The 57,116-nt window shown below is 58.5% G+C and carries 52 protein-coding genes (1 of these 52 running past the window's edge); 27 read left to right on the forward strand and 25 right to left on the reverse strand.

Features of this window, described 5'->3' with window-relative positions:
- The 10 genes from RBB47_RS12990 to RBB47_RS13035 form a co-directional block, all read right to left on the reverse strand.
- On the reverse strand, nt 1-833 hold an 833-nt coding region (locus RBB47_RS12990), incomplete at its 3' end, for a LamG-like jellyroll fold domain-containing protein (protein WP_305986238.1).
- 683 nt (nt 834-1,516) lie between these two features.
- Nucleotides 1,517-2,677 (reverse strand): Gfo/Idh/MocA family protein, encoded by a 1,161-nt coding sequence (locus RBB47_RS12995; RefSeq protein WP_305986239.1) that lies wholly within the window; start codon nt 2,675-2,677, stop codon nt 1,517-1,519.
- Nucleotides 2,678-3,002: 325 nt separating this feature from the next.
- Nucleotides 3,003-4,118 (reverse strand): isocitrate/isopropylmalate dehydrogenase family protein, encoded by a 1,116-nt coding sequence (locus RBB47_RS13000; protein WP_305986240.1) that lies wholly within the window; start codon nt 4,116-4,118, stop codon nt 3,003-3,005.
- 11 nt (nt 4,119-4,129) lie between these two features.
- Entirely contained in the window at nt 4,130-4,777 is a 648-nt protein-coding gene (gene otnC, locus RBB47_RS13005; RefSeq protein ID WP_305986241.1) for a 3-oxo-tetronate 4-phosphate decarboxylase, read from the reverse strand.
- On the reverse strand, nt 4,774-6,006 hold the full coding sequence (gene otnK / locus RBB47_RS13010) for a 3-oxo-tetronate kinase (RefSeq protein ID WP_305986242.1): 1,233 nt from the start codon (nt 6,004-6,006) through the stop codon (nt 4,774-4,776). The genes otnC and otnK overlap by 4 nt, the downstream gene beginning before the upstream one ends.
- On the reverse strand, nt 6,003-6,800 hold the full coding sequence (locus tag RBB47_RS13015; RefSeq protein WP_305986243.1) for an N-acyl homoserine lactonase family protein: 798 nt from the start codon (nt 6,798-6,800) through the stop codon (nt 6,003-6,005). The genes otnK and RBB47_RS13015 overlap by 4 nt, the downstream gene beginning before the upstream one ends.
- Complete coding sequence (locus RBB47_RS13020) at nt 6,797-7,087, reverse strand: putative quinol monooxygenase (protein ID WP_305986244.1); 291 nt, start codon at nt 7,085-7,087, stop codon at nt 6,797-6,799. The genes RBB47_RS13015 and RBB47_RS13020 overlap by 4 nt, the downstream gene beginning before the upstream one ends.
- A 12-nt stretch (nt 7,088-7,099) precedes the next feature.
- Nucleotides 7,100-8,383: a TRAP transporter large permease gene (locus RBB47_RS13025; protein WP_305986245.1), complete on the reverse strand. Its 1,284-nt coding sequence runs from the start codon at nt 8,381-8,383 to the stop codon at nt 7,100-7,102.
- Nucleotides 8,380-8,910, reverse strand: coding sequence for a TRAP transporter small permease (locus RBB47_RS13030; protein WP_305986246.1), 531 nt, complete (start codon nt 8,908-8,910; stop codon nt 8,380-8,382). Before RBB47_RS13030 ends, RBB47_RS13025 begins: the two co-directional genes overlap by 4 nt.
- Nucleotides 8,911-9,140: 230 nt before the next feature.
- A complete protein-coding gene (locus tag RBB47_RS13035) occupies nt 9,141-10,154 on the reverse strand; it encodes a TRAP transporter substrate-binding protein (protein WP_305986247.1) in 1,014 nt (337 codons plus the stop codon).
- 189 nt (nt 10,155-10,343) lie between these two features.
- Between RBB47_RS13035 and RBB47_RS13040 the strand changes: the two genes are divergently transcribed.
- Both RBB47_RS13040 and RBB47_RS13045 read left to right on the forward strand, forming a co-directional pair.
- A complete protein-coding gene (locus RBB47_RS13040; protein ID WP_305986248.1) occupies nt 10,344-11,381 on the forward strand; it encodes a Gfo/Idh/MocA family protein in 1,038 nt (345 codons plus the stop codon).
- Nucleotides 11,374-12,048 carry a GntR family transcriptional regulator gene (locus RBB47_RS13045; protein ID WP_305986249.1) on the forward strand — a complete coding sequence of 225 codons (675 nt, stop codon included), beginning with the start codon at nt 11,374-11,376 and terminating at the stop codon, nt 12,046-12,048. Before RBB47_RS13040 ends, RBB47_RS13045 begins: the two co-directional genes overlap by 8 nt.
- Nucleotides 12,049-12,835: 787 nt before the next feature.
- Here the strand turns inward: RBB47_RS13045 and RBB47_RS13050 are convergent.
- Entirely contained in the window at nt 12,836-13,390 is a 555-nt protein-coding gene (locus RBB47_RS13050; protein ID WP_305986250.1) for a DUF2585 domain-containing protein, read from the reverse strand.
- Between the two features lie 182 nt (nt 13,391-13,572).
- On the opposite strand from RBB47_RS13050, the gene RBB47_RS13055 reads away from it, so the two are divergent.
- Together RBB47_RS13055 and RBB47_RS13060 are read left to right on the forward strand one after the other, a co-directional pair.
- Entirely contained in the window at nt 13,573-15,174 is a 1,602-nt protein-coding gene (locus RBB47_RS13055) for a peptide chain release factor 3 (RefSeq protein ID WP_305986251.1), read from the forward strand.
- Between the two features lie 29 nt (nt 15,175-15,203).
- Nucleotides 15,204-15,665 (forward strand): GNAT family N-acetyltransferase, encoded by a 462-nt coding sequence (locus RBB47_RS13060; protein ID WP_305986252.1) that lies wholly within the window; start codon nt 15,204-15,206, stop codon nt 15,663-15,665.
- A gap of 280 nt (nt 15,666-15,945) precedes the next feature.
- Here the strand turns inward: RBB47_RS13060 and RBB47_RS13065 are convergent, their stop codons facing one another.
- Complete coding sequence (locus RBB47_RS13065; protein WP_305986253.1) at nt 15,946-19,446, reverse strand: P-loop NTPase fold protein; 3,501 nt, start codon at nt 19,444-19,446, stop codon at nt 15,946-15,948.
- 162 nt (nt 19,447-19,608) lie between these two features.
- Here RBB47_RS13065 and RBB47_RS13070 point away from each other — a divergent pair, with 162 nt between their 5' ends.
- The 4 genes from RBB47_RS13070 to RBB47_RS13085 all read left to right on the forward strand — a co-directional run bounded on the left by RBB47_RS13070 (nt 19,609) and on the right by RBB47_RS13085 (nt 23,908).
- A complete protein-coding gene (locus RBB47_RS13070; protein ID WP_305986254.1) occupies nt 19,609-20,490 on the forward strand; it encodes a choline/ethanolamine kinase family protein in 882 nt (293 codons plus the stop codon).
- A gap of 69 nt (nt 20,491-20,559) precedes the next feature.
- On the forward strand, nt 20,560-21,300 hold the full coding sequence (locus RBB47_RS13075) for a trans-aconitate 2-methyltransferase (protein ID WP_305986256.1): 741 nt from the start codon (nt 20,560-20,562) through the stop codon (nt 21,298-21,300).
- A gap of 159 nt (nt 21,301-21,459) precedes the next feature.
- A complete protein-coding gene (locus RBB47_RS13080; RefSeq protein WP_305986257.1) occupies nt 21,460-22,305 on the forward strand; it encodes a metal-dependent phosphohydrolase in 846 nt (281 codons plus the stop codon).
- 316 nt (nt 22,306-22,621) lie between these two features.
- A complete protein-coding gene (locus RBB47_RS13085) occupies nt 22,622-23,908 on the forward strand; it encodes an MFS transporter (RefSeq protein ID WP_305986258.1) in 1,287 nt (428 codons plus the stop codon).
- Nucleotides 23,909-23,970: 62 nt separating this feature from the next.
- Here RBB47_RS13085 and RBB47_RS13090 read toward each other — a convergent pair whose 3' ends face one another.
- From RBB47_RS13090 to minC, 4 genes are all read right to left on the reverse strand, one after another.
- Entirely contained in the window at nt 23,971-24,501 is a 531-nt protein-coding gene (locus tag RBB47_RS13090; protein WP_305986259.1) for a hypothetical protein, read from the reverse strand.
- A gap of 129 nt (nt 24,502-24,630) precedes the next feature.
- A complete protein-coding gene (minE, locus tag RBB47_RS13095; RefSeq protein ID WP_305986260.1) occupies nt 24,631-24,891 on the reverse strand; it encodes a cell division topological specificity factor MinE in 261 nt (86 codons plus the stop codon).
- Nucleotides 24,888-25,709, reverse strand: a complete 822-nt coding sequence (minD, locus tag RBB47_RS13100) for a septum site-determining protein MinD (protein ID WP_305986261.1) — start codon at nt 25,707-25,709, stop codon at nt 24,888-24,890. The genes minE and minD overlap by 4 nt, the downstream gene beginning before the upstream one ends.
- Nucleotides 25,710-25,764: 55 nt before the next feature.
- On the reverse strand, nt 25,765-26,550 hold the full coding sequence (minC, locus tag RBB47_RS13105) for a septum site-determining protein MinC (protein ID WP_305986262.1): 786 nt from the start codon (nt 26,548-26,550) through the stop codon (nt 25,765-25,767).
- Nucleotides 26,551-26,892: 342 nt separating this feature from the next.
- Here minC and RBB47_RS13110 point away from each other — a divergent pair, with 342 nt between their 5' ends.
- Nucleotides 26,893-27,225 carry a hypothetical protein gene (locus tag RBB47_RS13110; RefSeq protein WP_305986263.1) on the forward strand — a complete coding sequence of 111 codons (333 nt, stop codon included), beginning with the start codon at nt 26,893-26,895 and terminating at the stop codon, nt 27,223-27,225.
- Between the two features lie 225 nt (nt 27,226-27,450).
- Complete coding sequence (locus RBB47_RS13115; protein WP_305986264.1) at nt 27,451-28,371, forward strand: DMT family transporter; 921 nt, start codon at nt 27,451-27,453, stop codon at nt 28,369-28,371.
- A 348-nt stretch (nt 28,372-28,719) separates the two neighbouring features.
- Here RBB47_RS13115 and RBB47_RS13120 read toward each other — a convergent pair whose 3' ends face one another.
- The 4 genes from RBB47_RS13120 to RBB47_RS13135 form a co-directional block, all read right to left on the reverse strand.
- Nucleotides 28,720-29,865 carry an ABC transporter permease gene (locus tag RBB47_RS13120; protein WP_305986265.1) on the reverse strand — a complete coding sequence of 382 codons (1,146 nt, stop codon included), beginning with the start codon at nt 29,863-29,865 and terminating at the stop codon, nt 28,720-28,722.
- A complete protein-coding gene (locus RBB47_RS13125) occupies nt 29,862-30,800 on the reverse strand; it encodes an ABC transporter ATP-binding protein (RefSeq protein WP_305986266.1) in 939 nt (312 codons plus the stop codon). The genes RBB47_RS13120 and RBB47_RS13125 overlap by 4 nt, the downstream gene beginning before the upstream one ends.
- A complete protein-coding gene (locus RBB47_RS13130; protein WP_305986267.1) occupies nt 30,797-31,753 on the reverse strand; it encodes an HlyD family secretion protein in 957 nt (318 codons plus the stop codon). Before RBB47_RS13130 ends, RBB47_RS13125 begins: the two co-directional genes overlap by 4 nt.
- 370 nt (nt 31,754-32,123) lie before the next feature.
- The gene (locus RBB47_RS13135) at nt 32,124-32,828 is read right to left on the reverse strand and encodes a ParA family protein (protein ID WP_305986268.1); all 705 of its coding nucleotides are present in this window, start codon (nt 32,826-32,828) and stop codon (nt 32,124-32,126) included.
- Between the two features lie 394 nt (nt 32,829-33,222).
- On the opposite strand from RBB47_RS13135, the gene RBB47_RS13140 reads away from it, so the two are divergent.
- From RBB47_RS13140 to RBB47_RS13155, 4 genes are all read left to right on the forward strand, one after another.
- Complete coding sequence (locus RBB47_RS13140; protein ID WP_305986269.1) at nt 33,223-34,122, forward strand: alpha/beta hydrolase; 900 nt, start codon at nt 33,223-33,225, stop codon at nt 34,120-34,122.
- 96 nt (nt 34,123-34,218) lie between these two features.
- Nucleotides 34,219-35,211, forward strand: coding sequence for a YHYH protein (locus tag RBB47_RS13145; protein WP_305986270.1), 993 nt, complete (start codon nt 34,219-34,221; stop codon nt 35,209-35,211).
- Between the two features lie 57 nt (nt 35,212-35,268).
- Nucleotides 35,269-35,907: a glutaredoxin 2 gene (gene grxB / locus RBB47_RS13150; RefSeq protein ID WP_305986271.1), complete on the forward strand. Its 639-nt coding sequence runs from the start codon at nt 35,269-35,271 to the stop codon at nt 35,905-35,907.
- 117 nt (nt 35,908-36,024) lie between these two features.
- A complete protein-coding gene (locus RBB47_RS13155) occupies nt 36,025-37,155 on the forward strand; it encodes a serine hydrolase (protein WP_305986272.1) in 1,131 nt (376 codons plus the stop codon).
- Between the two features lie 18 nt (nt 37,156-37,173).
- On the opposite strand, the gene RBB47_RS13160 is transcribed toward RBB47_RS13155, so the two are convergent.
- Nucleotides 37,174-38,076, reverse strand: a complete 903-nt coding sequence (locus RBB47_RS13160; protein WP_305986273.1) for a LysR family transcriptional regulator — start codon at nt 38,074-38,076, stop codon at nt 37,174-37,176.
- An 84-nt stretch (nt 38,077-38,160) separates the two neighbouring features.
- On the opposite strand from RBB47_RS13160, the gene RBB47_RS13165 reads away from it, so the two are divergent.
- The 3 genes from RBB47_RS13165 to RBB47_RS13175 all read left to right on the forward strand — a co-directional run bounded on the left by RBB47_RS13165 (nt 38,161) and on the right by RBB47_RS13175 (nt 41,104).
- The gene (locus tag RBB47_RS13165; protein WP_305986274.1) at nt 38,161-38,307 is read left to right on the forward strand and encodes a hypothetical protein; all 147 of its coding nucleotides are present in this window, start codon (nt 38,161-38,163) and stop codon (nt 38,305-38,307) included.
- 47 nt (nt 38,308-38,354) lie between these two features.
- Nucleotides 38,355-39,017, forward strand: coding sequence for a bifunctional 2-polyprenyl-6-hydroxyphenol methylase/3-demethylubiquinol 3-O-methyltransferase UbiG (locus tag RBB47_RS13170; protein WP_305986275.1), 663 nt, complete (start codon nt 38,355-38,357; stop codon nt 39,015-39,017).
- Nucleotides 39,018-39,934: 917 nt separating this feature from the next.
- Nucleotides 39,935-41,104: an MFS transporter gene (locus RBB47_RS13175; RefSeq protein ID WP_305986276.1), complete on the forward strand. Its 1,170-nt coding sequence runs from the start codon at nt 39,935-39,937 to the stop codon at nt 41,102-41,104.
- Here the strand turns inward: RBB47_RS13175 and RBB47_RS13180 are convergent.
- Nucleotides 41,088-42,002: a LysR substrate-binding domain-containing protein gene (locus RBB47_RS13180; protein WP_305986277.1), complete on the reverse strand. Its 915-nt coding sequence runs from the start codon at nt 42,000-42,002 to the stop codon at nt 41,088-41,090. The genes RBB47_RS13175 and RBB47_RS13180 overlap by 17 nt on opposite strands.
- Nucleotides 42,003-42,275: 273 nt before the next feature.
- Between RBB47_RS13180 and katG the strand changes: the two genes are divergently transcribed.
- From katG to RBB47_RS13215, 7 genes are all read left to right on the forward strand, one after another.
- Complete coding sequence (katG, locus tag RBB47_RS13185) at nt 42,276-44,447, forward strand: catalase/peroxidase HPI (protein WP_305986278.1); 2,172 nt, start codon at nt 42,276-42,278, stop codon at nt 44,445-44,447.
- Between the two features lie 239 nt (nt 44,448-44,686).
- Nucleotides 44,687-45,451, forward strand: coding sequence for an enoyl-ACP reductase FabI (gene fabI, locus RBB47_RS13190; protein WP_305986279.1), 765 nt, complete (start codon nt 44,687-44,689; stop codon nt 45,449-45,451).
- 9 nt (nt 45,452-45,460) lie between these two features.
- Nucleotides 45,461-48,100, forward strand: coding sequence for a DUF3141 domain-containing protein (locus RBB47_RS13195; protein WP_305986280.1), 2,640 nt, complete (start codon nt 45,461-45,463; stop codon nt 48,098-48,100).
- Nucleotides 48,101-48,271: 171 nt separating this feature from the next.
- Complete coding sequence (locus RBB47_RS13200; RefSeq protein ID WP_305986281.1) at nt 48,272-49,633, forward strand: DUF2157 domain-containing protein; 1,362 nt, start codon at nt 48,272-48,274, stop codon at nt 49,631-49,633.
- The gene (locus RBB47_RS13205; protein WP_305986282.1) at nt 49,630-50,208 is read left to right on the forward strand and encodes a GDYXXLXY domain-containing protein; all 579 of its coding nucleotides are present in this window, start codon (nt 49,630-49,632) and stop codon (nt 50,206-50,208) included. The genes RBB47_RS13200 and RBB47_RS13205 overlap by 4 nt, the downstream gene beginning before the upstream one ends.
- 60 nt (nt 50,209-50,268) lie before the next feature.
- Entirely contained in the window at nt 50,269-51,312 is a 1,044-nt protein-coding gene (locus RBB47_RS13210; protein ID WP_305986283.1) for a methyltransferase, read from the forward strand.
- Nucleotides 51,313-52,011, forward strand: a complete 699-nt coding sequence (locus tag RBB47_RS13215; protein ID WP_305986284.1) for a pseudouridine synthase — start codon at nt 51,313-51,315, stop codon at nt 52,009-52,011.
- Between the two features lie 400 nt (nt 52,012-52,411).
- On the opposite strand, the gene RBB47_RS13220 is transcribed toward RBB47_RS13215, so the two are convergent.
- The 3 genes from RBB47_RS13220 to RBB47_RS13230 all read right to left on the reverse strand — a co-directional run bounded on the left by RBB47_RS13220 (nt 52,412) and on the right by RBB47_RS13230 (nt 54,839).
- Nucleotides 52,412-52,690 (reverse strand): GIY-YIG nuclease family protein, encoded by a 279-nt coding sequence (locus RBB47_RS13220; protein ID WP_305986285.1) that lies wholly within the window; start codon nt 52,688-52,690, stop codon nt 52,412-52,414.
- A gap of 212 nt (nt 52,691-52,902) precedes the next feature.
- Nucleotides 52,903-54,021, reverse strand: coding sequence for a TauD/TfdA family dioxygenase (locus tag RBB47_RS13225; RefSeq protein WP_305986286.1), 1,119 nt, complete (start codon nt 54,019-54,021; stop codon nt 52,903-52,905).
- Between the two features lie 254 nt (nt 54,022-54,275).
- Nucleotides 54,276-54,839, reverse strand: coding sequence for an HdeD family acid-resistance protein (locus tag RBB47_RS13230; RefSeq protein ID WP_305986287.1), 564 nt, complete (start codon nt 54,837-54,839; stop codon nt 54,276-54,278).
- A 139-nt stretch (nt 54,840-54,978) separates the two neighbouring features.
- On the opposite strand from RBB47_RS13230, the gene RBB47_RS13235 reads away from it, so the two are divergent.
- The 3 genes from RBB47_RS13235 to RBB47_RS13245 form a co-directional block, all read left to right on the forward strand.
- Nucleotides 54,979-55,398, forward strand: a complete 420-nt coding sequence (locus tag RBB47_RS13235) for a MarR family winged helix-turn-helix transcriptional regulator (RefSeq protein ID WP_305986288.1) — start codon at nt 54,979-54,981, stop codon at nt 55,396-55,398.
- 98 nt (nt 55,399-55,496) lie between these two features.
- Nucleotides 55,497-56,759, forward strand: a complete 1,263-nt coding sequence (gene fabF / locus RBB47_RS13240; protein WP_305986289.1) for a beta-ketoacyl-ACP synthase II — start codon at nt 55,497-55,499, stop codon at nt 56,757-56,759.
- Between the two features lie 318 nt (nt 56,760-57,077).
- Nucleotides 57,078-57,116 carry the 5' end (the start) of a helix-turn-helix domain-containing protein gene (locus RBB47_RS13245; protein ID WP_305986290.1) on the forward strand. It continues 519 nt past the right edge of the window, so 39 of the gene's 558 nt are visible here — the first part of the coding sequence; it begins with the start codon at nt 57,078-57,080; its stop codon lies beyond the right edge, outside the window.

Genomic DNA, 57,116 nt, shown 5'->3' on the forward strand with positions numbered 1-57,116 from the left:
TTGCCGGCCTTGCCGTTGACGGTGTCGTCGCCGAGGCCCGCATTGATGGCGTCGGCCTGATCGGTTCCCTCGATGGTCTCGCCCTGATCGGTGCCGTCCTGAGTGGTGGCGTTCGCGGTCATCTCGCCCATGTGGTTGAAGCCGTAGGCCATGGCCAGCGCCTTGGCTTCGTCGGAGCCGTGATGGAGCTGCTGGAAGGCAGGCATCAGGTCGTCCTGTGCCATGGCGGCCAGCGCGTCCGCCTCGAAGTTGGGATCGACGGCTCCGGCAAGGGCTGCCATGTCTTCACCTGCGATCTGCTCGTCAAAGACCATGACGTTTGCGATGGTGCCCTTGAACTGCTGGTGCGCGGTCTGGCTGTCGCTGGAGCGCCAGGCACCGGAAGCGCCGACCAGGAAGGAGCGCTCGTTCATGTCCATGCCCTGCTTCATCTCCGGCTCGGCGGCCCAGAGCTGTCCGTTGACATAGACGTTGAGACCGTCCTCGCCGAAGGAAACGGCCAGGTGATAGTCGGTGTCTTTTTCGATCTTCAGGTCGGGAACCTTGAGATACTCGGTGCGATCGTCGGTCTGCTGGCGGACGATGATCTCGCCGTTCTTGAGCCAGACGGTCAGATGACCGCCCTCGTCATAGCCACGCCCGTCCTTGGAAAAGAGCGCCTGCTGTCCGGAAACGTGGTCCGCATTGAAGGTCATGGCGATGGTGCCGGCTGCCAGGGAAAGTGCCGCCACATTCCCTGCATCGTGGTAATCGCCCTTCTCACCGGAAAAAACGGTTTCTCCGGAGTGAGTGAAGACAGGTGCAGGCAGGATGGAAGATCTTGACGACTGCATACTCGGTACCCCTGAATTCAGGCAAAAAGAGCCTGTTACGCCGAGGGTCTCTCGGCATTTGTACGGAATGTGTCCAAGCGATTTGTTCGATGAGTCGTTGTTGTGCTCTTAATGTATTCGCGTCAATTTGTCGAAAAATCAGGCCAAATGAGGCAAAAAAAATGCAATATTTCGATCAAAGTTGGACCCAAGTATTTTGAGTAAAATTTGCATCATGCACTCATGCGGCAAAGTTCTGTTTTAAAAGGGTAATTTTATATTCAATGTGCTGGATATTTGCTGTCTTGAAGCGTGTTATTATTTAATATTTGCTTAAGTTGGGGGGTGACATTCTGACTGCGGCGATAAACCGTTTCTTTATTGTAAATTCTATTTAGTTAATCAGATTTAGTTTACTCTGGTTGAGCCGAGGTTGTATTCGGGATGAGGCCAGCAGAACGCCGGTACCTGGTATCATCAGTGCGTGTTTTGAGACTTTAAACACGCATGGAGAGTGCCTTGCTACGAGGATAGCTGCCGCACTTTTTCCTCCTTGAGAGGAAGATCCGGACCCCCGCAAGACCGAATTGAGCCGTGTTTGGGTTGGTCCACGTCAGTGAGAGCGAAACGCCGGATGCATGACCACACGCACCCGCGCGCCAATCGCTTGAGCTTCCAGGCCGGACTTGGACCTCGTTGTGTCGTCAGCTCTCCAGCTTCACCCAGGCAGCGTTTCTGCCGGATGAGCGGACGCAGGCATCAACGAACCGCACACCGGCAAGGCCGTCTGAGATGCCGGGGACAAGATGGGGCAGGTCCTGGCCAGCCTGGTGCGCCCGGATCACATCAGCCGCGTCCTTGTAGAGATTTGCAAAACCTTCCAGATATCCTTCCGGATGCCCCGGTGGAATCCGCGTTGCCGGTGCGACGCTGTCCAGCATGCCGGCACCGCCACGGGTGACGATCTTCTCCGGTTCGCCAAACGGCGTGACGTGCAGATAATTCGGGTTCTCCTGGTGCCACTCGAGGCCACCCTTGTCGCCATAAACGCGGATCTTGAGATTGTTTTCGTTGCCCGGCGCGACCTGCGAGCACCAGAGCATGCCGCGAGCGCCGCTGGCATATCTGAGCATCACGTGCCCATTGTCGTCGACCTGCCGGCCCGGAACGAAGGATTGCAGATCTGCAGCCAGGCTCTCGGGCGTTTCTCCGGTGATGAAACAGGCAAGGTTAAAGGCATGGGTCCCGATGTCGCCGGTGGAGCCGCCGGCTCCGGACCGGGCCGGATCAGTGCGCCAGTCGGCCTGCTTGTTGTTTTGCTCGATCGTCAGCCAGTCCTGCGGGTACTCGACCTGAACGACGCGGATTGTCCCGAGGTCTCCGTTTTGAACCATCTCCCGCGCCTGGCGGACCATCGGGTAACCGGTATAATTGTGGGTTAGAAAGAAGAGTGCGCTGGAGTTTTCCGCCGCCTTGACCAGCTTTTTCGCATCCGCGAGCGTCGACGTCAGCGGCTTGTCACAGATGACATGGATACCGCGTTTCAGGAATGCCTTGGCAGCTGCGTAGTGAACATGGTTGGGGGTGACAACGGCGACGGCCTCAATACCGTCTTTCAAGCGGGCCTCACGCTTGGCCATTTCCTCAAAATCCGCGTAGATCCGGTCCTCTTTGAGGCCGAGCTCACGACCGGACTCACGTGCTTTTTCAGCGGTCGAGGAGAGGGCACCGGCGACCAGTTCGTAGCAGCCGTCGATCCTTGAGGCGATACGGTGCACGGCGCCGATGAACGCATCCTTGCCGCCGCCGACCATGCCGAGGCGGATCGGGCGCGTTTGCGGGTTGTCTTTTCCTTCGATGGCCATGTCGCTACTCCTTCTCGCCCTGATTGCGATGGGCTCTTTCTATGTAATCGATTACATCACTACACGGAATCCAGCCCAAGAGGAAGCGGGTGGGCGCTGATAAAACACTCGTTCTGGATAAGATTTTTGGAACGGCAATGTCTTCAACGTATCGGTTGCCGGCAATTTTCCCCTTGGCTCCGCTGAGTATATGGAAGCCGTCTTTGGGTGCACCGGTCATGTGATGCGGGTGTTGGTCAGTGAAGCACCTGCGTCATGCAATACGCAATGCCTCATGTCGAAGAAAATGCGTAGGCGAAAAATTCCGAAAAAGCCGTCTGGGCTGTCAGGCACCAAGAGATGCTCTCAGAGGGCGTTTTTCCTCGATCTGCGACAGGATCTGGTTTGTGACCGCGCGTGTACCCATGTCACCGCCGAACTCCATGGGCCTGAGCGCATTGTCCTGAAAGCCGGCTTCCACCGCCATGTTGATGACGTCGGCTGCATCGCCGAGTTCGGGTTGATCCAGTTTCTCCGAAAGGTAATCCAGCATCAGGGCACCGCTCAGGATTGCCGCGAGCGGATTGGCCTTGTCCTCGCCCATTATGTCGGGCGCGCTGCCGTGGGCCGGTTGGAACAGGCCGGTGCTGTCACCGATCTCCGCGCACGCCGCCATACCCATGCCGCCGACCAGCCCGCCGGCCAGATCGGAAAGAATGTCTCCGAACATGTTTTCTGTCACCAGGACATCGAAATCCCAGGGCTTGCGCACGAGATCAAGCGCCTGTGCGTCCACGTAATTGTAGCCGACCGGCACATCCGGAAAGCCGTCCTTGACCTCGTCAAAAAGCTGCCGGAAGAAGGCGAGCGAGGTGAACACGTTCGCCTTGTCGACGCAGGTCAAAGTTCCGGGCCTGCCGCGTTCACGTCGCTTGCGCGCAAGATTGAAGGCGAATGTGTGCAGCTTGGTGGTCGTGCTCCTGGTGATCCGCAACACGTCCTGAACCTCGTCGTCTGTGACGACGAGGCTTCGGTTATGCGTTGCGGCCGAGTAAAAAAGCCCTTCAGTGGATTCCCGCAAAATGACAAGGTCGATAGATGCCGCGCGCGGATCAGCCAGACGCTGGGGCGCGTTCGGATAAGCCTTTACTGGCCGGACGCCTGCATAAAGTCCGAAAGCATCGCGCAGCCTGAGATGCGGCGAAATTTCAGTTCCGTTGGCGTGGCGGATGGAGGGCAATCCGATCGCGCCAAGAAAGACCGCGTCGGCTGCGTCGATACGCGCTTCGCTATCGCTTTCGATATCCAGACCTGTTTCGCTGAAGTAGCCGGCGCCTGCATTGATTTCATCGCATGCCGGTGCCTGTTGGCCGACTTTTCCAAGGGCAGCCTCAACGACCGCAAGTGCAGCTTCTGCAACATCCACGCCGATACCGTCACCTTTGATCAGGGCAATTCTCATAAGGTCTTTCCTTAAGTCCAGTCGACGTCGAACCGGTCAACAATCCGGTTTATCTGATCTGTTTTCAGGGCGACCGCACCCGCCCCGCGCAGCAGCAAGGCAAGCTTTGCCGTCGCCTCCAATTCCTCCATTGCGTTCACCGCCGTTGCCAAGTCCTTTCCGGCAACGACCGGACCATGGTTGGCAAGCAGGACTGCCGAACGTTGCCCGGCCAATCCGCGCACGGCGTCTCCCATGGCCGGATCCCCTGGTACGAAAAACGGCAGCAACCGGACCTTCCCGAGAAGCATGATCCCGTAAGCGGTCAACGGCGGCAGGGCATTGTCCGGATGGAGATCCGGGAGCAGGGACAGCGCGACAGAGTAACAGGAATGCAGATGCACAACGGCACCGGTGTCCCTGCGGGTTTCATAAAAGGCCGCGTGAAGCGGCATTTCCTTTGTCGGTTTGTCGCCCGACAGATGCTCGCCGCTGGCTGCAAGATGGCTGATCCGGGCCGGATCGAGGGAGCCCATGGTTGACCCGGTCGGTGTCACCAGCAGACTCCCGTCAGGAAGCCGGACGGAGATGTTACCCGTCGAGCCATGCGCAAGGCCTCTGTCGAAGAGTGACTTCGCATAAAGCGCTATCTGTTCCCGTGTCGTGTCGATGCCGCTCATGCGTGGCCCTCCAGCACCGAAAGGGCTTCGCTGAAAAAGTCAGGGCCACCGAAGTTTCCGGATTTCAGGGCAAGGGCCAGTCCGCGCCCGGACACCTTGAGCGCCGGGACGCCGGGCGCAATCGGCGGCCCGATTTCCAGTGTCTCGGCCTGAAGACCCGAGACGACGGCGCCGGACGTCTCACCGCCGGCGACGACGATCCGGCTTACACCGGATTGTGAGAGAGCTGCGGCAAGGTTCGAAAAAAGCCGCTCAACCGATTCAGAGCTTTCGGTTTTTCCGAATTGCCGCTGTGTCGCGGCAACGGCTTCCGGGTCGGCCGACGAATATACAAGCGGCGGCGTTTCCTGCTGGAGCACCCATTCAACCAGCTCCTGCAGCGACAGCCGTTTTTCAATGATGTCTGCGACCGAGAGCTCGCGGGAAGGGGCGTGGCTACGGTATGCTTCGACCTGACCCCGCGTTGCCGCCGAGCACGATCCGGAAAGGACGACTGCCTTGCCCGCGTGCCCTGTCCATCGAACATCATGATTGCGAACGCCGAAATTTTCGGGAAGTCCGAGCGCGACACCCGAACCGCCGACGATCAGTTTTCGGCTTTTCGCGGCCAGTCCAATCTCGATCAGATCCTCGTTTCGAATGGCGTCGGCGATGAGCATGGCTTTGCCGACGATGGACGCAAGCGACGCAATTGCATCAGCCCCGGCCCAAACCGTTGCGATCGGAACATGGCCGACCGGCCAATCCGTCTGCCGCTCGAGCACGCGGCGCAAGTCGGGGTCATTCATGGGCGTCAGCGGGTGGTTTTGCATGCCGCTTTCGCTGAGGAGCTTGTCTTTCACGAAGAGATGGCCCTCGTAGACCGTGCGCCCGTTCTCGGGAAAGGCCGGGCAGACAAGAACCGACGTCTCGCCGAGGCGCGAGGCAAGCGCTGCTGCGACAGGTCCGATATTGCCTTCGTCCGTGGAATCGAATGTCGAGCAAACCTTAAAGACGATCTGCTCGCAGCCCTGTTCCAGAAGCCAGTCACAGGCCATGAGAGACATGTCGATTGCGTCTCCGACCGGGCTCGTGCGCGATTTCAGTCCAACGATTCCGGCGTCAATTTCCGCCGCCGCCGGCCGGTCCGGAACGCCGACGAACTGTGCCGCCCGCATGCCGCCTTCCGAGAGCGTGAGGGCGATGTCGGAGGCACCGGTAAAGTCGTCTGCGATCACGCCGAGCTTCATGACGCCTCCCATTTTATCGGGCCGCGGTCGAGGCGGATGACGTGCTCCGGTCCGTGCGCTGGAAAGTAGTCGCGCACAAGCGGATCGTGTCCCGGAACAACAAGCTTGTCGGAGCTTGCGAGTTTTCGAATGGTTCGGAACCCCTCCAGCATGTCGTCGAGGTCGACGACGATCGGGAAGGGTTTCGCCTGGAGAAAATTCTCGTAGTAGTGCGAGGTGTCGGAGGCAAGGCACATCCAGCCCGCTTCCGTCAGAACGCGCACCGCTTGCAGGCCCTTGCTGTGGCCGCCCGTGTGATGAACGGTGACACCCTCCCGGACTTCTCCGTCACCCTCATGAAAGACGACGCGCCCGGAATAGAGCCTTTGCACCGCCTCGCAGATGTGGTCGGCAGTGAAGGGCGCTTTCAGAGTTCCGTGACACATGCACGGACCTGTTGCATAGGCCATTTCGGCGGCCTGCAGGTGAATGGTTGCGTTGGGAAAGTGTTTCAGGCCACCTGCGTGATCGTAATGCAGATGCGTGACGATAATTGTCGACACTGCCAGCGGATCAATGCCGAGGGGGGAGAGCGCTTCGACCGGGTGCAGCCGGATCGGCCGGCCGCGCCGGTCGCCTTCCTCCTGATCATATCCCGTGTCGACAAGAATGACGTCGTTGTCCCGGCGCAGCACCCAGATGAAATAGTCCATGTCGTGCGGCAGGTGGTGGTCGTCGTCGAACAGAAAACTGTCCATTCGGGTGCGCGCGTTCCGGTCCGCGTATTTGACGGCGAAGACTTCCCAGGGCGTCATGAGGTCACCTTTGAATAGGTCGCAACTGTCTTTTCTAAAATCATCGTAGACACTTGCGAGTCAAAGGCCAGAAAATGCGTTGATGCGAGATGGCTTTGGAACGCCGCCGCGTCATCGTAAATTTCGTAGAGAAAGACTTCGCCGGGGCGCTCGAGGTCGGTACAGACGTCGAACTGCCGGCACCCTGGCTCGACCCGGTTCGACGTCCTGGCGTTTTCGATCATCAACGGCATGAAAGTTTCGAACATGCCGTCCTTGATCAGGAAACGAACTGTTACCGCATACATCGGCCGTCTCCTTCAGCGGAACAGATGCACCATCCCCATCGAGACGACGGGAATGTAGGTGACGGCGAGAAGAGCAGCGATGGCGGCGAGATAAAGATGCGCCATGTTGCGGGCGATCGACAAAACGCCGACACCGGAGATCCTGGAGGCCACATAAAGGGTCGCTCCGACCGGGGGCGTGAACAGACCAACCGCAACATTGCAGGTCATGATGACGCCCAGATGGACCGGATCGACACCAAAGGCCTGTGCGGTCGGGAGGAACAGCGGCGCGGTCAAAAGAATGGCCGGGACCGGATCGAGCACCAACCCGAGAATAAGAAGGACAATGTTCACAAGAAGCAGGAACATCCACGGCCCGCTCGAGAATTCCTGCACGAATGCCACCAGGATCTGCGGCATCTGTTCCAGCGTGATCAGCCATCCCAGAACCGTTGTCGCACCGATCACCACCATGACGACCGAACTGGTCACAAAGGAATCGACCAGGAGCCGTGGCAGATCCCTCAGTTTGAAATCGCGATAGACGACCGTGGTGACGAAAAGGCCATAGACGACGGCGACAGCCGCGGATTCCGTTGGTGTGACCCACCCGGTGAAGATACCTCCCAGGATGAGGACGGGCATGAAAAGTGCCGGCGCGGTTCCGATGAAGGAGCTTGTCAGTTCCTTCAGCGTCGTGGTCCGGCCGCCGGGGTCGCAATTGCTCGTCTTGCCGACATAGTAGCAGACGGCCATGAACATGGCGCCGAACAGGATGCCGGGAACCATGCCCGCCAGAAAAAGGTCCGCGACCGAAACATTGCCGACAAAGCCGTAGATCAGCATCGGAATGGAGGGAGGTATGATGATGCCGATCGTTCCGGCCGCAGCGACAAGTCCGGCCGCGAATGCCGTGTTGTATCCCTCCCGGGACATGTTCTTGATCATGACGGAGCCGATGGCGGCACTGTCGGCGATTGCTGATCCCGAGATGCCGCCGAATATCATCGAAGCCCCGACGACGACCATGCCGAGCCCACCGGCCATGAAGCCGAATGCCGCCTTGGCAAATCCGATGATGCGCAAACCGACACCGCCGCGGCTCATCATTTCCCCGGCGACAATGAATAGCGGGATCGCCAGGAAGTGGTTCGGTTCAACACCGCCGATGAAATTGAGAAATAGCGCCTGAAGCGGGTAGCCGAGGTCAAAGACGATGATCGGCAGGACAGCGGTGATCAGGATCGCCCAGACGAGCGGGATACCTAGAAAGACCGTGGTCAGGAAAACCGCGACGACAAAAATCAGGATCATGACAGGGCCTCGCCGCCATCTGAATGGGTTCCGTGCGGAATGACGGGGTTCCGGATATCGAACACCATGTTGTAGAGGTGAAAGATCAGGGTCACGGCCATGCCGACCGGCATGGAGGCATAGAGCAGACCGACGGGCCAGTAGAGAACGGTGGTTTTCTGTGCCCAGGTGTGAACCGAGATATTGTACCCGGTGTAAATCAGGCTGATCAGCAGAACGACGATGATGACATCGATCGCAATGGCGAGAACCCGCTGCCCGGTGCGGGGGAAAAGCCGCTCGACGATTTCCGTCACGCGCATATGCGCCCCGCGTGCCGCGGCCGCCGCGCAGCCGATAAAGGTGCTCCAGAGCAACAAAAAGCTTGTAACTTCCAGCGACCAGGCCAGGTCAAAGCCGGCAAACCCGCGAAGCCAGGCATTGCAGAACACCAGGGTGACGATCGCGAAGCCGCCCAGCATCAGGCAAAAGTCCACCAGATGGCTGAGCCAGCGCAGCGCAGCCGGATAATGATCTCGGTAATCCAACGGTCTTCTCTTTTTTGAAAAGGACCGGAGCCAGAAAGGCTCCGGCTAGTGTGGTGAATTTGAAATACGCTTTATTCTTCAGAGACTTCGGATGCGTATTTCAAATTCAAAACCACGCTATTTCCATAAACTTGTCAGTCACTCTTTTGGATCTGAAGTTCGTTCAGCGAACACTGAAGTATGAGACGAACTTCAGATCCGGGTGACGAGCTGACGCTCACGTTGCTCGATTAGTTTTGTGCCGGGAGCGCCTGCCGAATGGCTGCAGCATCAGCGAGGATATTGTCGACGGCTTCCTCACCGTAAACGTCCTTCGCCTTTGCATAGACAGGTTGCACGGCTTCGCGGAAAGGTTCGATGTTCGGAACGCTGACCTTTGCGCCTGCCTCGGTCATCTGCGTCAGCTGGCTGTCGACAGAGCTCTTCACGAGGTCGCGGCTGAAGGCCGCGGATTCGGCGGCCGCTTTCAGGACGGCTTCCTTGTCCTCGTCAGAGAAAGACTGCCAGGTTTTCTCCGCGACCGTCAGCGGCAGCGGGCTGTAGACGTGACGCGTCAGCGTGATGTGCGGCGCGACTTCGTAGAACCGCAGCGAATTGATCGTATCGACCGGGTTTTCCTGCCCATTCACGATGCCCTGCTGGATCGACAGGTAGACGTCCGTGATCGGCATGACAACGGTCTGGAACCCGATGGCTTCCATGGACCAGCGGATCATGTCGTTCGGAAAGACGCGCATCTTCATGGACTGGGCATCTTCGGGAGAACCAAGCGGCTCATTCGTCGTGAAGCTGCGGAAGCCGGCTTCCCAGGTCGACAGGACGCGGAAGCCCTTTTCCGGAAGCTGGTCGAATTCACCCTGCAGCCACTTGGAATTGTCGTAAAGCTCCCAGCCTTGTTCGTAGGTGTCCACGAGGAACGGCATGGCAGTGAGGTTCAGGGTCGGCAGGTGAGTGGCGTAGCTGCCGGTCGCCGACACGGTGAAATCAATGCCGCCCAGCTGCAAAAGCTCAATCGCTTTCGGGTCGTTTGCCAGCTGTCCCGAGGGGAAGATCTGAACTTCGTAGCGGCCGTCGGTGTATTCAGCGACTTTCTCCGCAAAAAGTTCTGCGGCGGCCTGGCGTGAACCGCCGGGATTGTCGGTATGGCTGAACCGCAGCGTTTCGGCGGCAATCGCGCCACCCGCACCGGCAACAACGATTGCCGCGCTCAACAACAGGCGGTGCAGGGATTTCTTATCAAGCATTTGGGTCTCCTCCCACGATCGGATTGATGATCGTATCAAATTGCACATTTATTTGCGTATACGTAATTCAATCCCTTGTCAACTTGGCAGATCTCCACTATCAGAATTGGGGACAAGCCGGATGCTGCCCCCGGAAAAGGCAAGCGCGCCGGGTGAGAACAGGGGAGCCGGATTTGCGGGAGGAATGTCATGACGGAAGGCGGTGAAACCTTGCGGGTTGCCTGCTTCGGGGCCGGCTATTTCGCCAGGTTTCATTATGACGCCTGGCGGTCGCTTCCACAGGTCAGGGTCGTCGGTGCCTGCGATCTAGATCTTGAAAAGGCAAGGGCAACCGGCTTTTCTGCATTCGACAGTCTCGACACGATGCTGAAAATGGCCCGGCCGGACATACTGGACATCATCACACCGCCCGAGACCCATCTCGCGGCCATCCGGTCTGCGCTTGCACAAGGTGTCCGGGCGATCGTTTGCCAGAAACCATTCTGCAGTTCACTGGCCGAAGCAAAGGAAGCCGCCGACCTTGCCGAGGCTGCCGGGATCCCTCTTGTGGTTCATGAGAATTTCCGGTTCCAGCCCTGGTACCGCACGATCAAACAGGCTCTTGACGAGGAGCTCATCGGCGATGTGCTGCAGCTCACTTTCCGCCTGCGTACAGGCGACGGGCAGGGGCCTCAGGCCTACCTGGACCGGCAGCCATACTTCCAGAAGATGCCGAAGCTGCTCATTCATGAAACGGGGGTCCACTGGATAGATACGTTCCGGTATCTGCTTGGCGAACCGGAGGCAGTCTACGCGGACCTCAGGAAACTCAATCCGGTCATTGAGGGCGAGGATGCGGGCTACTTCATCTTCGACTACCCAAACGGTGCGCGTGCGCTCTTTGATGGCAACAGGCTGCTCGACCACGCAGCCGAGAACTGCAGGACAACACTCGGCGAAGCGCTTGTCGAGGGAACAGCCGGCACGCTGTCGCTGTTTGGGGATGGCAGCGTTCGCTTGCGTCACTTCGGGGCTTGCGAGGAGACCGTTTTGCTTGCTGCGGGAAACTGGCAAGGCTTTGGCGGCGACTGCGTCAAGAATCTGATATGTCACGTTGTCGACGGGATCATCGACGCAAAACCGCTGGAAAACCAAGCCAGGGATTATCTCAAGGTGATTGCCATCGAAGAGGCGATTTACGAGTCTGACCGCCAGGGGAAGAAAATCCGGGAGTTTGCAAGTGCTTGAAGCACCGAAACCGAAGACGATCACGACACAGGCGATGGAGCAGATCCGTCAGCTGATCTTCGACGGTGAACTTGCAGCTGGCTCCGACCACCTTGAAAGCGAACTCGCCGACCGGCTCGGAATGTCGCGTACCCCCGTCCGCGAAGCAACTTTGATGCTCGCCCAGCAAGGCTTGCTCGAAGTGCGCCCCAGAAAAGGCGTTCGCATTGCGACGCTTTCCCTGAAGGACATGGAAGAGATCTATGCGATCCTGACCGAACTGGAGAGCCTTGCAGCCGAAGAAGCGGCCGAAAAAGGCTATTCCGAAGAAGACCTGGCGACCCTCCAACAGGCGATCGAAGCAATGGAAGATGCGCTGGCGCGCGAGGACAGGGAAGCCTGGGCGGTGGGCGACAATGACTTTCACGAAGAGCTGGTCAGGCTCGGCGGCAATTCACGCGTGGAGACAATCGTCTCCATGATGGCCAATCAGGTAAGGCGCGCAAGGGCGATGACACTTTACATCCGGCCTCTGCCAGTCAAATCCAATGAAGACCACCGGGCAGTCTATGACGCGATCAGACAGGGCGATGCCGCCACGGCGCGCGAGTGCCACAGAAGCCATCGCCGGCACGCCAGGGAAGTGCTGATCGAACTGCTCAAAAAGCACAAGCTGTTTCAGCTTTGACGGGTTGCGGCTTTACCAAAAGCCTTAAGGTCGCCATTCGGTTCGCAACCAGAATCTTCCGGTTGTCTGACCTGTCGTTCGTCATCCCGGCCGTGCGCAGCGCGAGCCGGGACTTATTGTTCCCCCACACTTCTCCGGTCGTCCCATGGCTCGACCATGGGACCCATGCCGTGACCATTCCCAAATCGAGGTTATGAGATTAGGGCGAAGGAACGGCCTGGATTGCCCGATCAAGTCCGCTGCTGTCCGGTTTGGTGGATACTAGGTCCTGTGGGGCGACTCGCGAACCTAAGAGTTGTCATCCCGGCAGGCGCGAAGCGCAGGGCCGGGATCCAGTAAACTCTTGTCTGGCTGTCTATTTCAGTAGTCGGCTACACGGAATACTGGATCCCGGTCTTGCCGCGTATGCGGCAAACCGGGACGACAAACCCTAGAAACTATTCCGTGTTGTGGCTTGGAGTTTGCGAATCTTTTGCCGCTTTCTCAAAGACATGTACTCAACCGCGCCAATTAAACCGGACAGCAGTGGATCAAGCCCGGCAATGACGGGTCATTCTGGCAGTCTCCTACCTGTTGATCCAATCGCGCCCAGATGAGTTTATGACGACGGAGAGAGAAGACACAGGCTGCCGTCCCGGACATGATCCGGGACCGATTGATGAGGTTTTTTCAAACAACCTGATTGTCATCCCTGCGAAGGCAGGGATCCAGCAATCATCGAACGTCTTTTGCGTCTCAAATCGCTAATTCAATGGGGTGACAATGGAACGCGCACGATAGGCGCCAGTCAGCCGCCCTGCCAGGTGCGGATCGCCTCGATTGGATAGAGCAGCATCAGCACGTTGAGAGTGAGATTGTCCCGGATCACCCAGAGCGCCAGGAGTTCAAAGCCGATGGCGACAAGGATCGTGACCCAGACAGGCATCCGCCAGGCGAAGAAGAACCCAACAAGCATCCAGATGATGTCGAAGACCGAGTTGAGCACGCTGTCGCCGGTATACCCGACGGCAATGGTAGCCTCGCGGTAGCGGTCGATGATCCAGGGGCTGTTCTCCGCGACCTCCCAGGCCGCTTCAAGAAAGATCGCCCCGAGCGCTCGTTCACAGACTGTGTTGCGCCGAAACAGAAGCCACAGGACCCAATAGAAAATGAAGCCGTGGATGATATGCGAGAGCGTGTACCAGTCCGCAATATGCTGGGACGACCCTGCAACATCGTCGGCGGGTGTCCAGAACAGGACATAACCGCATTCGCAGATGGGGATCCGTCCCATCGCCAGAAGAATGGCAGCCGTTGCGGCGATCATGAGGAGGCCGATGATCAGGCATCTTGTGTGGCTCACGCGCTTCTCCTGTTGTTGCGCAGGAAATCAGTGATTCTGCACTGGAAATTCGGTGGGATTCTCTCTATGACCTTGCGCCAACGAAACATCAATCCGTCCGGCCCCAGAGATTGTTGTTGCGCACCGGTTTCAACCGTCGCGATTGCGCAACCCTGCCGGATCTGCGGATCAGGAGACATCAAATGGCTGGCCTCAACGGCGCGGCACCGTTTCAAGCACGGCGCACTTTTGCGATCATTTCCCACCCGGATGCCGGTAAGACGACATTGACGGAAAAGTTGCTCCTGTCGGGTGGCGCGATCCGTGCCGCCGGGCAGGTGAGGGCGCGTGGCGAACGTCGCCGGGCCCGCTCCGACTGGATGAAGATCGAGCAGGAACGCGGCATTTCCGTCTCGTCCTCCGTCATGACGTTCGAGCGCAAGGGCATCGTCTACAATCTGCTTGATACGCCGGGCCACGAGGACTTTTCCGAAGACACCTACCGCACGCTTACCGCTGTCGATGCGGCCATCATGGTGATCGATGCTGCCAAGGGTATCGAGACCCAGACCCGGAAACTCTTCGAAGTCTGCCGTCTTCGCGACATTCCGATCATTACCTTCGTCAACAAGATCGACCGGGAAGGCCGTCACGCGCTGGAAATCCTCGACGAGGTCCAGGAAGCGCTCGCACTTGACGTTTCCCCGCAGACCTGGCCGGTCGGTATGGGCTCCGACTTCTTCGGCGTCTATGACTGGCAGCAGAAGAAGTTCCACACATCCGAAGGCGAGCGTGGCGGTCCTTATGCCGAGACCAAGGACGTTTCCGGCCTTGAGGATGAGATTCTGACCGGCACCGTCTTCGACCGGATCATGGACGAGCTCACCGAGAACGTGGAACTCGGTGCAGAAGGCTATGCCGAGTTCGACAAGGAGAGCTTTCTGGAAGGCCACCTGACGCCGGTCTTCTTCGGCTCCGCACTGCGTGACTACGGCATTGAGGAAGTTCTCGACTTCATTGCAGACAATGCCCCGCCGCCCCATTCCCAGCCGGCCACCGGCGGGCGCACGATCATGCCGGAAGAAGACAAGGTCACCGGTTTCGTCTTCAAGGTGCAGGCCAACATGGATCCCAAGCACCGCGACCGGATCGCCTTCGTGCGGCTGTGTTCGGGCACCTTCAAACGCGGCATGAAGCTGAAGCATGTGCGCGCCAACAAGCAGATTGCCGTCTCTGCGCCGATCTTCTTCTTTGCCGAGGAACGCGAGATTGCGGACCTTGCCTACCCGGGCGACGTCATCGGCGTGCCCAACCACGGCCAGCTCCGTGTCGGCGATACGCTGACAGAGGGCGAGAACATCCACGTCACGGGCCTTCCCGCCTTCGCCCCGGAAATCCTGCGCCGGGTGCGTCTGTCCGACACCATGCGCGTCAAGCAGATGCGCCAGGGTCTTCAGGATCTCGCCGAAGAGGGGCTGGTTCAGATCTTCAAACCGGATCTTGGTTCCAACTGGATCGTCGGCGTCGTCGGCGCACTGCAGCTTGACGTCGTGGTTGACCGTCTGAAGGCTGAGTATGGCACCGAGATCGGTTTCGAGACGGTGCCTTACAACACCGCCCGCTGGATCGAGACGGATAGCCAGACGTTACAGAAGATTATCGAGGGCCACCGCATGTCTGTCGCCAACGACCGCGACGACAAACCGGTGTTCCTGTTCAAGAACGCCTGGGAAATCGGTCATGTCACGGAGAAATTCCCCGATGTGACCTTCCGCGAAACCCGGGAGATCGTCTACGAGGCGTGAAGTCCTGTTGAGCTCAGTCCGGAACCAGAATGTCTGTAACGCTACGCCCGATCTCCGTTTCCGATTGTGATCTCGTCTGCCGCCACAGAAAAGAGATGTTTCTTGCCGCTGGCCACGAGGAAGTGGCGTTGGCAGCGATGGCTGAGACCTATCGCGAGTGGCAGCATCAGTGTCTGGAAGATGGCAGTTACTTCGGATTTGTAGCTGAAAGCGCGGGCGTAGCTGTGGGCGGCATAGGATTGATGGCAATCGACTGGCCTCCGCACCCGATGCACCCGACGGTGAGCAAACGGGGATATGTGCTTAATCTGTTTGTGGAGCCCGATTGGCGCGGTCAGGGAATTGCCAAGAAACTCATGGCCGCTGGCGAGGCGGAGCTTTGCGCGCGCGGCCTCAATTTTGCGATCCTGCACGCGACCAGACAAGCTCGGCCTCTCTACGAAAAGGCTGGTTGGAACCAGACATCGGAACTGGCCAAACGCATCGGGTGACGATCAACGCCGGCCGCGCGAAGCTTGCAGCGTGGACTTGTTTCAATCCCGACGACTTCATCTCTTGTCACCTCTCCCCGTGGGAGAGGTCGGCCTGCAAGGCCGGGTGAGGGGACAGACGTTTCAGTTCTCTTGTCAGGTTTGACCCCTCACCCTGGCTCTCTCCCCAAAGGGAGAGGTGATGGGACTGGAGGACGGCAAGTAAAGCCGAGACGACACGGCTGCGTCGCGGCAGCGCGCTGCGCTCCCTCAGGGTGATGTGGTAGGAATAGGGGTCGCCTTAGTCCCCGGCAGGGGCAGCCGGATCGGCCGAGCGGCTGTAGAGCGGGGTCAGCGAGACCAGATCGACAATAGCATTGCGGTCCAGCTTTTCGCCGGCTGCCGCGTCGTCACCGGCCATCAGGGCCAGGAGTGTCGCATCACTCTTGATGCGTTCCACTTCCTCAAGGGCGGTTTCCTTCGACTCCGGCAATTCTGCGGCTCGCTTGGCATCCTTCAACATTTTGGTGCACGCTGCTGCAGGGTCATTTGCATGAACCAGATCGGAGATGGCCGGATAACAGGCGAGCAGGCGCCAGGTTTTGGGCCATTCCGTCATGATGATGATCCAGCGGGCGAGTTGCAGCCAGCGGGCGTTGTCGGACTCCCATTTGCTGCGCTGATGGTGCGCAACGGCGTTGTACATGGAGACGGCGTTTATGATGCGCTTGATCTGACGCGGGTTGGAGGGCAAGTGCTCGGCCAGCGGCTCAAGACGGTGGGAAGCTGCCACATCGTCGGTTGCCGAGTGGATCGCGAGTTCTTCACGTACCAGGCTGGCCGTTATGGTTTCGCTTTTGAGTGCATCCTGCAGGTCCAGCCGGTCCTCGGATTTGCCAAGCTGATCGGCGATGCGGCGCAGGTCGGCGGTGATGGTGACGCTATCTCGCTTCGTGGGAGCCGTGACTTTCAAACTGTCCTGCACGATCGCTCTGACTCGCTCGACGGTTTCTGGCGCAACCTTATCCTTTGTTTCAGTAGCTTCTTCAGCTTTTTCGCCAAGCAATTGAAAGCGAACGTATTCTTTTTGCTTCTCCTCTGGCAGGCCAGGCAAGATGAACGACATCTGGATCGCCTTTTCCACGAACCGTGCGCCGAAGCTCTGCTCTGGCCCAACGCTGACCTTGCTCATGTCCTTGTGGTAGACCTCGAAAGCGCGCTCGATCCAGTCGCGGTCACCGAGGACGACAAAGGCAACGCGCGGACTGCGCAAAAGGGTCTGAATGCCGCGCACGAGATCAACGATGAATTCAGGGCTGCACCTGTCGAGATCGTCAATCACGACAAGGACAGGGCGCTTCACCCGCTTCATGGTCTTGTAGAAATGCCGGCGGAACCGCTCGAACGGATCACCGCTCCCGAGCGACAGCCGTTCTGCCAGCGTATCCGTGCCCGGCCTTATGGACTCGGTGAAAAGCGCTCCAAGTCCCCACAGGAAGCTGACGCCTGTGAGCCCGCCAAGCAGAAAGCCGATGCCGTCTCCGACGACAAGTCCGACCTTGGCTTCGTCGCCCTGTCCGAAGACGTCGATAATTCCAGCCGACGCCAGGCCGGCGAGGAGGGCCACACTCACCAGCGCTGTCAGGAACAGCGTTGTTACTTTCGGGTTTCCGATACGCCAGCTGATCTCGGGCACCCAGAGGCACATCCTGAGATATTGGCGTTTCAGCCAACCCGGCTTTGCTGCGGCCTCTTTGTTCAGCTCTTCTGGCGCCCAGCCTTCGTAGATGACCGAGTCAAAACAGCGTTTGCGGATGGTCTGGTAGAACACCCACCAGGGCGGTTTGACATGTTGGGCCTGCCACGCGTTGAAGGGCACGACGATCCAGGGACGCCTGGCCGCGTCCGGCCAGTCGCGGCCATCTCCCGTGCCTTCTGACGCCTGTAGAAACACCGCCGGAGGGATTTTTCCGGCATAACGCTTGGACAGGAAGGAGTTTTTGCCGTGGGTGTAGCCGCATGGATTGAGAACCCGCGACAGGAAGTTGGCGAAGGTCGTCTTGCCACCGCCCCACGGGGCATCAAGGTGAAGAACGAAACCCGCGCGCGTGTTGCTGCGGCCCCGGTCAAAAAAGTAATTGTGCTGTTCGCCGGACGGGGCATCTGTCTCTTCGACACCGGTCCAGTACGTTGCCTCATAAAGAGGCTGTTCGTCAGATTGGCCGGAATTCTTGGTTTCTTTGGGCAAGGCGCCGTTGAGTTCGCACCAGATCCGGTGCAGCCGCCGTCCAAGTGCGATCGCCAGCACACCTCTTCCCAGATCATCGCGTTCGGTTTCCGCATCGTCCGGATTGAAGTCCGTTTCGGTGCCGGGAGAAGCGTCGCCGCTGCCTGTGCCATCGACACCTTGACTGCCCGTGCCCGACCCTGCTGCTCCGGTTCCCTCTTCCGCTCCTGTGCCTACGTTTGTGTTTGCGCCGCCGGCCAGGTCGCGCTCGATGATGTTGCGCTGATCTTCTGAGAAAATGGGTGAGCGGTCTTTTTCCCTGAGCAATGCATCGAGCCTGAATGCCTGTTCAATCGGCAGATCAAGAATGGCGCCTCGAAAGACTTTCCGGTCAATCCCTGCCGCCTTGATGGCTTCCGCACGGGGAATCAGGTCGTCTTCGAAAAATTCGTGCACCTCGGTTGGAATGCGCTGAATACCGTTCTCGGTCTCGATTGTGAGCGAGGATACGTGCCCGGTTCCAACAACGCCGCCTTTTTGTGTGGTGCGCCAATAAACAACCTGATCACCCAAGCTGAAGTTTCTCGGCAACGATTTGCCGGTCTTCCAGCGGAGCGTCGAACCTGGTGTCGCGGTTTGCGTCCAGTTGGAAACCCGGTCGCCGTCATTGTATTGCAACAGCCAGACGTTGGGGATGGACTCCTCTGCAGAGCTCGCCGAGGTTTGGGAGGATGTCGTTGTTTTCTGCCCAGAGAGCTGTGCTTTCTCGGCCTGCCAACGCAATTCGTTGAAACGGACAACGACTTGCTCCGACCCGCCCTTTTCAAAGAGTTCGAGAAGATGAAGAAGTTCCGGATTGATCGCATCCGCGCCTTCTTCCCACATCGGCTCCGGCAGGGTCACACGAGCCATTTCCAGGGTGATATCGACCGGTGGCAGGCCGGTGACCCGGTCGTCATACCAATCCGTCCAGGTTTCCCAGCTTTGCTTGCGTTCGCTCAGGTGCCGCTTCAGGTTCTCCCATGCCTCGGCAATTGCAGAAGGAACAGAGCTGCCCTGCCAGAGTTCAGTCTGAGCCAGGCGGACCGGCGAGGCTCCCTCCCTCAATTGGCGAACATCGTTTTCGTACGCGGCGCTGGCAATCTCGCTATCAATATAGATGGCCTGTAGCGTCGCCCCGATCGCGATTTCCAGACTGGCGCTTGCAATGGAGTCGCCGAATCTCGGATCGATTGAACTTTGCCCAGATCGGACTTCGGCAAATGCTGCGTCGGCCGCGTGATATGCTGATTGAACAGCAGGGTTATCCGTTTCGGAACTGCGGAAGTCGGATGTCAGGCCGAATGTCTGATTGAAGTCTTCTTCAGAGCAAACGAATGCGAATGCGGCGTTGTTCTGCCGAAAGGTCTTCAGGACATTGAAGAGCCGACCATCTTCACTTTCCAGTTCCCAAAAAAGCAACGGCAGGGCGCGCAGGGAGCAGCGAACGGCAATCGCAGCGGACACGCTTCTTGGCTGCCCGCGTAGCCAGGTTTCAAGTTCTCCCAGATCAATCGGCTGGATTCTTGCAGTCACGTGTCTGCTCCCCCGGGATTCAGCCTATACGGGAAGCCTGTTGAGGGGCAATAGCGGTCCGGATCGGGAAACAATCACGCCTTTATAGTTGCCAGCGCTTGCCGAACCTGACCTTGAAAGCGCAGGATAAGGACCGCCGCTTCAAGACAGGCAGGAGACAAGATGTCCGTGGACCCGCTTGAAATCGTCGCCGGCTTGCCGTGCTGGTCGGGACCTGTTGATCCCGAACCGCTTTCGGGCGGGCTTACCAATACGAACTTCAAGGTCCGCGACGCCGGGCGTGATTTCGTGGCCCGGATCGGCGGCGACATCCCTGTCCATCAGATCATGCGTTTCAACGATATCGCTGCCAGCAGGGCGGCGTTCGAAGCCGGTCTGTCACCGGCGGTTCACCATGCCCAGGACAATGCCATTGTCCTCGATTTCATAGAGGGCAGGACACTCACGGAAGAAGACGTCCGTGACCCTCTCACTCTGCCAATGGTCCTTGAAATCCTGCGCCGCTGCCATCACGAAATTCCGCGGTTCCTGGCCGGGCCGGTGATGGCATTCTGGGTCTTCCATGTGCTGCGCAACTATGCGCGGATCTTGCGCGCGGACGGGAGCGGGTATGTCGACCTTCTGCCGGAATTGGGTGAACAGGCAGATCACCTTGAAGAAGTTATCGGCCGCATCCAGATGGTTTTCAGCCACAACGATCTTCTGGCCGCCAACCTGATCGACGACGGCAGGCGCATCTGGTTGATCGACTGGGACTATGCCGGGTTCAACTCGCCGCTGTTCGATCTTGGAGGCCTGGCATCAAACAGCGATCTCGACCCGGACCAGGAACTGCTGGCCCTTGAGATCTATTACGGCCACGAGCCGGACAAGCTTCTCTTGCGCCGGTATCACGCCATGAAATGTGCTTCGCTGATGCGCGAAACGCTCTGGTCGATGGTGTCGGAGCTGCATTCCGGCCTCGAATTTGATTACGCCCGCTTTACGGAAGACAATCTCGGGCGCTATCACGAGGCTTATGCTGCCTTCAGGTCTCTTGATTGAGACGAGTGCACCGGTATTGGAAGACCTATCGGTGTGACGAGAGTGAACTGGTAATCGAGAGCGAACCGGATGGCCGACTACGACAGGAACCCGTCTCCCTATCTTCAGCAATCGGTTTCTGACAATCCCTACAGGCTGCTTGAGTGGACTGTCTTCATGGACGTCCTCGGACCGGTTACCGGCAAACGGGTTCTGGACCTCGCCTGTGGCGATGGCCGCCTGACGCGCATTCTGGCCCATGGCGGCGCTGCAGAAGTGCTCGGGCTCGATATTTCTGAAGAAATGCTCGATCGCGCAAGGGCCCAAAATGCCGAGGGCGAAGCAGAAGCGTTTCCGGACAAGGTGACTTACGCAGAAGTCAGCGCGGCCGACGCAACTTTCGAGCTGACGCCCCCAGTGGATATCGTCACCGCGATGTACCTGTTTCATTATGCGCAAAGCGTGGACGAACTTGACCGAATGGGAGAGATGATCGGCCGGAACCTTGGGCCGGGCGGCAGGTTCGTGACCTATACGATCAACCCGGACTACGACTTTTCAAGTGCGCCGGACGACATGGAAGCGCGGATCGGGTTCAAATACCGCATCATCGACCCGCCGGCACATGCGCTCGTAATCAAGGATTTCGAAGTGCCGATCTGGCAGTGGAGCCGCACGCGGCACGAGAAAGCGCTCAGGAAAGGCGGGCTGACCGACATCCGCTGGCATCCGCTCAGGTTCCCGCCTGAACAGCGTCACCATGTGGTCGGCTGGGCCTGGTACCTCGACAATCCGAGCTGCATCGTTCTGTCGGCAGCAAAGCCCGGGTGAGGGACGGGCATCGCTGGAGCACGTCGCCTTCGCATTTTTCAGGCTGGCCAAGTCAAATTCCGAAGCCCTTCCGACATCTCGTTGACATACACATTCGTAACGGTACCTAATTGAAGTATTGCATTTTATTCAAAGTGTAAGTTGAGGGTTTTGATACTCATGTTTACCGTGCCGGAACTGGCGGCTGATGCGCTCGGCGATTTCCTGACTGCTTACGTCCAGCGCCGCTTCGGCCAATCGGACCCCGAACTTGCCGAGCTGGTTCCGTCGATCGCTCGCATTGCGATGGAGTGCATCGGCAACAGTGACGCGCTTTACCACAATATCGAGCACACGATGTTGGTCACACTGGTGGGCCACGACATTCTGCGTGGACGAGCGCTTCACTCTCACATGGCGCCGGCCGACTATGCCCATGTCATCGTCGCCTGTCTGACCCACGACATCGGTTATGTCCGGGGCATCTTGCCGGGCGACGATGAAAACGGATTTGTCGTCAATGAAGAGGGAGACAAGGTAAAGCTGCCCCGCGGTGCGTCTGACGCCTCTCTGACACCCTACCACGTTGACCGTTCGAAGCTTTACGTTCACCAGCGGCTCGAAGGAACCCGGCTGCTTGATCCTCAGCGCGTCGCCGAAGCAATTGAAGGCACGAGATTTCCAAGCCGCTTCCCGGATGACAGCGAGATGCTGTGCGAAGACGCCAATCTGCTCCGCGCGGCGGATTTCATCGGTCAGCTCGGAGATCCGCACTACATCCGCAAGGCGAACGCGCTTTACTACGAATTTGAGGAAGCCGGCCTCAACAAGCAGCTCGGCTACGACACACCTGCCGACCTAGTGCACCGCTACCCGCAATTTTATAGGAACAGCGTCGCGCCCTATATCCAGAAGGCGATCGAGTACCTGAAAATCACGGCGTCGGGCCGTCAGTGGATCGCAAATCTCTACGCAAACCTGATGCTCGCCGAAAAGGACATGACGCTCCTCGGTCCGCAGCGCTAAAGCTTTTGTCTGACCTAAGTCTTCGAAGTGCGAGGTGAACGCTGCGCCGTGATGCAAGGGGCATCTGCGTTGGCGGGCCCTTTTGCAGGGCTGGCCAAGTCGTCGGAACGGGAAAGGTTTCCGGCGCGTGCGAACCCCTTTATACAACTTCTGGCGAGTCGCATCATTCTGCTTCCGATATCGGCAAAGGGCTGATCGGTTTCAGGAAGGCAGGCGTCGCGGGCTAAGCGCGGCAAGCTGGGAAATAAACGCAGTTGAATTGGACCGTCGCGTCTGCTGGATAGGTTCGACAGGGTTCAGTTGAGAAAAGGTGCTCATGTCCGACAAGAAATCGAAGCTGACACCCAAGGCAATTCTCGCTGCGTCCAGCGGCAATGTCCTGGAATGGTATGACTTTACCGTCTACGGCTTCCTGGCGCCGACCCTGGCAACTCTCTTTTTCCCGTCCGAGGACAAACTGGCGGCGCTCCTGTCTGCCTTTGCCGTGCTGGCGGTGGGTTATGCGGCACGACCGATCGGAAGCGTGATTTTCGGACACATTGGAGATCGGGTCGGTCGCAAGACGGCATTGATGATCTCCGTATTGCTGATGGGCGGCGGATCCTTTTCCATTGCGGCCTTGCCAACCTATGACCAGATCGGCCTCTCGGCGGCTTTGCTCCTTGTGGCCATCCGCATCGTGCAGGGGATTTCGGTTGCTGGAGAATACACCGCGTCCGGTGTTCTGCTCGTCGAGCAGTCGAGAGAAGGGCGCAAGGCCATGACCGGAGCCTGGGTCGCCTTCGCGATGATGTGGGGTTGCGTCCTTGGGTCTGCCGTTCCGGCGGGCTTCAGCTCTCTCCTGAGTGCGGAGCAGATGTCGGACTGGGGATGGCGCGTACCCTTCGCCATCGGCGGTGTGGTCGCCATTTTCAGCGCAATTCTGCGGCTCAGCCTGACGGAGACAGCCAGACCCAAGGATCCGGACGAAAAGACCTCGCCCATCCTGCAAAGCCTTCGCTATCACCCGGCGCTGATCGGCCAGATGGTCCTTCTCCTGATACCGACTGCGGTGATCTATTTCGTGATCTATGTCTACGCTGTCTCATACCTCAGCTCGGAAGCCGGCTTCACCGCGTCCCAGGCCCTCGACATCACCACGATCAATCTCATTGTCATGGCTCTGTTTGTCCCGGTCTGCGGGATCGCAGCCGACCGGTTCGGCCTGCGTCCGGTCTTTCTTGCTGGGGCGATTGCAACGCTTGTGCTGGTCGGTCCCTGCTGGTGGCTGATGCACCGAACGGATACGGTTTCAGTGTTTGCGGGCCAGCTCGGACTCACGCTCAGCAGCACGGCCGGCTGGGCTCTCTCGGTGACAGCGCTGACGTTGACGGCCCCAGCGCACTTGCGCTGCAGCGTTGTTGCACTCGGCTACAATATCTGCATGGCGGTGTTCGGCGGGACGACTCCGGTGGTGGCGACCTATCTCGTGAACCGGACCGGCGACGACTACGCACCGGTCTATTACATCGTCATCGCGACGCTGATATCGATCCCGGTGATCTGGCGATTGCCAAAATTGCTCAGCCGGGCGGGGCACTTCGAAAGAGGTGCGAATACCTAGGATCGGATGAGTTGGTGATCTCGCATCCCGGCAATTACGTTCGTTGGTGACTTGAAGCGATATTACTCACCGACAGTCAATTTAACGCCGGTAAAGTCGTAAGGAACTGACGGACGAACCGTATCGGTCGTATAGGGATCCGCGTCTATCGCCAGAAATTCGACAAGAGACTTGCCGGAAATTGTTCCGGTTTGGGGATCGGAGACGGCTTCAACCGTGACACGCGCAATCAACCGGTCGGTCGTGGCATTCGGCGTCGTTGTAAAATCGAAGGTAATGATCTTGATCTTGTCCTTGCCGTCCTGCTTGCCCAGGCAGCGCCAGGCGCCGCGTCCATCGGAAAACGGCTGATAGCCTTCAAGACCTCCCTGTGCGCTGTCCGTCACGAAGGCGTGGCCGCCATTGGTGATCGCAATCAGACCGCGGTCAATCCGGGTTTTTCCCTCCTGTTCGGACGAACGTTTTGTCATATAGGTGCCAACCGCATCCAGACATCCGCGAATATTCAACCCGGTCTCCTGCGACACCGCGGGCAGGGGTGCGCATGCAAAGCCAAGTGCGACAAGCGAAGCGGCGAATTTGATCCGAAACATGGCGGGCTCCAGCCTTTGAACACTTTTTGGAACAAGCCCACAATGACGGCAGCAGTTGATCAGATCCAGAAAAAAGGCGCCGAACGGATCCGGCGCCTCAAAAATCTGGTGTTTGCTCTGATCGCTCCGCTAAGAGGCTTTTGCTGCCGGCAACTCGATATCGATGCCGAGCGTTGTCACATCGCCTGAGCGGTCCATTTCAAGGCGTACGGAATCGGGGTCGATTTCGACGCGCTTGGCCACGACGGCCAGGATGTCTTCCCTCAGGCTGGAGATCAGCACGGCATCGGAGCCATCATCTGCCCGTTCGTGGGCCAGGAGGATTTGCAGCCGGTTCTTGGCGACCGAGGCGCTTTCGCCTCTTTTGCCAAAGAGGCTCAGGATGTTCATGCGGCCCTCCCTTTGAAGAGCTTGCCGAACAGGCTCTTCTTCTCTTCCGGGATTGTGACCGGGATGTTCTCCCCGAGCAGCCGGCGGGTAGCTTCCATGTAGGCTTTTGCCGGCGCCGACCCTTCGTCCGAGAGTGTAACGGGGAGGCCGACATTGGACGCTTTGAGGACGTCCTTGCTTTCCGGAACCACTCCGATCAACGGGACGGAGAGGATGTCGACGACATCGTCGGTCGCCAGCATGTCGCCGGTTTTCGCGCGGTCCGTGTCGTAACGCGTGATCATCAGGTGCTTCGGCATCCTGCCGCCTTCTTCCGCCACTTTTGTCTTGGCATCCAGAAGACCGATGATCCGGTCGCAGTCACGCACCGAAGAGACCTCCGGGTTGGAGACGATGATGGCTTCGTCCGCATGGCGCATGGCGAGCGTCGCCCCCCGCTCGATACCTGCCGGGCTGTCGCAGACGATCCAGTCGAAATACATGCGCAGTTCGCCGATGACCTTCTCGACACCCTCTTCAGTGAGCGCATCCTTGTCCCGCGTCTGTGAGGCCGGAAGCAGGTAAAGATTGTTGAGTTTCTTGTCACGCACCAGAGCCTGTTTGATCGAGGCTTCACCGCGTACAACATTGACCAGATCGAAGACGACCCGGCGCTCCGCACCCATGATAAGGTCGAGATTTCGAAGGCCGACATCGAAATCGATCGCACAGACCTGGTAGCCTTCTTTGGCAAGCGCCGAGGCAATCGCGGCGGTGGTGGTCGTCTTGCCGACCCCGCCTTTGCCCGACGTGACAACAACGACGGTGGCGTTGCTCATGGTGTCCGTCCTGTTTTGTTGTGGCACCGGTCGCTTGCGGCAACCGGCCACCCGGTTAGTTCAGCGCTTCAAAGACCAGGGACTCATTTTCGAAGCGAATTTGCGCAGGTGCATTGCGAAGTGCTCCGTCAAAATCGTCCGCAACCTTGTAAAGCCCATTTATCGAGACCAGCTCGGCATCGAGCTTTGTGCAGAAAATTCTGGCATTGTCCTTGCCTGCGACCCCCGCCAGTGCACGTCCGCGCAGTGCCCCATATACATGTATCGACCCGCCGGCGATGATCTCAGCGCCCGAACTGACGGAGCCGATCACAGTCACGTCGCCGTCGGGATGCAGAATGCTCTGCCCCGACCGGACGGGTTCTGAAATAACGATCGACGCACTGTCGTCGTTGAGGGCAATCACCGCGGCTTCTTCCGGTTTGGTCGAAGGCTGGCCATCAGCCTCTTTTTCCTTCGCCTCACCGTTTGTTGTTTTTGCCGTCTTTTCAGAAGGTTTGGAAACAGTCTTGGCCGCTTCGTCAGCGTCGGCTGGTTCGGGGACCTCCACATCGGAGGCAAGCCGTCCGCCGCCGAAACTTGGTGGCATACCAGGTTTCAGCCGGGTTCCCGCAACGCCGTCGATCCCCATGACGCGGACGGAGCGCTCATTCAGTCCGGACAAAAGCTGTTCCAGATCGTCAATCGGAATATTGCTGCCCCTGACGTCGAGAATGATCGGCCGATCGATGAAAAACCCAGGCGACCGCGCAATAATCCGGTCGATTTCCTTGAACCACGCATCGAAGGGCGGTTCCGGTGAAAGGACGATCGCGATAAAGGATTTTCCCTTGAACTTCATTAAGAGGTCCGGCGGCGTTGGCAGGTCGATTGATTTGTTTGAACAAATCTAACATCAACCGCTCCCCACAATCGGGCAGCCGTCCGTTTTCCACCGATATCGATTTTGTCAAACAATTTCAGACAATTGACTGTTCAGCCTATTCGGAAATGGGATTGCTGCACCAAAGGCTCCGAAGAATTACCGAGAAGCGCATGGAGAATCATCGTTATGTTCCAGCACCCAATTCCTTTGTCGGCACAGGACTTAACTTATTTCTTGTAAAGGACTGGAATTTTGCCATATTGCAACGCACAATAAGAATATCAGAGGTGTGTGAGTGCATAGCGCCAGGGGTGAAAAATGAGTAATTTCAGCGATATAGTAAGGTATATCGGCCTCTCGACGGATGAGGCTGCTGCGGCGCTCAACGTGTCGGAAGATGAAATTGTTCGCTGGTGCGACACAAATGAAGCGCCACCGCTCCATATCTGGCAGGGGTTGGTGCGCATGCTGGACGAAATCCGCATCGCCGCCGAAGAGGCTGCCAAGTCCGCAGATCTCGACCACCTTGAGGCAACCGATCTCAACCGGATCAGCCTGACGGTTCCCGGACAGGCGGCGTCCGAGTTTGACGGGCCGAAACGGGCAGCAACGGCCCTGGCGGTCGCAACCTTGGCGCGGGTTTTCGTCTGAACAACAAATCGGCAGCCTAATTTGATGGCTTTTTGCGATGAGTTCCGGACTGTGAGACGGCATCCGGGACTTTGGCAGTCGCGCGCAGTCTGGTAACAAGTCGGCGTGGCAGCATCTTCAGGTGCTTGCAATGAGTGCAGATGACGCGAAGCGTCACGCTTTCACCTCATGTCTTTGGCCTGCGCAGATCGCGGGCCTGTTCATCGAATGGAAAAGGCTCCGGCCATGTCAGCAACGCTCAGGGGACTTGTCGCAGCGCTCGGTGCCTTCGCGTTCTTTTCAACCCATGACGCCGTGATCAAGTCGCTCGGGGGAACCTATCAGGTCTTCCAGATCATCTTCTTTTCGATGCTGTTTGCCTTCGTGCCGATGTCCATTCTCATGCTCGCCGACAAGGCTGTCGACAATTTCCGGCCGCACTTTCCGGTCCTAGTGCTGTGCCGCGCCGGGCTGAGCATTGTCGCCATGTCCTGCGGGTTTTACGCCTTTACCGTTTTGCCGCTCGCCGAAGTTTATTCGCTGCTCTTTGCGACGCCGCTTCTGGTGACGGTTCTCTCGGTGCCTCTGCTGGGCGAAACGGTTCGGATGCAGCGCTGGGGGGCTGTTTTTGTCGGTCTCATCGGTGTTCTGATTGTCCTGCGCCCAGGCGTGATCGAGCTGACACCTGGACATTTTGCGGGACTGACCGCGGCCGGTGCCAGTGCCCTGTCGTCCATCCTGGCGCGCAAACTCGGCGGCAAGGAACGGCCAGCGGTCCTGATCCTTTACCCGATGCTGCTTTCATTGCTGGTCATGTCGATGACGCTGCCGATCGTCTATGTGCCCGTCGCGCTGCCCGATCTCGGCCTGATGGCACTTGTCGGATTTCTCTCCATACTTGCACAGCTCTGCATCCTCGGGGCCTACCGCGCCGCGCCTGCCGCTTTCGTCGCCCCGCTGCAATACAGTCAGATCCTCTGGGCAACGCTGTTCGGTGCCTTGTTCTTCGCCGAAACACCGGACATCTACGTGGCAGTCGGGTCCTCGGTCATCATCCTCTCCGGCATCTTCGTTGTCTGGCGCGAAAGCCGCGAGAACGTTTCGGAAAAGACACCGGTGCTCAGAACCGCAAACCCGCGCGTCGACACGGGCCCGCAGCCCAAGTAGGGCGGGGCCATTTGTTGTCGGAGTTGCGGATCTCTGATGGCTTGAGCCTTCCGACAAAAGAGCAAGCGGCCCATCCTTCGAGACAGCGCTCACGCGCTTCCTCAGGAAGAGGGCGATTTTTGGTCAGCCGTGCGCAAGTATTTACCGGCAACAACCTCATCCTGAGGAGGGCCGTAAGGTCCGTCTCGAAGGATGAAGGTCGTTTTCGGGAAGTTGCTGCACATGAAACCTCATCCTGAGGAGCGAGCTTGCTCGCGTCTCGAAGGATGGGCCACAAAATCCGGAACTTTGAGCCGTTCCCAAACGCGGACTTGGCGTTTCTTTCAAGAGATGCGCCAGTGAATGACGTCAATCCAGCCGCTTTTTGAAGCGCAGCGCGGCCACGATCATGCCGAGGACGAAGAACCCGCACATCCACAGGACGTCTCGGTAGAGTTCAATGAGACCGGCGTCGCGCAGAACGAAGCCCCGGATCATGCGCATGAAGTGGGTCGCGGGAAAGGCTTCCGCGATATATTGCGCGATCACCGGCATGCCCTCATAGGGAAACATGAATCCGGACAGCAGGATCGACGGCAGCAGCACGAAAACCGTCATCTGGGTCGCCTGAAGCTGGCTCTTGGCAATGGTCGACAGCACCAGCCCAAGCGACAGGCTGGCACCGATAAAGAGCAGTGTGCCGATAAAGAGGTCCACGCTCTTGGAACCGAAGGGCACGCTGAACAGGATGTGTCCAAGACCGAGAATGATGACGGTCTGCAGCAGACCTATGAAAATGTAGGGAATGATCTTGCCGATCATCAGCTCGATCGGCTTGACCGGCGTGTTGATCAGCATCTCCATGTTGCCGCGTTCGCTCTCCCGCACGATGGCTGCGGACGTGAACATGATCATCGTCATGGTCAGGATGATGCCGACCAGTCCGGGAACGATATTGACCGCGGTCCTCTGCTCCGGATTGTAGAAGAGCGCAACTTCGAATGTCGCTGTGGTCCGGTTCGGCGGTTGGCGGTTCAGCTCCGAAAGCGGCATGTTGCGCAGGGACAGGATTCCGCTGGCAATCATGGTGTCGGACGCATCCACGATCCACTGCGCCACAGGCCGGCTGTTCTCCTGGTCGGTGGAAGATGGATATCCCAGACCAACAGCCGGAGATGTTGCGACTCGCTTCGACAGGTCCGGCGGCAAAATAAATGCCGCCCGCACCCGGGCAGCCTTGATGGCCTCAATCGCTTCTTCCGGGGACTGCAGATGTTCAGTCACCGTGACAACGGTCGTCGCTTCCACCATATCGACCAGAATGCTGCTGAGAGCGGTCTGGCTTTGATCGACCACCGCAACCGGAATGTCGCGGATGTTGGTGTTGATCGCATATCCGAACAGGATCAGCTGGATCAGCGGGATCATGATCACCATGCCGAAGGTCATGCGATCCCGTCGAAGCTGTGCCAGCTCCTTGAAAAAGATGGCCAGGATGCGGGAGATCGAGATCATTGGCGGCCTTTTCCGGTTGCGGTGACAAAAACATCCTCCAGATTTGGCCGGACCTGTTCGATCAGCGTCGCCCCATCGGTTTCGGGCGCGGCTTTCAGGTAGGCTTCGGCGTCCGCGACATCGTCGTGAACCAGAACGCGAAGCCGCGCGCCGATTTGTGCGGCGGCCATGATGTTTTCCTTGCCATCAAGTTTGCGCCGGATCTCTCTCAGATTGGGGCCTTCAATCTCAACCACATTCGCCCCCATGGAGGCCATCAGTTCCTTCGGCGTGCCGTCCGCGCGTTTTTGCCCGGCTTCGAGGATCGCAAGCTTGTGGCAACGTTCTGCTTCATCCATGAAATGGGTCGTGACGATGATCGACGTCCCGTCGCTGACCAGATCGAACAGTTGCTCCCAGAAAAGCCGGCGCGACTCAGGGTCAACGGCCGAGGTCGGCTCGTCCAGGAACAAAAGTTCAGGCTGGTGAAGGACGGCGGCCGCAAGGGCGAGCCTTTGCCGTTGCCCGCCGCTCATCCTGCCCGAGAACCGGTCTTTCAGGTCCGCCAGATCATATCGCTTCATAACTTCCTTGATGCGGTCCGACTGCTCTTTTCCCGTAATGCCGTAAATCGTCGACATGAAATTGAGGTTCTCCAGGACAGTCAGGTCGCCATAGAGCGAAAACGTCTGCGTCATGTAGCCGATCTTGTATTTCAGGGCTTCGGCGTCTTTGGGCACGGACATTCCGAGCACCTCGACGCTTCCCTCCGTCGGCGTCAGCAAGCCGGTCAGCATTCGGATTGCGGTGGTCTTGCCACAGCCGTTCGGTCCAAGAAAACCGTAGATCATTCCGCGTTCAATGGTCAGATCAAGCCCGTCAACAGCGCGGAAATCCTTGAATTTCTTGACAAGACCCTTGGCTTCAATCGCGATCTCCGGAGACACGGTGTTCACGGCATGACAACCTGGGCTGGAACACCGTTCGGAAGTTCGGAAGCACTGTCGGGAAGTTGCACCTCAGCCAGATACATCAGCCGCGCGCGTTCGGTCTGGTTGAGCGCATAGTACGGCGAGAAGGACGGGTCGGAGCTGATCCAGCGGACCTGGCCCTCGATCTCTGAATCCAGGCCGTCAATCCGGACCAGCAACTTGTCACCTTCCTTGATTTTCACCCGGTACGGCTCCGGCACATAGACCCGTGCGAAAGGCGCATCGCCTGCGAGCAGGACCGCAACCGGGCTGCCGACAGTGACCCGCTCACCCAGGTTCCAGGGCAGGCTGTCCAGCACCCCGTCTCGGGATGCGACGATCCTGAGATCAGACAGGATGGTTTCCTGCGTTTGAAGGTTGGCCTCCGCGGCAGCAAGTTCAGCCCGGGCAATGTCGATGTCTTCCTCGCGGGAGCCGATTTCCAGCTCCTTCAGGTTCTGTTCAGCGCCTTCCAGGCTGGCCACTGCCGCATCGCGTGTCGCGCGCGCACTGTCCAGTTGGGCCTGGCTCGTGGTGCCACGCGTTGTCAGGTCGTCGAAGCGTGCGAATGAAGCTTCCGCATTCAGGAGATTTGCCTTGGCGCTGGCAACACTTGCGCGCGCCTGTGCAATGTCTTCTGGTCTTGATCCGTTCAGGAGCTTGTCCAGATTCGCCTTGCTCTTTTGCATTTCCGCACGCGCCTGGTTGACCACGGCCTGCTGCTGCGTCGGATCCAGTTGCGCGAGAATTGTGCCCTTTTCAACAAATGTTCCCTGCGCCACGGGAAGGTCGATCAGGATCTCATTGGCTGTTGCCGTCAGCGCCACCCTGTCCCTTTCAAGGGTTCCAAGCGCCACGTTGCCGTCTTCGCCGAAACAGCCTGCGAGCAAAAGGCTGACCAGACCCACCTGAGCCGAGCGCATCAAAAACGGGAGCATGAATTCCTCCAATGGATCAGCAACATGTCCTAACCAGAAACTGGCGGGGACCTACCATAATGCGAGCACTGGAGGCAGAACAATGGGAAGTATCGAAAAAGCCGTCCTGTAGAAAGACGGCTGGCGACATGCCTCGGCATCGAAGAAACCGGACGCTTCACAAACCGTTTAGAGAAAACCAACGCCCGGCTCCGTCGCGAGGAGCCACGCAAGCGGCGTCTCGAAGGACGGGCGGCACACCCATGCGTTCGCGGCCCATCCTTTCGGCCGCACTTCACCCCGCTTCGCGATGACGGCTTGGGCATTTGCGCGCGGACACGGGCTCGGTACACGCGCAAAACCCGGGAATGGCGTCGCGGTGAGCGCGGGATCAGCTGGCGCGCTTGAAGACGTCGTACCAGCGTTTCTTCGGAACCTTGATGGCGCGTTCCAGGATTTCCGCGGCATAAAGCGATGCGTTTTCCCGCGCCTTGGCAACGCCCGACACCACGGACGGATTCAGCGTGGCCAGCCCGCCGCCGAATTCGAACAGGTCGCGGAACGCGGCCCGCTCGACGATCGGGGTCATCAGGACATCGATGTTCTGCGCAGACAGGAAGTCCTGCACCGCCTTCATCGCGCGCGTCGTGACGGCTGCGTTTGTGCGCGTGAGGACGACGCAATGCTTGATGTCCTGGCGGACGATTTTTTCCAGCTTCTTGATCAGGGTCAGGATCTTGGCACCGCCGCGCGCGTCCATGGAAGAGCCCTGGATTGGAACGACAACCAGATCGGAAACCGAGAGGGCATTGGCGACTATCAGGTTCTCCGTGCCCTCAAGATCAACGATCACATAATCGGAAAACTCCGCGGCGTGGGTGATCTGCTCGGCAATCGAGGCCGGCGACATTTCGCTGACAACGGAGATGCGCGGGCACTTGTTCGGCAACTCGTACCATCGTGAGATCCACTTTTGCGGGTCGGCGTCAAAGATGGTCACGCGTTTTCCCCGTGCTGCGACTTCTGTCGCCAGCAGCAAGGCAGCCGTGGTCTTGCCGGCGCCGCCTTTTGCGTTTGCGAAGGAAATGACTGGCATCCTGGTTCTCCTGACCTTGCCGTGCGTCGTCTTGCAGATCAGCCTATTCGGGCCCTCTAACAGGCAGTCTCGGGTTTTTATGGTTACCAATTCCTTAAAGTCGCAATTTGCAAAAAAGTTATTCAGATCACCTCAAGTAATGTGGATAAAGTCAGGAAATTCCTCCGTATTTCTGACGTTATGCCAGGGTGCGCGGCAATTACATCTTGCCTTCTGAAAAGTGTTTCATCCGACTGATTGCCGAATCCGGGTCTCAAAAGCCATCGAGATATTGTGTGTGAACAGACGAGGTGACAGGCCGGTTTTTACCGCTGCCGCAATTGCGTAGCGGCTGTGCGGGGCGTAGGTTACCGGCTGGTTTCATCGCGCTGGCTGCCCGAACGAAGGACCCCATATGCTGCACCGAATGCTGTCAGTCCGCCCGTCCCGATTGTTCCGTGGCCTGCTTGTCGGGTTGTCCATAGCCTTCGCGGGTACTGCACAAGCTGAGGTGCTGAAGCCCTACAAGGATCGCCTGTTCCGCTACAAGAAGGTCACCGAGAGCCTTTATAACGGCGACTTCATCGTCGTTGAATATTCCAAGCAGCGCGATCTTCGCGACCGGGACGAAGTCGATGAGCGCAAGGTGTTCGGCAACTACGTTTCCTACAAACCCAAGCGGGGCAGGGGCAGCGCGGAGCTGCAGGCTAACGGCCGCACGGTCAAATATATGGGGACCGGCAAGTGGAAAGGCGGTGCGCGGGTCATTGTCATCTACATTCACGGTCAGGGCGGCAACCGCTTTCAGGGCATGAATGACGTCTCGTTCGGCGGCAACTTCAATCGCATCCAAAACCTGATGGTGCGCAATGGCGGTGCCTATCTCACCGTCGATATTGAGAATTTCGACAAGCGCGGCACGGCAGACGTCGCAGCCTTGATCCAGTACCAGAAGCAGATCTCGCCCGGGGCGAGGGTTGTGGTCGCCTGCGGCTCCATGGGGGGGATCATCTGCTGGAACCTGGTCAAGAACGGCAATTATTCCAGTCTCATCAGCGGCATCATGCTGCTGGGTTCCCCGAAGGATCCCAATATCTTTTCTTCAGGCGCTCTCTCGCGCAACGTTCCCATCTACATGGGGCAGGGCACGCTGGACCGGGTCTATAATTGGGAAACGCAGGCCAACTTCTTCAAGCAGATCAAGTCCCGCGCCCCGAATTACCCGATCAAATTCACGCTCTTCGACACCGGCACCCACGGCACACCCATCCGGATGACAGACTGGCGTCTGGTGCTGAATTGGATGCTTGGGTGAGTTTGTGAATGCCCGCAATGGGTGCGTTCAAGTAAATTTCACCTTATGATGTATATCGGCGAGGGCGCCGCTGAACCGCTTAAGGGAATTCAATTGATGAAAACGCCTTTCAGAGCCGCAGGGCTGTTTGTGTTTGCTGGAACGCTCATTTTTGCCGCACAAGGTGCCGCCCAGGACGCGACGGTTATTCTCGAAACGGCCGAGAGCGATCCTGGAAGTGTAAAGATCACCAACAAGATCCTGACCAACACGTCGCCGGACTGTGCCGATTACGCAAGTGCCTATACGTCTGAAGTGAAAGACCTCCAACAGGATCGCTCGCTCAGCGGCGCCGTCCTTGTCACGGTGGAAGGCGACACGTGCACGATCCAGTCCAACGGCATTCCGAACCATGATGTAGGCGGCGATTCACGTCGGAAATTTGCGTCTGAAGTAGCTGCGATCGGGCACTCTTTCTACATCACGCGCAAACCAGAATTCAGTGGCCGTATCGCCGAGCTGGAGCATACCAGTTTTGATGCGATCCTCCTGAACGGCGCCGTCGTCGATATCCAATCCGCCGGGTGCTACAGGCCATCAAGCCCCCAGGCTGACGCCGATGGTAATGTTTTGGCCGGTTGCCGGGCAGACGATCCCTGGCTCCTCGATCCGATGTCGCCGCTGGCAACCTTCGCGGAGGACAATCACCATGCGCACACACAGCCTGACGGCCGCTATCACTATCACGGCAATCCGAACGCGCTTTTCGATGATAACCCCGGTCCGGACGGGTCGCCGCTGATTGGGTTCGCGGCAGACGGCTTCCCGGTCTACGGTACCTATTTCAAGGATGAAGATGGCAAGGTGCGCAAGGCCGCATCGGGTTACACGCTGAAAGAGGGTTCCCGGCCCTCGGGCGACGGAAATCCGGGCGGAAACTATAATGGTCTCTACCGCTCGGACTACGAATTTACCAATGCCGGCGATCTGGATGAGTGCAACGGCATGACGGTGAACGGCGTCTATGCATACTATGTGACCGACACTTATCCTTGGATCGTCGCCTGCCTGCGCGGCACACAGGACGCCTCTTTTGCCAAGCCGCGCTAGACTGCCCAAAGGGTTTTCGCGCCGAGACCAACGGGCCGGTTCTCAAACGGAGACGAGATGAAGCTCCTGATGTTCGAGCACTGCTCGCTGTGCTTTCGCGTGCGCATGATCGCAGCGTTGAAAGGCATTCCGCTCGAAGAGCAGGTGGTGCTGGATGACGACAGCGAGGCGATGATCTCGCTGGTCGGCAAACGCGTGATCCCGATCCTTGTGCGTGATGACGGAACCCCCATGCTGGAAAGCATGGATATGGTCGATCACATCGAACGAATGGGCGACCCCGTTCTGACGGGGCCGGAGCAGCCCGAGATTTCAGACCTGTGCGCGCGCATCCTCAAGATCACGCCTTATCTCACCATGCCCCGCTATCCGTTGCTCGATCTCCCGGAAATGGCAACGATTGCTGCCCATGACCACTATCTAGTCCGCAAGCTCAAGGTCTATGAGGACTTTGTCGCGCTTCGCGCAAGGACGCGCGAATTCATCAGTGAACTGATGCCGGTTCTGGAAGACCTCGATGGCCGGATTGAAAGCCCGGATGCCGTCAACGGAACGCTGTCAAAGGACGATATCCGCCTGCTTCCGCTCCTGCGCTCCGCCGCTGTGGTGAAGGGACTGACGTTTCCGCCGCGCGTAACGGACTATTTCGAGACCCTGATGGCGCGGACCGGGTTCAAGCCTTTGCCGGTGATCTGAGCCACGCGGCTTGTCTTTATAATTCTCGCGCCCTGCACGAAAACTGCTGAAACCTGTCCTACTTCGGTCACGCATTCGGGTTTCCATCACCAAAAGCAGTGACCGGGAATTCGTGAAATGTTTTTGCTCAGACTGTCCCTAATCGTGTTTGCGATTTTCTGCGCAGGCCTTGCAGCGGCTTACGCATCCGGGATCTGGGGACTGATGTCGGCCGGCTATCCACGCGCTGTCTGGCCGGCGCTTGGCGCTTACGAGACCGTGCGCGGCAGTTCGCAGCCGTTGGCTAGACACCCCGCGCTGCGCAGTCTCAACGCACACGGACAGGAGATATTTGCAACGTCTGGCAGCCGTGCGCTTCTCGCGCTGAAAGACGGTCGGTTGGCTGTCGAAACCTATGCCGACAGGATCGGGCCCGAGACGCGTCTGAACTCCTATTCGCTGGTCAAAAGCCTCGTCGGTGCGCTGGTTCTCAAAGCACATGCCGAAGGCAAGATCAGCAGTCTCGAGGATCCCATCGGTCGCTATCTGGTGTCCTTCGGGTCGAACGGTTTCCGACAGATCCCGATCCGCAAGTTCCTGGAAATGCGCAGTGGAGTCGATTTTGAAAGAAACAGCTCCGACAAGGGCGGGCATCTGACGCATGCCAATCCGTTTGGAAATCTTGCGAGCCTTCACGCTGACGGTGTCAGGGCAATTGCCGGCAGGCTTGAGCCGAAACCCGAACTGCTGGGCCAGTTTTCCTACCAGAACGTGAATTCGGCAATCCTCGGCCATTTGCTGACAGAGCTCTACGGTCGGCCGCTTCACGCGCTTCTTTCCGAAAAGATCTGGTATCCCGCCGGCGCTGCCGATGCCTTTTGGCTTCGGCACATCGAAACAACGGATGTCACACCTTATTGCTGCCTTTATGCGACCGCACGCGACTGGGTGAAGGTCGGGCATTTCCTGATGACCAATGGCGGCGAAGAGGCGCCATTTCTTCCAGAAGGCCTGAAACGGCAGTTATTCGGAACGCACCTTCAGTCCTCCGACCTTGCGACCGGTGTCTACGGATTGCACCTTCGCCACAATGTTCTGGACAGAGACGGAGAAGATTTGCAGGGGCGCTTTTCCTACATGATGGGGCAGGGCGGCCAGGTGGTTTACATGATGCCGGAAAGAGACCTCATCGTTGTTCGTTTCGGTGAGGAGCATGCGCTTTTGCACTCAACGCTTTATTCCTCCTGGAACAGTCTGCACAAGGAATGAGCTTTTCCCGGGCGCAGCTCAGGTTCCGGGTCTGACCGCCAGCAGCCCTGCGGCCAGATGATCGAACACCGTCCGGATCCTGCGGCTTGTCCGAAGCTCCCTGTGCGTGACCAGCCAGATGGGAAACGTGATCGGCTCGACATCTTCAAAGGCAGGCGCAATCTCCGGGCAGCGAGCCGCGATCTCGTCGGCCATGATGGACAGGCCAAATCCCTCACGGACATATTGCCAGGCGACCATCCCGCTCGGTGAACCGAGGTCGATATTGGCTTCGCTGACATCCAGCCCGAAGGCACGCAGATAAACCACAAGTTCCTCGTTGTTGTCGTAGCCGACAAAGTCGAGATCGGGAGCATCGCTCTTTGTCAGGGGCCTGCCGAATGTCTGGAGATAGGACTTTGCAGCGAAGATCCGCGCCGGCGCCTCGCGTAGCTTGCGCGCGTAAAGTTCCGGGTGATCTGGTTCCACATGCCGTATGGCAATGTCGGCCTCGCGCCGCCGCAGATCGCTGAGACTGTTCGTGCACAGGATCTTGAGCTCGATGGCCGGTGCCTTCCGGCGCAGGTCGCGAAGGATGTCCGGCAGGATCATGGCGGCCATCAGGTCGGTTGCGGAAATCGTGACAAGGCCGTCGATCTGCTGGGATTGACCGGAGGCCGTCAAAGAGATCCGGCTCGCCGCATCGCCCATCGTGCGCACATGTTCGACAAGTTCGACGCCGGCTTCGGTCAGAACAAGGCTCTTCGACAAGCGCTCGAACAGGGTGACGCCAAGCTCTTCCTCCAGGGCAGCAACCTGCCGGCTCAAGGTCGGTTGCGTGAGGCCGAGTGCGCGTGCAGCGGCCGAAAGGGATCCTTCTTCCGCTGTTACAAGAAAAGCGCGCGCCTGGTTCCAATCAAATGTTATACTCTTCCAGTTCATGCAAATATGTATATCACCTAGTGAAATTTCGGCAATTTCCATTCGTTTTTGAAGGGGCTAGAAAAGACGTAAGGAGCGCTTCGGATGAGTCCGCACCATTTTGCATCACATCTGGTCAGTGCAGTGATCATTGTACTGGAATTTCTTGCGTCGCCGATGGGCGGCCGGGAAATCGGGCGTGATTTGCTGGAGCGTCTCGGCCTGCGTGGCAACGCCCGGAAACGCAAGTAATCCGGGCGAACACCCTTCAACAGCCTGAATTTTGAGAAAGACCGACCATGGCAATTGCATGGACCAATGATATGACGCCTTCAACACGCTTCTGGGACAAGATCGCGGTGAAATATGCCGCATCTCCGGTTAAGGACCAGAGCGCCTACGAAAAGACGCTGGCGCGCACCATCGAGCATCTCGGACCGGAGGATGATGTTCTGGAGCTGGGATGTGGAACCGGCTCCACCGCACTGCTTCTGGCCGCGAACGTAAGGTCCTATCTGGCGACCGACTTTGCACCCGGCATGGTCCGCATCGCAGACGACAAGCTCGAAGCGGCACAGCAAAAAGGTGATGCACACGCCGGTTTGCGTTTCGCCGTCGCAGACGTTTTCAGTGAGAGCGTAGAGACGGAACAAGGCTACGACGCCATTCTCGGTTACAACTTCCTGCATCTCGTGGAAACGCCTGAAGACCTCATGGCCCGCGTGCACGGTCTTTTGAAGCCCGGCGGGTTGTTCATCTCAAAGACCGTCTGTCTCAAGGACAAGGCCTGGCTGTTCCTGCCGCTGATCAAGGCGATGCAGCTGGTTGGCAAGGCGCCCTTCGTGAAGATGTACTCCTTTGCCTCCGTTGAGAATTTGATCAGCCGGTCCGGCTTCGAGATCATCGAGACCGGAACCTACCCGGAACCCCGCAGCCGGTTTGTGGTCGCCCGGAAGGTTTGAGACAGCCTAATCAACAGGAGCTGCCCCGGCTCAGGGCCGGGACAGCACAAGAAGTGAGGCGCCGCGCAAGCCAATCACACGCGCTGTCGTTCCCGAAAAGTCGGGTGCTGGGACAACAATGCGCGGCAACGCGGGAGACCTGTTCAAGCAGATGGTGTCACCCCGGACGACCGGAGGTAGATCCGGGGCCTACTCATCTGCAGAGTGAACCTAGCAAGTTTAGGTGCCGCCGCACCCGATTCAAACCCTTCGACAAGCTGATCGGCGAGTGGGCCCCGGCTCAGGGCCGGGGTGACATTGTGTGTTTGGCTCGCGCCATCGATAAACCCTCAGCACCGTCCCGGAATTGACTCATGATCCTGCGTGCATCTTGGCAAGATGACCCCGGCTCATGGCCGGGGAGGCATGGGACTGCGAGCGGCGATGGAAGGGAGATTGCACGACGCCCATTCTGCTTGTCACCCCGGACGCAGCGCAGCGGAGATCCGAGGTGACAATAAAGGATTGACCTTCCCGCAGAGAAACGTTCAGCGTGAACGCGTCCTCCTTCAATTCGAGGAATCGCTTTCACGCTACCGCTGAATCAGGTCGCACGAGTGGAAAAATGCGCATGTTTCTAGGATTGTTACCTCTCCCCTTGGGAGAGGTCGGCCTGAAAGGCCGGGTGAGGGGACAAACGTTTCAGTTTACTTGATGGATTTGGCCCCTCACCCTAGCCCTCTCCCCAATGGGAGAGGGAAACAACGCGAATACTGCCAAGCGAGACCCGAAACCGGCTTGGTTGCTTAAAGACGCGCGCAAACGCGCTCCTTGGATGAAGTTGAAGCGTACGGAGCAACGCGTTTCATCGGATTGCGGTGCCTCGGTCAGGGTGCTACCTAATACGCCTCTCCTCGGCGCATCCCTGAAAGTTTCCGATGCTCGTCCGCGACCGCGCCTTTTTCGCGTCCATGTTTCTGACGGTTCTGGCCGACCAGATCCTTTTGTTTCTGGTGCCGCTGGTGATTTTCCAGATCACCGGCAATGTCGCCTGGTCGGGTCTGGCCTTCTTCTTTGAAACGCTGCCCCGCTATCTGGCTTTTCCTGTTGCCGGCATCCTGTGTGATCGGCTCAATCCGATCCTGCTCTTGCGCGTGAGCCGTATTCTGCGGGCCGTCGTTTGCCTGGTCGGCATCACTGGCCAGATTGTGTTTGGTGGCGTCTGGTGGCTGATTGCGCTTTCAGCCGTGGTCGGCGTCCTGACGACCCAGGGCTTGCTGGCCCTCGAGATGGTTCTGGTCCGCGCCTTTTCAGACGAGCGGTTCGAAAAGGTGGCGAGTTACAGCCAACTCGCAGCGCAGATGGGCGTTGTGCTCGGGCCCCTGACGGCAGCCTACATGATGGCGATCTGGCCCTGGGAAGCCGTGGTCTTTTTGGCAACCGGGCTGTTTTTTCTTGCCGACGGCACGTTTTTGCTCTGGCGTGGGCAGGGGCGCATGGAACAGCGGCCCGAAAGTGAGCGCCGGCACCCCGTTAAAGACCTTGCGACCGCGTTCAGACTCGTCTGGCAAATCCCCGGGCTGATGCGCGCTGTTCTCCAGGCTGCAGGTGTCAATCTGGCGATCGGCGCAACGCTTGCCACGGCAGCGGCGATGATGACGGGGTTCTACGCTCAGAGCGAACAAACCTATGCGTGGCTGCAGGTCGGCGGTGCCGCCGCCACGTTTGCGGTTCTGACCATGACCGCACATATTCACTTCGGCCTGAAGACGCTCGGCAGAGCGGCCTATGCCATGATCTTACTCGGCATAGTCTTCACAGGTCTCGGCGTCCATCCGCTGGTCTATGTTGCCGGGTTTCTTCTGATTGCCGGTTTCGACAAGATGTTCAACATCTATGTCCGTACCCTGCGCAAGGAGATCATTCCAGCCGGTGAGTTTGGCAAGACCACCGGAGTGATCATCTGTCTGAACAATATTTCCCAACCAATTGCCGGACTTGCGGTCGCGGTGTTTGCATCAGGCGACGACGCCCGGGCCGTCTTGCTGGCAATTTCCGGAGCGATGGCGGTTTTGGGAGCCCTGACATTCTTCAAGCGGGCGGCGTAAGCGTTTCAGTCTTTGCCGCCGAACTGCGAACGATTTCGGCGATCTCCCCGAGTTGGCCCCCAAGCGGGCTGGAGTCGCGCCAAACCATGCCGACGGTCCGTGTCGGTTCGGGATCCTGAAAGCGCGACACGGAGACGGAAGCAGAACGCGTTTCCACAGGCACCGCCATTTCCGGGATCAGCGTGACGCCCATACCGGCGCTGACCATCTGAACGAGCGTTGAGAGAGAGCTGGCGTCGAGCACTTCGCGCGGCGGGCCCGAGGGGAGGTTGCAGAAGGAGAGCGCCTGGTCGCGGAAACAATGGCCTTCCTCCAGCAGCAGCAGGCGCATTTCCCTGAGCGTGTCGGCGCTCGGCATGGGCGCATTGGCCTCCCGGGCAGACCGCACCAGCATGAAGGTCTCTGTGAAGAGAGGCGTTTCGGCGAGGGACGCTTCCGAGACGGGAAGAGCGACAATGGCGGTATCGAGTTTTCCCTCCCCAAGCTCCTGGATCAGCTTCGGGGTCACGGTTTCCCGCACGTGAATATCAAGCTCCGGATGTTGGGTTGAAAGCGCGCTGATTACCCGTGGTAACAGATAAGGGGCTATGGTCGGAATGACACCGATGCGCAGGCGTCCGACAAGGCGGTCTCTTGAGGCGCGTGCGAGATCACTGAGTTCCTCCGTCGCCCGCAAAATATCGCGCGCGCGTTCCACCGCGATTTCCCCAAAATGGGTCAGCCGAACCTGACGTGGTCCGCGCTCGATCAGGGCAGCGCCGAGCGCGTCTTCCATCTCCCTGATCTGCATGGACAGAGCCGGCTGCGAAATTGCGCAGGATTCTGCGGCCCGGCCAAAGTGGCCATGACGCGCCAGTGCCTCGAAATAGCGAAGCTGTTTCAGGGTGATATTTATCATAAGAAAATCCTATCAAAGCGATCAGGAAATTCAACTTCTTCTGATGAGATCGCTCTGCTAGTTTAGAATCAGAAAAAACTGGAGAGGCGCGAAGGCCAGTGGCCCGGCGCGTCGCTACTCCCGTTTGTTTCGCGAAGAGATATTGGTTCTGCGGACTGGAACAGCAGCAGGCGAATGCGCATATCGTGAGTGGCGCATACGCTGTCAAACTGCTGTCACCGGCCGGAGTTCTTTTAGCTGGTGCGTGCACCGAGTTTTGAATTGGAGTGGATTATGGACGCGAAAGTGGACAAGGCGGGCGGATGCCCCGTCATGCATGGCGGTAATACGTCGATGGACAATTCGGTGACCAAATGGTGGCCGAATGAACTGAACCTCGACATTCTCCACCAGCACGGTGCGCGGACCAATCCGATGGACCCGGGCTTCAGCTACCGTGAAGCTGTCAAGGGACTGGACCACGAAGCGGTCAAGGCCGATGTCCGTGCGCTGATGACCGACAGCCAGGACTGGTGGCCGGCTGACTGGGGGCACTATGGCGGCCTGATGATCCGTCTGGCGTGGCACTCTGCTGGGTCTTATCGCATGCAGGACGGTCGCGGCGGTGCCGGCTCCGGCAACATCCGCTTTGCGCCACTCAACTCCTGGCCGGACAATGCCAGCCTCGACAAGGCCCGCCGCCTGCTTTGGCCGGTAAAGAAGAAATACGGCAACGCCCTGTCCTGGGCGGATCTGATCATCCTTGCAGGTAACATGGCCTACGAATCCATGGGTTTCAAAACCTTCGGCTTCGGCTTTGGCCGCGCGGACATCTGGGGCCCGGAAACCGACGTCTACTGGGGCGCCGAGAAGGAGTGGCTCGCGCCTGCAGAAAACCGCTACGACAGCACGGACGATGCGGCCTCTCTGGAAAACCCGCTGGCTGCAGTTCACATGGGTCTGATCTACGTCAACCCGGAAGGCGTCGACGGTCAGCCTGATCCGATGAAAACCGGTGCCCACGTGCGCGAAACCTTCAAGCGCATGGCGATGAACGACGAGGAAACCGCAGCTCTGACCTGCGGCGGCCACACCGTCGGCAAGGCACATGGTAACGGTTCTGGCGATCACATCGGTGTCGAACCGGAAGCGGCCGGTCTCGAAGCGCAGGGTCTTGGCTGGCTCAACCCGGATCAGCACGGCAAGGCTTCAAACGCGTTCACGTCCGGCATCGAAGGTGCCTGGACCAAAGAGCCGACCAAGTTCGACATGGGCTACTTCGACTATCTCTTCAACTATGAATGGGAACTGACGAAGTCACCTGCCGGTGCCTGGCAGTGGAAGCCGGTCGACATGCCGGAAGACCAGAAACCTGTTGATGCGTCCGATCCCTCAATCCGTCACGATCCGATGATGACGGACGCCGACATGGCCATGAAAGTGGACCCGATCTATAACGAGATCTGCCGCAAGTTCATGGAGGACGAGGCTTACTTCCGCGATGCATTTGCGCGCGCCTGGTTCAAGCTGACCCACCGCGACATGGGCCCGCGTGCCAACTATCTCGGCCCGGACGTTCCGGCTGAAGACTTGATCTGGCAGGACCCGATTCCGGCCGGCTCGACGTCCTACGATGTCGATGCCGTGAAAGCCAAGATTGCGGGCAGCGGCCTGTCCGCTTCTGAGATGATCGCAACCGCATGGGACAGTGCCCGCACGTTCCGCGGCTCTGACAAGCGCGGAGGTGCCAACGGCGCCCGCATCCGCCTTGCACCGCAAAAGGACTGGGAAGGCAACGAGCCGGCTCGGCTCGCCAAGGTTCTGGCAGCTCTTGAGCCGATTGCCGCAGAAGCCGGTGCATCGGTTGCCGACGTGATCGTCCTGGCCGGCAATGTCGGCGTCGAACAGGCGATCAAGGCTGCCGGTTACAACGAAGCTGTCCCCTTCGCACCCGGACGCGGCGATGCGTCCGACGCGCAGACCGACGCTGAATCCTTCGAGGTTCTGGAGCCGCTCGCTGACGGCTTCCGCAACTGGGAAAAGGAAGACTATGTGGTCAGCCCGGAAGAGCTGATGCTTGACCGCGCTCAGCTTCTGGGTCTGACCGCGCAGGAAATGACCGTCCTTGTCGGCGGCCTGCGTGTTCTTGGCACGAACCACGGCGGCACCAAGCATGGTGTCTTCACGGACCGCGAAGGTGCGCTGACGACGGATTTCTTCGTCAACCTGACGGACATGGGCAACAGCTGGAACCCTGTCGATGGCGGCACGTACGAAATCCGCGACCGCAAGCTGAACACACTGAAGTGGACGGCGACCAGCGCGGACCTCGTCTTCGGTTCCAACTCGGTTCTGCGCGCTTATGCTGAGGTCTACGCTCAGGACGACAATCAGCAGAAGTTTGTCAAGGACTTCGTTGCCGCCTGGACGAAAGTCATGAATGCGGACCGCTTTGATCTCGCCTAAGAGATCGGAACCTGTTTCGCAAATCTAACGGAAGGCGCCCCAATCTTGTCGGGGCGCCTTTTTTGTGCCGGTGCTTTCCACATCCGCACAACCACCTATTTGCCAAAAAGTCATTTTCTCGTCACAAGGATGATGTTGCACTGCAAAGAAGTTTCAGGCTGCGTCTGAAACGGCGGGAGGTTTCGTCCGGGCTTATTGACCGGTTCCAGTCTGTTTCAACGCCAAGGAGCTGACAGCTCATGTTCGATTTGACGGGTTACAAGGCCCTTGTGGTGGGCGTCGCCAATGACCAGTCCATCGCATACGGATGTGCCAAGGCATTCAGGGATCAAGGGGCTGATCTTGCGATCACCTATCTCAATGACAAGGCAGAGCCTTTTGTTCGCCCGCTCGCGGAAAGCCTTGGGGCGGAAATCATCGCGCCGCTCGATGTCCGTGACGAAGCTCAGCAGGAAGCGCTCTTTGCTCAAATTACCGAACGATGGGGCAAGCTTGACACGCTCCTGCACTCCATTGCCTTTTCCAGGAAAGAGGATCTGCACGGGCGGGTGATTGATTGTTCTGCCGATGGCTTCGGTCTTGCCATGGATATTTCCGTGCATTCGTTTTTGCGTCTCATCCGAAGGGCCGAACCGCTCATGCCGCACGGCGGCACCTGCATGTCGGTTTCTTTCATGGGTGCACAGAAGGTCGTCGAGAACTATGGGGTCATGGGACCTGTCAAGGCGGCGCTTGAAGCTGCAACGCGCTACGCCGCCGCCGAATTGGGCAAAAATGGTATTTCGGTTCACGCACTTTCGCCGGGGCCTCTGAAAACCCGGGCAGCATCCGGGATCGCGGAATTCGATGCCCTTTTGAATGATGCCGCTGAGCGCGCGCCCATGCACCAGCTCGCCACGATCGACGATGTCGGAGCCTACGCGGCCTTCCTGGCAAGCCGGGAAGCCTTTAATGTCACTGGCGGAATTCACTTCATAGACGGTGGCTACAGCATTGTTGGATAGGAGGTCCTGATGAAGGACATTTTTGACGCTCTTGAAAAGGGCAACAACGAGTTCCTGCATTCGTTGAATGATGCCACGGCATGGTCGCCCTCAGAGCGCTTTACCGCACTTCAGGCCCAGGCGACCGAAATTTCCAATATGGCTGAACTGATGGGCCGGGGCCTTAGCAAACACCTGACCAACATCACCGAAGTTCACAAGAACCGCTGGCAGGAGAGCCTTGCCGCCTATGGCAAGGCCTTCGAAGATCTGGGCCGGGCGCAGCACGATGGCTCGCTTTACGGTGCCTATGAAAGTTATTGGCAGGACGCCGCGCAGCGCATGGTCCTGACCATGGACACGCTGCGCCAGCGCGGAGACAATTTCATCGAACACGAAGAAGCCGGATGCCCGCCTGTTTTGATCTATGATTACGATGTGGTCATTGATGGGGCCGATCTGCCGCGGCCATGTTGCTACATGCTCTTGAAGATCAAGCCGCCGAAGGACGGCGTGCATCGCGAGCCGAAGTCCTGGAAGCGCCCCTATATCATCATTGACCCGCGCGCTGGACACGGTGCCGGTATCGGCGGCTTCAAGCCGGACAGCCAGGTCGGTGTCGCGCTTCGCGACGGGCACCCGGTCTATTTCGTCGCGTTCAAGCGCATGCCGGAAAAAGGCCAGACGCTTGCCGACGTCACGCATGCCGAAGCAGCCTTCGTCCGCAAAGTGAAGGAACTGCACCCTGAAGCGCCCAATCCGGTCGTTACCGGCAATTGCCAGGGCGGTTGGGCAACCCTTCTGCTCGCGGCATCAAACCCTGATCTGACCGGTCCGATCATTCTGAACGGCGCACCGGTGTCGACCTGGGCCGGGCGCGTCGGCGAAAACCCGATGCGCTACAATGGCGGCATTCTGGGCGGCACTTACAACGCAATGTTCTACTCCGACCTGGGTCACGGTATTTTCGACGGCGCGGATATTGTTCAGAACTTCGAGCTGCTCAACCCTGCGAGAAACTACTTCGGCAAGTACTACGACCTTTACGCCAAGGTCGACACCGAACCCGACCGTTTCCTTGAATTTGAACGCTGGTGGGGCGGGTACTTCCTGCTCAATGAGGCGGAGATGAAGTGGATCGTCGAGCAGCTTTTTGTCGGCAATCGTCTTTCCAAGAACGAAGCCCAGCTTGAACCGGGCCGGAATGTCGACATCAAGGAGATCCGCGCGCCGATCATTGTTTTTGCCAGCTTCGGCGACAACATTACACCGCCGCAACAGGCCCTGAACTGGATCATCGACACCTACACGGACGAGCGCGAAATCGCCATCCGTGGCCAGCGGATCGTTTACATGGTTCACGATCAGGTCGGTCATCTGGGCATTTTCGTCTCCTCCAAGATCGCCAAGAAGGAACATACCCAAGTCACGTCGACCTTGAAGACCATCGAGGCACTGCCTCCGGGTCTTTATGAGATGATGATCGATGATTATGAGGGCGACCTTCTCGACCGACAGTTCACGGTCAGTTTCCACGAGCGCAAGGTGGAGGACCTGAAGGCACTTGATGATGGCCGGGATGACGAAATTCCGTTTGCTGCTGTCGCCCGCGCGTCCGAGCAGCAGGCCGAATTCTACGACGTCTGCGTGCGCCCGTTTGTGCAGGCGGGTGTTACCGAGCAGAGCTCGGAGCTTCGCCGCAAGACACATCCGCTGCGGCTTCAACATGAGTTTTTCTCCAGTATGAACCCGTTCTTGAGCATGCTTCCGGGCTGGGCGGACAAGGTCAAGAACGAACGCAAGCCTGTTGCTGCCGACAATCCTTTCGTGGAACTGGAACGCGTGAACGCCGCGATGATCGAGCAGTCCATGGATCTGTTCCGGGATCTGCGGGACACCATGTACGAGAACCTCTTCTTCACGATCTGGGGGTCGCCTTACATGCGTTGGTTCGGCCGCTCACATCAGCCGGGCCGGACGCTCAAGCGGACCGATGAATTGCGCAGCCTGCCACCCGTGCAGGCTGCCCTGATGCATATTGAAGAGGGCGGTTTCTGCGAGGCCGTGGTCCGCATGCTCATTCTTCTCGCCGAAAGCCGCGGAAACGTCCGCCGCGATCGGCTGGAACGGTCCGCACGTGTGCTGACCCAGGACGAGCCGTTCAAGTCGCTGACGCCGGATGAGCGGAGCTTCATGCTGCAGGAGCAGACCCTGATCGTGGAGTTCGCCCCCGAGCAGGCGCTTGCCACATTGCCGAAACTGCTGAAGACGAAAGCGGACCGCGAACTGGCGTCCAAGGTTGTCCGGTATATCCCTGGTTCAATCGAAGAGATGACCCCGCACACGCTGGAAACGCTCCAGATGCTCCACCAGGTGCTCGATCTGCCTCCGGTGTCTGAAGACATCAAGGAAGATCCTCTCGCAGACGCAGGCAATACCGCAAAGGCGGCGAACAGCGCTCCTCCGGAAAAGCCCAGGAACGAGACGGCAAAGCCGGCTGAAGTGGCCGCATCGACTGCCAAGGCACCGCAAAAGGCGTCCCCTCGCAAACCTGCCGCAAAGAAACCGGCAACGCGCAAACCAACGGCGCGCAAGGCACCAGAGGCGAAACCGGCGCCGCGCCGCAAGCCGCGTGCATCGTCGAAAAAATCCGAAGAGCCAGCTGAATAAACAACAGGAGCGTCCGGTCCTTCCGGACGCTCTTTGAGCCGCCCGGATCTGATGTTTGAGTTCGGATCTGATCCGGTGTCTGGCTCTGCTTTTCCGCAAAGCCGCAATCTGATCCTAGGAAATACCTTGCCCATGGGGTAGGACTCGAACCGGAGTTTTAGGCAAGGCTGAATGTTCGACTGGGCTTACAAAAAACGACTGAAAGACGATCTGGAAGCCTGGGTTGCCAAGGGGTGGGTGAGTTCGGCCGGAGCTGCATCCATCCTGCGCGAGCAGGAACAGGAAGACGGGCGCTCCAGGCTGCCGATGGCACTCGCCGGGATCGGAATGGTGTGCGTCGCGCTCGCGCTGTTTGCCTTCATCGCCGCCAATTGGGCGGCAATTCCGAAGACTGCCAAGCTGATCGGAATTGCGTTTCTGCTGGTCGCCAGTCACGGCGCTGCAGCCCGCGCTGCAGCCCGCGGGCGCAAGGCAATCGCGGATCTGTTAACGGGATTTGCAACGCTTGTCTTCGTCGGCGGCATGGCGCTTGTGGGTCAGATCTTCCATTTGCCTTCGGACTGGGCCGGCGGCGCCTTTCTTGTCTGCCTGGGCGGTCTTGCCGCAGCATGGATGACGGGTTCTAAAGCATCTCTTGTGGTTGCCGGTGTTGCAGCGATTGTCTGGCAGTTCACGCGCTCCGAGCTGGGCGAAGCCAGTCTGGTCCAGAGCCTGATCGGTCTGCCGATGCTCGCAGCCGTCTTCTGTCATCCGCTCGTTTACCCCTCACGTCTGTCGCGCTGGCTGGCGATCAGCCTGCTATGGGTCACATACGGCAGGTGGTTTGGCGAAACTGCTGAAATCCTATCGGCGGATGATGATTTCTTTCTTGCGATGGCGCTTGCAGGTGCCGGCGGGCTTGCAACGGTCATGGTCTTGCTGAATCCGGTCGCGGATCTTTTCGTCAAATGGTCGAGCGACCTGCCGGTACGCAGCCATGGTCACTGGCTGATGGGAAGATCCCTTCAAGATGCGGGCTTTCTGGTTTTGTGCGTGCTCGTCGTTGCAGCCCTTATTGCGGTTCCGGAGGTTTCAGACCCTGTTACCGTTGGCGGCATCCTGCAGCTTCCGGCCTTGCTGCCGCTTCTGCTCGCAGCGGCTTTGCTAATTGCCGGCTTTCTGCTTTCCTTCAAGACGCCAAAAGCACAGGCTTTGTTTGCGGCAATCGGCCTTGCGCTTCTAGCCGTCCTGACGCCGGTCGCAACGCTCAACAGCCTTGTCCTTGCGGCAGCGTCCATGAGCGCGCTGGTAGGTCTTTGTGCGCTCGCTACTTGGTTCAACAACCGGTTCTGGATGTTGTGCGCCTATCTCGGGCTGACGGCCGTCGCGCTATGGCTGCTTCAGGTAACGATCGGGTCGCTTCTTGGGCAGTCCGTCTTTTTCCTGGTGGCAGGCGTCATGTTGCTTGGTGTGGCCCTGTGGCTGGCCAGGCTTTTCAGGAAGGGAACCAAGCCCCCCGCTTCGGCGTCTGAACAGGGGGAGGCCGTTCAATGAGCATTGCGTCGACGGTTGCCGGAGCCGCCCCGAAAGCCGGGGCACGTTTCACCTATCTGAAGTGGGGCGTTCTTGCGCTGATCCAGCTTGCACTCCTTTCGATCCCGCTTGTGGACCGCCTGCAAGTTCAAACGAGCGGAACCGTGGTTTCGCTTGAACTTGTACCGGTCGACCCGCGGGACCTGTTGCGCGGCGACTACGTTATCATCAACCTTGCGATTGGACGCATTTCAAGAGACGTTCCGGGCGCAGACAGTGTCAGCGCCGGTGAGCAGGTTTACGTCGGTCTGTCTGCGAGCGGGGATGGTCCGGCTCAGCCGGTCCTTGTTTCCGGTCAGCGCGAGCCTGCGGGCGATCTTGCCATTATGGGTACAATCACCTCGGCATCCGACGAGACGCTCTGGATCGACTACGGTATCGACGCATTCTTTCTGCCTGAAGGAGAGGGACGCGAGATCGAACGGCTCGACACAAGCCGGGTTCTGCTTGACGTCGCAATTGCTGAAGATGGCCGATCCCTGCCTTTGAGGCTTCTGGTGGACGGCAAGGCTTTCAAATCCGACGGGACCTTTTGACGGATGGCGCTGAGAGCGCTATGAGCGCAGCGACTTGAAGACTGGAACTCACGACTCGCGATGGCCGATCCCGCGCTTGATACATTGATGCTGCCCCTGGAAACGGGTGAGATCGAACTCGCCGCAGATGCCAAGGTCCTGTTCCTGCGTGCCCGCACCGGACGAGCCTTAAAGGCATTGTCGGACATTGATCTCGTCTGCGCACAAAGTTTCGCGCCGGACAGAGACGCCTTGAAGGCGTCCGGTCTGACAGTGGTTGCAGAAACGGAAGACACGAATTTCGACGCTGTCCTTGTTCTTCCCGGACGCCAACGGCAAGAGGCAAGAGCGCAGCTTGCCGAAGCCGTCTCCAAGGCACGGGAAGGTGGGATCGTTCTTGCCTGCGCACCGAATACGGAAGGCGCCAAGACGCTGGAAAGGGACCTCTCCGATCTGCTGGGCGGAGCAGAAAAGCTCACCAAGAACAAATGCCGGGTGGTTTGGGAGACCGTTGAGGCGGCGAGGATAGACGGGAAGCTGCTTGAAGATTGGCTGGAACTTGATGCGCCGAGGTCGGTTCTGAACGGCGACTACGTAAGTCGGCCAGGCCTTTTCGCTTGGGACCGCATTGATCCGGCCTCCAGGCTATTGGCCGGACTCTTGCCGGAAACCCTGAAGGGAAAGGGTGCCGATCTCGGGTCGGGGTTTGGCTATCTTACGCGCGTGGTCTTTGAAAAGGCACCGCAGGTCTTAGCCATGGATCTTTACGAAGCCGAGAAACGCGCCCTTGACCTTGCAGAACAAAACCTGGCCGACTTCAAGGGCAAACGCGTCATGCACGGGATCTGGAGTGACGTCACAAAAGGCGTCGAGGGTCCATATGACTTTGTTGTCTCCAATCCGCCGTTCCATCAGGCGGGGAGGGCGGATCGCGCCGATGTCGGTCAGGGTTTCATCAAAGCCGCAGCATCCGGTCTGCGTCCGGGTGGCGTGCTTTACATGGTGGCCAACCGGCACCTGCCTTATGAACAGACGCTCTCAGCAGTCTTCGCCGAAGTCACGCAACTCGCGGATGAGGGAGGTTACAAGGTGATCAAGGCGGTCAAGGGCAGGGGGACACGCTGAATGCGGCTGGTCAAACTTCTTGCCAACCTCGGCTATGGCAGCCGCAAGGAAATGCAGATGGCGATCCGCAATGGATGGGTCACCGACACGGGCGGCAACCGCCTGAAGGCCGACAGCAAAACCGCCCATGAAGACATCCTCTTCGATGATGAGCCCCTTGATCCGGCTCACGGCGTGGTTCTGCTCATGAACAAGCCTCTTGGCTACACATGTTCGGCAAAGGATCAGGGGCGTCTCGTCTATGACCTTCTTCCCGACCGGTTCCGGGTTCGTAAACCGCCACTTTCCACCATCGGACGCCTCGACAAGGAAACATCAGGCCTTTTGCTCTTTACGGACGACGGAACCTTTCTGCACAAGGTCATTTCGCCAAAATCGAATGTGCCGAAGGTTTACGAGGCGATGCTGGATCGGCCCCTGGGGGGAGATGAGGCGTCTCTCTTCGCATCCGGCGAGATGATGCTGGAAGGCGAGGTGAAGCCTCTGAAACCGGCGGAACTCGAAGTCATCAATGAAAACAGTGCACTTCTGACGCTCCACGAAGGCCGCTATCATCAGGTTCGCCGCATGTTCGCCGCCACCGGCAACCACGTCACCGCACTCAAGCGCGTCCGCGTTGGAGATCTCGGGCTTGAGGGCCTGGAAGAGGGGACGTGGAAGGTCTTGTCGGACGACGACAAGGCGCGGGTATTCCGATAAACGGGTGGACCTCTCTGCCTTTATCGCAACATGTCAAGCGTCGGTTTTTCTGCGACCGTTTAATTGCGGGCGCAGGACACATCGGGATGGGCTTCGCATCTCGCTGATGCCTTCTGGGGTGGCAGCTGCTGTCAATGCATGAGAGGCGTGACTGTTGAAGCTAAAGTGTCACCCTGGACGAGCAAAGCGCAGATCCGGGGCCCACTCGCGGTGCATTATGTAGAAGTGAGAGATTGGCAGATGATAAGGTCCTGCCCATTCCATTTCGCTCTGCGAACGAGTAGGCCCCGGGTCTTCCTTTGGTCGCCCGGGGTGACAAATACAGTTTGGCAGTTTTCTGAAGTAACAATCCCAGCCGTGCGAAGCGTTGGGCTGCAGCTCTCTCATTCCCAGAGAGTCACTATGGAAGAAGCAGGTCCTGCCAGTCGGGATTGCTCTTTTCGATCAGTTGTATTTTCCACGCGCGGCGCCACTTTTTCAGGCGTTTTTCCATTGCGATTGCTTCTTCTACGTTTTCGAAACTCTCCGCAAAAACCAGTCTTTCGACACCATTTTTGTGGGTGAAGTTGCTCGTAATGCCGGACTTGTGCTCGTGGACCCGCCTGGCCAGATCATTCGTCACGCCGACATAGAGTGTCCCGTTCATCCGGCTGGCAAGAATGTAGACGAAGTAAGGCAAGCTGCACTCCAGAGTTGAAGTGAAGGTAACTTGCTGGTTTTTCAGTGTCACCCCGGACAAGCAACGCGCAGATCCGGGGCCCACTCGCGGTGCAGCGTGTAGAAGCGAGAGATTGGCAGGTGATAACACCCTGCCCATTCCATTTCGTTCTGCGAACGAGTAGGCCCCGGGTCTTCCTTTGGTCACCCGGGGTGACAGCGTGTATATCTTGTTCAGCCCTTCGTTCTGCTCAGGACGCGGATGCGGCTGTCGAATTCGCCGCGGTCGACATAGCAACCGCGCAAGTGGCGGAAGCCGGTGTTGGGGTCGAACGCCGCGCGGCCATGCAAAACACGGCGATTATCGAAAATGACCATCTCACCGCCGAGAAGTCGGGTGGTCATCACATAGGTGTCCGAACGGGTCATCTCCATGATCTTGCGATAAGCCCGGTAGTAAGGCTCCATCTTGTCAGCGGGCAAGTCGAAGATGCCCGCCAGATGCGCGTTGAAATGCAGTTCCTGCAGGTTTCCGAACGGATCCAGATCGATGACCATATGATGCCGGCGGATGTCGTAATCTTCGTCGTGAAAACGGAACGGAACGGGCGTTTCGGAAAGCAGCCGGAAGGCTTCCGGGTCCTCGCTCTGCAGGTCGGCTGCAATCGCAAAACCGTCGCAAAAGGTTGAGCCGCCGCCTGCTGCCTCGTTGGCAAGACAATGCAGAAACTGGAAGCCGGGTGGAAGTTCCTGGTTCGCCAGGTCCGTATGCAGCGGTAACGCGTCGGACGTATAAGCGAGATTGTTCGGGTTCGGCTTCGACATCACCTCAAAGGTCGTGCCGAAATTGGTCTCCCGCAAGAAACCGATACGGCGCGCCATTTCAATGCCGGCATTCTTGTCGTCCGCCATGCCGTCGACGATCGCAAGGCCCGTTTTCTTGGCGTCGATGAGAAACTCAAGCAGCGCAGCCTCGCTTGCCATCAGGTCACCCGCTGTCGCGCGCGGCAGCCGGGCCGGCGAAAAATCGCCGCGCCAGTGGATCGGCTCGACCCGGGCCGGGTCTATGAGGCCGATGCCTGGGCGGTGGTCGTAGAGCCACGCCGGATCGTAGCGGCTGACATGGGTCTCCCCGTCCCATGTCAGGACAATCGCGCCGTCATCGACTGATACATCGCTGATTGCAAGATCAAGGGGAATGCCGGTCAGATCGAACTGGCGTTCCTTGGTTTCAGGATGAAATCCTGTCGGGCAGTTGTCTCGAAGCCAGAGAAATGGAAAGTCCGCACTTTTACCGTCCTGCCAGACGACATGGAGCACGCGGTCGCTGCCGCGCAAGGTTGCAGTTGTCATGTTGATGTCCGTTGATATCTGGAAATTGGTCAATCAAGGCGTCCGTGGGGACGCGACTCAACAACGGCAGGCGGGAGGCGGCCACCACCAGTAGGCTTTGTTATGCGGATTGCCGGGATTGCGCCCGAGAAGGATGAGCATCCAGAAAGCCTTCACATGAACAGTCTTGCGGAAAATGACATCAATAAAAACGCCCAGCAACAGCTATTTGCCGGGCGTAAACACGTTTAAGTCATTGGACTTTCGCTTTTATGTCAATCCGTCGACGCACGCGCTGCAAGAGCGATCGCGATATAGCTCCAGCCGTTGACCAGAACCGAGATACCGGCGATCAGCCCAAGGGCCCAGGCAGCCGAACTCGGCAGATCCAGCCAGATCATCGCACCGGCGGCAAGTGAAACGATACCAGCCACCAGCACCCAAACCCAACCTTCATGCGGTTTCAGCTTGAAAGCCAGCAAAATCTGGCTGATGCCTTGCGCCACGAAGATGGCGGCGATGACCAGTGTCAGGGCAAATGTGCCGGCAAGCGGGTTGAGGTAAATCACGATGCCGCCGATCACGGCGATGACGCCGGTGATCAGGTTCCAAAGAAAGCTCGAGGTGCCCTGCGTCTTGAACGCATTGTAGATCTGCACGAGGCCGCCGACGAAAAGAACGACAGCAATCAAAATTGTGACGGCAATGGACGTTGCGAGCGGTGCAGCGATTAGAATGATCCCGCCAATCACCAGCGCGATCCCGAGCGCCAGGAACCAGCCCCAGTTCTCCTTGATCTTCGCTTTCATGTCTTCCACAGCCTGAACCGCATCTGCCATTTGGACCTCCTCACGTTCCGGTTGCTCTGGCACCGTAACCGCTTCGCAGCGAAACGCAAAATATTGATGACATTACGTTGGGTTAGCGCCTGTTCGGTCCAAATCTTGACATTTAGTGTGTATATGCACACAAAGGGGCATGGAAGAAGATGACTTCTCGCTCTGCGTCCTGGACAACTCCCGCAAGGCGGCACGGGCGGTCAGCCGCTATTACAATCGGCTCGCCCGTCAGGTTGGCATGACCTCCGGACAGTTTTCGGTGCTTGTGGCCATCAGGCAAATGCGGGAGCGAACCACAGCAGAGCTGGCAGACAGGTTGTCCATGGAACGAACGACCCTGGTCCGGAACGTCGCGCTGCTGGAGCGGGACGGACTGGTCGTTTCCGCCCTCGCCAAGGACGGTAAGGCCAAGTGTTACAGCGTCACGGACAGGGGTGAAGCATTGCTGCAGGAAGCGCTTCCACTATGGCGCAAGGCGCAAAAGGACGTGGAGACACTCCTGGGCAGGGAAGAGTTTTTAAAAACAATCAATGCGTTGCAGAGACTTTCGCAACTTTGAAACGGGCTCTTTGAATCACTTTCTGAAGAGCCTTGAAAAGCGCTTGAACGAGAAACACGTGACAGGGCGCGACAGGACATGAGCATAGCGAGGTAAAAATGCGTCGGGTGGTGGTAACGGGAATGGGGATTGTGTCTCCGGTCGGAACCGGACTGGAGGCTTTCTGGAGCCGGGTGACGGCTGGTGAGAACGGTATTCGCAGGATCAGTCATTTCGACGCTGGCGATCTTGCTTGCCAGATCGCAGGCGAAGTTCCCACAAAGGCAGAGGACGAATTCGGTTTCGATGTCGACGCGGTTCTCGAGCCCCGCGAACAGAGACGTTCCGACCGGTTCATTCACTTCGCCATGGGAGCGGCGCAGGAAGCCATGGCGAACTCAGGCTGGGAACCGAAATCGGACACCGAAAAAGAGCGCACCGGCACGATCATTGCGACCGGTGTCGGCGGATTCCCGGCCATGACCGCCGGAACCCGGCTGGTCGATGAAAAGGGGCCGCGCCGGGCGTCTCCGTTCCTCGTTCCGTCTTTCCTTGCCAATCTTGCCGCTGGGCAGGTGTCGATCCGTTATGGCCTGAAAGGTCCCATCGGTGCACCTGTTACCGCCTGCGCGGCCAGCCTCCAGGCCCTTGGCGACGCCGCCCGGCTGATCCGCGCCGGCGAAGCAGATGTCATGGTGGCCGGCGGAACCGAAGCTTGCATCGACAAGGTGTCCTATGCCGGTTTCTGCGCTGCAAAGGCGATGTCATCGAAGCGCAACGACGACCCGTCCCATGCGTCCCGCCCCTTTGATCAGGATCGGGATGGTTTCATCATGGGCGAGGGTTCCGGGATACTGGTTCTGGAAGAACTGGAGCATGCCAAGGCGCGAGGCGCCAACATTCTTGTGGAACTGAAAGGTTACGGCACCACGGCCGATGCCTTCCACGTCACCGCATCGTCGCCGGATGGCGAGGGCGGACTGCGGGCCATGCGTCTTGCTCTCGCATCTGCCGGTCTGACCCCGGGCGACATCGGCTATGTCAATGCGCACTCGACATCGACGCCGGTTGGAGATGCCGCCGAGATCGCCGCGCTCACGACGCTCTTTGAGGGAAGGGGCAAGGACCTGGCGGTCTCTTCGTCCAAATCCATGTTCGGGCATCTGCTTGGCGCGGCTGGAGCCGTCGAGGCCGTTGCCTGTGTGAAAGCGCTGACGAGCGGCCAGTTGCCACCCTCGCGCAATCTCGAAGCTCCGGACGAGGCCATGACGCGGTTCGAAATGATCCCCGGGAAGGCAATCGACCGTCAGGTAGACAACGTCCTGACCAACGGCTTCGGTTTCGGCGGCGTGAATGCCAGCGCGGTATTTTCGAGGATTTGAGGCATCCCTAGCATCGTCATCCCGGCCAAGCGCAGCGCGAGCCGGGATTGGGGAGACATGAGCGGCGGTTTTCGGGCTCGAAACAACCGGCGTTGTGCCTCCTTAATCCCGGTTCACAGCTTAGCCAGTGTACGGGATCCCGATCGTGGGTTCGCGGCAAACGCAGCGCTGCCCCGGCCTTGAGCCGGGGCCTCAATCCAGCGACATTCAGGTCCCGGATCAGGTCCGGGACAGCACATTCTTTGGGGGGGCGGCCTTCCAGACTTGAAACAGTTTGAGTTCCCATATATGAGAGAAATCTCATTAATGGGAATTTTTATGACTGACAGCGTACAAGACATCGGCCGGCGGATTGCG

The sequence above is a fragment of the Roseibium sp. MMSF_3544 genome, from assembly GCF_030732845.1.
Lineage (GTDB): Bacteria > Pseudomonadota > Alphaproteobacteria > Rhizobiales > Stappiaceae > Roseibium.

What these genes read in the sequence shown, in the direction of transcription:
- RBB47_RS13160 (WP_305986273.1), bottom strand. Translation starts at nt 38,076, where the DNA reads ATGAACTGGAAGAGTATAACATTTGATTGGAACCAGGCGCGCGCTTTT.
- otnK (WP_305986242.1), bottom strand. Translation starts at nt 6,006, where the DNA reads ATGAAGCTCGGCGTGATCGCAGACGACTTTACCGGTGCCTCCGACATC.
- RBB47_RS13020 (WP_305986244.1), bottom strand. Translation starts at nt 7,087, where the DNA reads ATGTATGCGGTAACAGTTCGTTTCCTGATCAAGGACGGCATGTTCGAA.
- minD (WP_305986261.1), bottom strand. Translation starts at nt 25,709, where the DNA reads ATGAGCAACGCCACCGTCGTTGTTGTCACGTCGGGCAAAGGCGGGGTC.
- fabF (WP_305986289.1), top strand. Translation starts at nt 55,497, where the DNA reads ATGCGTCGGGTGGTGGTAACGGGAATGGGGATTGTGTCTCCGGTCGGA.
- RBB47_RS13080 (WP_305986257.1), top strand. Translation starts at nt 21,460, where the DNA reads ATGTTTACCGTGCCGGAACTGGCGGCTGATGCGCTCGGCGATTTCCTG.
- otnC (WP_305986241.1), bottom strand. Translation starts at nt 4,777, where the DNA reads ATGAGCGGCATCGACACGACACGGGAACAGATAGCGCTTTATGCGAAG.
- RBB47_RS13070 (WP_305986254.1), top strand. Translation starts at nt 19,609, where the DNA reads ATGTCCGTGGACCCGCTTGAAATCGTCGCCGGCTTGCCGTGCTGGTCG.
- RBB47_RS13035 (WP_305986247.1), bottom strand. Translation starts at nt 10,154, where the DNA reads ATGCTTGATAAGAAATCCCTGCACCGCCTGTTGTTGAGCGCGGCAATC.
- RBB47_RS13145 (WP_305986270.1), top strand. Translation starts at nt 34,219, where the DNA reads ATGAAAACGCCTTTCAGAGCCGCAGGGCTGTTTGTGTTTGCTGGAACG.
- RBB47_RS13140 (WP_305986269.1), top strand. Translation starts at nt 33,223, where the DNA reads ATGCTGCACCGAATGCTGTCAGTCCGCCCGTCCCGATTGTTCCGTGGC.
- RBB47_RS13060 (WP_305986252.1), top strand. Translation starts at nt 15,204, where the DNA reads ATGTCTGTAACGCTACGCCCGATCTCCGTTTCCGATTGTGATCTCGTC.
- RBB47_RS13110 (WP_305986263.1), top strand. Translation starts at nt 26,893, where the DNA reads ATGAGTAATTTCAGCGATATAGTAAGGTATATCGGCCTCTCGACGGAT.
- katG (WP_305986278.1), top strand. Translation starts at nt 42,276, where the DNA reads ATGGACGCGAAAGTGGACAAGGCGGGCGGATGCCCCGTCATGCATGGC.
- RBB47_RS13000 (WP_305986240.1), bottom strand. Translation starts at nt 4,118, where the DNA reads ATGAGAATTGCCCTGATCAAAGGTGACGGTATCGGCGTGGATGTTGCA.
- minE (WP_305986260.1), bottom strand. Translation starts at nt 24,891, where the DNA reads ATGAACATCCTGAGCCTCTTTGGCAAAAGAGGCGAAAGCGCCTCGGTC.
- RBB47_RS13230 (WP_305986287.1), bottom strand. Translation starts at nt 54,839, where the DNA reads ATGGCAGATGCGGTTCAGGCTGTGGAAGACATGAAAGCGAAGATCAAG.
- RBB47_RS13075 (WP_305986256.1), top strand. Translation starts at nt 20,560, where the DNA reads ATGGCCGACTACGACAGGAACCCGTCTCCCTATCTTCAGCAATCGGTT.
- RBB47_RS12995 (WP_305986239.1), bottom strand. Translation starts at nt 2,677, where the DNA reads ATGGCCATCGAAGGAAAAGACAACCCGCAAACGCGCCCGATCCGCCTC.
- fabI (WP_305986279.1), top strand. Translation starts at nt 44,687, where the DNA reads ATGTTCGATTTGACGGGTTACAAGGCCCTTGTGGTGGGCGTCGCCAAT.
- RBB47_RS13215 (WP_305986284.1), top strand. Translation starts at nt 51,313, where the DNA reads ATGCGGCTGGTCAAACTTCTTGCCAACCTCGGCTATGGCAGCCGCAAG.
- RBB47_RS13210 (WP_305986283.1), top strand. Translation starts at nt 50,269, where the DNA reads ATGGCCGATCCCGCGCTTGATACATTGATGCTGCCCCTGGAAACGGGT.
- RBB47_RS13155 (WP_305986272.1), top strand. Translation starts at nt 36,025, where the DNA reads ATGTTTTTGCTCAGACTGTCCCTAATCGTGTTTGCGATTTTCTGCGCA.
- RBB47_RS13135 (WP_305986268.1), bottom strand. Translation starts at nt 32,828, where the DNA reads ATGCCAGTCATTTCCTTCGCAAACGCAAAAGGCGGCGCCGGCAAGACC.
- RBB47_RS13040 (WP_305986248.1), top strand. Translation starts at nt 10,344, where the DNA reads ATGACGGAAGGCGGTGAAACCTTGCGGGTTGCCTGCTTCGGGGCCGGC.
- RBB47_RS13235 (WP_305986288.1), top strand. Translation starts at nt 54,979, where the DNA reads ATGGAAGAAGATGACTTCTCGCTCTGCGTCCTGGACAACTCCCGCAAG.
- RBB47_RS13055 (WP_305986251.1), top strand. Translation starts at nt 13,573, where the DNA reads ATGGCTGGCCTCAACGGCGCGGCACCGTTTCAAGCACGGCGCACTTTT.
- grxB (WP_305986271.1), top strand. Translation starts at nt 35,269, where the DNA reads ATGAAGCTCCTGATGTTCGAGCACTGCTCGCTGTGCTTTCGCGTGCGC.
- RBB47_RS13165 (WP_305986274.1), top strand. Translation starts at nt 38,161, where the DNA reads ATGAGTCCGCACCATTTTGCATCACATCTGGTCAGTGCAGTGATCATT.
- RBB47_RS13180 (WP_305986277.1), bottom strand. Translation starts at nt 42,002, where the DNA reads ATGATAAATATCACCCTGAAACAGCTTCGCTATTTCGAGGCACTGGCG.
- RBB47_RS13195 (WP_305986280.1), top strand. Translation starts at nt 45,461, where the DNA reads ATGAAGGACATTTTTGACGCTCTTGAAAAGGGCAACAACGAGTTCCTG.
- RBB47_RS13205 (WP_305986282.1), top strand. Translation starts at nt 49,630, where the DNA reads ATGAGCATTGCGTCGACGGTTGCCGGAGCCGCCCCGAAAGCCGGGGCA.
- minC (WP_305986262.1), bottom strand. Translation starts at nt 26,550, where the DNA reads ATGAAGTTCAAGGGAAAATCCTTTATCGCGATCGTCCTTTCACCGGAA.
- RBB47_RS13170 (WP_305986275.1), top strand. Translation starts at nt 38,355, where the DNA reads ATGGCAATTGCATGGACCAATGATATGACGCCTTCAACACGCTTCTGG.
- RBB47_RS13130 (WP_305986267.1), bottom strand. Translation starts at nt 31,753, where the DNA reads ATGCTCCCGTTTTTGATGCGCTCGGCTCAGGTGGGTCTGGTCAGCCTT.
- RBB47_RS13175 (WP_305986276.1), top strand. Translation starts at nt 39,935, where the DNA reads ATGCTCGTCCGCGACCGCGCCTTTTTCGCGTCCATGTTTCTGACGGTT.
- RBB47_RS13090 (WP_305986259.1), bottom strand. Translation starts at nt 24,501, where the DNA reads ATGTTTCGGATCAAATTCGCCGCTTCGCTTGTCGCACTTGGCTTTGCA.
- RBB47_RS13015 (WP_305986243.1), bottom strand. Translation starts at nt 6,800, where the DNA reads ATGACGCCCTGGGAAGTCTTCGCCGTCAAATACGCGGACCGGAACGCG.
- RBB47_RS13025 (WP_305986245.1), bottom strand. Translation starts at nt 8,383, where the DNA reads ATGATCCTGATTTTTGTCGTCGCGGTTTTCCTGACCACGGTCTTTCTA.
- RBB47_RS13120 (WP_305986265.1), bottom strand. Translation starts at nt 29,865, where the DNA reads ATGATCTCGATCTCCCGCATCCTGGCCATCTTTTTCAAGGAGCTGGCA.
- RBB47_RS13115 (WP_305986264.1), top strand. Translation starts at nt 27,451, where the DNA reads ATGTCAGCAACGCTCAGGGGACTTGTCGCAGCGCTCGGTGCCTTCGCG.
- RBB47_RS13225 (WP_305986286.1), bottom strand. Translation starts at nt 54,021, where the DNA reads ATGACAACTGCAACCTTGCGCGGCAGCGACCGCGTGCTCCATGTCGTC.
- RBB47_RS13200 (WP_305986281.1), top strand. Translation starts at nt 48,272, where the DNA reads ATGTTCGACTGGGCTTACAAAAAACGACTGAAAGACGATCTGGAAGCC.
- RBB47_RS13085 (WP_305986258.1), top strand. Translation starts at nt 22,622, where the DNA reads ATGTCCGACAAGAAATCGAAGCTGACACCCAAGGCAATTCTCGCTGCG.